The sequence below is a fragment of the Pseudoalteromonas sp. MQS005 genome, from assembly GCF_001661605.1.
GTDB lineage: Bacteria > Pseudomonadota > Gammaproteobacteria > Enterobacterales > Alteromonadaceae > Pseudoalteromonas > Pseudoalteromonas tetraodonis.
Map to the genome: position 1 here is coordinate 57,672 of NZ_LYRQ01000002.1, position 57,671 is coordinate 115,342.

At 39.5% G+C, this 57,671-nt stretch carries 57 protein-coding genes and 2 tRNA genes (2 of these 59 cut by a window edge); 22 read left to right on the forward strand and 37 right to left on the reverse strand.

Annotated features, from left to right (window positions below; translation table 11 throughout):
* The 12 genes from A9479_RS01325 to A9479_RS01375 form a co-directional block, all read right to left on the reverse strand.
* Window positions 1–980, reverse strand: the 5' portion of a protein-coding gene (locus A9479_RS01325) for a DUF1329 domain-containing protein (RefSeq protein WP_008112052.1). It extends 385 nt beyond the left edge of the window; 980 of the gene's 1,365 nt are visible here — the first part of the coding sequence; it begins with the start codon at window positions 978–980; its stop codon lies off the left edge, out of view.
* Window positions 981–993: 13 nt separating this feature from the next.
* Window positions 994–3,090 (reverse strand): DUF1302 domain-containing protein, encoded by a 2,097-nt coding sequence (locus A9479_RS01330; protein ID WP_064662504.1) that lies wholly within the window; start codon window positions 3,088–3,090, stop codon window positions 994–996.
* A gap of 253 nt (window positions 3,091–3,343) precedes the next feature.
* Window positions 3,344–3,565, reverse strand: coding sequence for a DUF2835 family protein (locus A9479_RS19585; RefSeq protein ID WP_016900377.1), 222 nt, complete (start codon window positions 3,563–3,565; stop codon window positions 3,344–3,346).
* A 3-nt stretch (window positions 3,566–3,568) separates the two neighbouring features.
* Window positions 3,569–6,163, reverse strand: a complete 2,595-nt coding sequence (pepN, locus tag A9479_RS01335) for an aminopeptidase N (protein ID WP_064662505.1) — start codon at window positions 6,161–6,163, stop codon at window positions 3,569–3,571.
* A 50-nt stretch (window positions 6,164–6,213) separates the two neighbouring features.
* Window positions 6,214–7,677: a Na+/H+ antiporter NhaC gene (gene nhaC, locus A9479_RS01340; RefSeq protein ID WP_028835174.1), complete on the reverse strand. Its 1,464-nt coding sequence runs from the start codon at window positions 7,675–7,677 to the stop codon at window positions 6,214–6,216.
* Window positions 7,678–7,855: 178 nt separating this feature from the next.
* A complete protein-coding gene (gene prc / locus A9479_RS01345) occupies window positions 7,856–9,880 on the reverse strand; it encodes a carboxy terminal-processing peptidase (protein WP_016900379.1) in 2,025 nt (674 codons plus the stop codon).
* Window positions 9,881–9,907: 27 nt separating this feature from the next.
* A complete protein-coding gene (proQ, locus tag A9479_RS01350; RefSeq protein WP_064662506.1) occupies window positions 9,908–10,546 on the reverse strand; it encodes an RNA chaperone ProQ in 639 nt (212 codons plus the stop codon).
* A gap of 16 nt (window positions 10,547–10,562) precedes the next feature.
* Window positions 10,563–10,841: a hypothetical protein gene (locus A9479_RS01355; protein WP_008112039.1), complete on the reverse strand. Its 279-nt coding sequence runs from the start codon at window positions 10,839–10,841 to the stop codon at window positions 10,563–10,565.
* On the reverse strand, window positions 10,841–11,299 hold the full coding sequence (locus A9479_RS01360) for a GAF domain-containing protein (RefSeq protein ID WP_008112037.1): 459 nt from the start codon (window positions 11,297–11,299) through the stop codon (window positions 10,841–10,843). The genes A9479_RS01355 and A9479_RS01360 overlap by 1 nt, the downstream gene beginning before the upstream one ends.
* 128 nt (window positions 11,300–11,427) lie before the next feature.
* Window positions 11,428–11,808, reverse strand: coding sequence for a hypothetical protein (locus tag A9479_RS01365; RefSeq protein ID WP_008112036.1), 381 nt, complete (start codon window positions 11,806–11,808; stop codon window positions 11,428–11,430).
* Between the two features lie 174 nt (window positions 11,809–11,982).
* A tRNA-Ser gene (locus A9479_RS01370) sits at window positions 11,983–12,073 on the reverse strand.
* 51 nt (window positions 12,074–12,124) lie between these two features.
* Window positions 12,125–12,215, reverse strand: a tRNA-Ser gene (locus A9479_RS01375).
* A 252-nt stretch (window positions 12,216–12,467) separates the two neighbouring features.
* Here A9479_RS01375 and A9479_RS01380 point away from each other — a divergent pair.
* From A9479_RS01380 to A9479_RS01405, 6 genes are read left to right on the forward strand one after another with little or no spacing between them, the layout of a single operon-like run.
* Window positions 12,468–13,133 carry a Bax inhibitor-1/YccA family protein gene (locus A9479_RS01380; protein WP_008112034.1) on the forward strand — a complete coding sequence of 222 codons (666 nt, stop codon included), beginning with the start codon at window positions 12,468–12,470 and terminating at the stop codon, window positions 13,131–13,133.
* Between the two features lie 55 nt (window positions 13,134–13,188).
* Window positions 13,189–13,542 carry a sulfurtransferase complex subunit TusD gene (gene tusD / locus A9479_RS01385; RefSeq protein ID WP_008112031.1) on the forward strand — a complete coding sequence of 118 codons (354 nt, stop codon included), beginning with the start codon at window positions 13,189–13,191 and terminating at the stop codon, window positions 13,540–13,542.
* A complete protein-coding gene (tusC, locus tag A9479_RS01390) occupies window positions 13,539–13,895 on the forward strand; it encodes a sulfurtransferase complex subunit TusC (RefSeq protein WP_008112028.1) in 357 nt (118 codons plus the stop codon). Before tusD ends, tusC begins: the two co-directional genes overlap by 4 nt.
* The gene (locus A9479_RS01395; RefSeq protein ID WP_028835169.1) at window positions 13,892–14,158 is read left to right on the forward strand and encodes a DsrH/TusB family sulfur metabolism protein; all 267 of its coding nucleotides are present in this window, start codon (window positions 13,892–13,894) and stop codon (window positions 14,156–14,158) included. Before tusC ends, A9479_RS01395 begins: the two co-directional genes overlap by 4 nt.
* Before the next feature lie 3 nt (window positions 14,159–14,161).
* Entirely contained in the window at window positions 14,162–14,491 is a 330-nt protein-coding gene (locus A9479_RS01400) for a TusE/DsrC/DsvC family sulfur relay protein (RefSeq protein ID WP_008112024.1), read from the forward strand.
* Entirely contained in the window at window positions 14,491–15,168 is a 678-nt protein-coding gene (locus A9479_RS01405) for an rRNA large subunit pseudouridine synthase E (RefSeq protein WP_024603061.1), read from the forward strand. The genes A9479_RS01400 and A9479_RS01405 overlap by 1 nt, the downstream gene beginning before the upstream one ends.
* Window positions 15,169–15,225: 57 nt before the next feature.
* On the opposite strand, the gene A9479_RS01410 is transcribed toward A9479_RS01405, so the two are convergent.
* Window positions 15,226–16,500, reverse strand: a complete 1,275-nt coding sequence (locus A9479_RS01410; RefSeq protein ID WP_013465043.1) for a diguanylate cyclase — start codon at window positions 16,498–16,500, stop codon at window positions 15,226–15,228.
* Window positions 16,501–16,966: 466 nt separating this feature from the next.
* Between A9479_RS01410 and mnmA the strand changes: the two genes are divergently transcribed.
* The 5 genes from mnmA to A9479_RS01435 all read left to right on the forward strand — a co-directional run bounded on the left by mnmA (window position 16,967) and on the right by A9479_RS01435 (window position 21,762).
* A complete protein-coding gene (gene mnmA, locus A9479_RS01415; RefSeq protein WP_008113585.1) occupies window positions 16,967–18,067 on the forward strand; it encodes a tRNA 2-thiouridine(34) synthase MnmA in 1,101 nt (366 codons plus the stop codon).
* The gene (gene hflD, locus A9479_RS01420; RefSeq protein ID WP_008113587.1) at window positions 18,067–18,669 is read left to right on the forward strand and encodes a high frequency lysogenization protein HflD; all 603 of its coding nucleotides are present in this window, start codon (window positions 18,067–18,069) and stop codon (window positions 18,667–18,669) included. Before mnmA ends, hflD begins: the two co-directional genes overlap by 1 nt.
* Window positions 18,670–18,700: 31 nt before the next feature.
* A complete protein-coding gene (purB, locus tag A9479_RS01425) occupies window positions 18,701–20,071 on the forward strand; it encodes an adenylosuccinate lyase (protein ID WP_013465045.1) in 1,371 nt (456 codons plus the stop codon).
* 80 nt (window positions 20,072–20,151) lie between these two features.
* Window positions 20,152–21,294 carry a cupin domain-containing protein gene (locus A9479_RS01430; RefSeq protein WP_064662507.1) on the forward strand — a complete coding sequence of 381 codons (1,143 nt, stop codon included), beginning with the start codon at window positions 20,152–20,154 and terminating at the stop codon, window positions 21,292–21,294.
* A gap of 9 nt (window positions 21,295–21,303) precedes the next feature.
* Window positions 21,304–21,762 (forward strand): GNAT family N-acetyltransferase, encoded by a 459-nt coding sequence (locus A9479_RS01435; protein WP_013465047.1) that lies wholly within the window; start codon window positions 21,304–21,306, stop codon window positions 21,760–21,762.
* A 33-nt stretch (window positions 21,763–21,795) separates the two neighbouring features.
* Here the strand turns inward: A9479_RS01435 and A9479_RS01440 are convergent, their stop codons facing one another.
* Together A9479_RS01440 and A9479_RS01445 are read right to left on the reverse strand one after the other, a co-directional pair.
* Complete coding sequence (locus A9479_RS01440) at window positions 21,796–23,013, reverse strand: pyridoxal phosphate-dependent aminotransferase (RefSeq protein ID WP_016900382.1); 1,218 nt, start codon at window positions 23,011–23,013, stop codon at window positions 21,796–21,798.
* Window positions 23,014–23,141: 128 nt separating this feature from the next.
* Window positions 23,142–23,486: an Hpt domain-containing protein gene (locus A9479_RS01445; protein WP_013465049.1), complete on the reverse strand. Its 345-nt coding sequence runs from the start codon at window positions 23,484–23,486 to the stop codon at window positions 23,142–23,144.
* A gap of 132 nt (window positions 23,487–23,618) precedes the next feature.
* Between A9479_RS01445 and A9479_RS01450 the strand changes: the two genes are divergently transcribed.
* Both A9479_RS01450 and A9479_RS01455 read left to right on the forward strand, forming a co-directional pair.
* On the forward strand, window positions 23,619–24,212 hold the full coding sequence (locus tag A9479_RS01450) for a tRNA-uridine aminocarboxypropyltransferase (RefSeq protein WP_064662568.1): 594 nt from the start codon (window positions 23,619–23,621) through the stop codon (window positions 24,210–24,212).
* Between the two features lie 25 nt (window positions 24,213–24,237).
* The gene (locus tag A9479_RS01455) at window positions 24,238–25,023 is read left to right on the forward strand and encodes a CLCA_X family protein (RefSeq protein ID WP_013465051.1); all 786 of its coding nucleotides are present in this window, start codon (window positions 24,238–24,240) and stop codon (window positions 25,021–25,023) included.
* Between the two features lie 17 nt (window positions 25,024–25,040).
* Here the strand turns inward: A9479_RS01455 and dcd are convergent, their stop codons facing one another.
* Both dcd and apbC read right to left on the reverse strand, forming a co-directional pair.
* Complete coding sequence (dcd, locus tag A9479_RS01460; RefSeq protein WP_013465052.1) at window positions 25,041–25,625, reverse strand: dCTP deaminase; 585 nt, start codon at window positions 25,623–25,625, stop codon at window positions 25,041–25,043.
* A gap of 2 nt (window positions 25,626–25,627) precedes the next feature.
* Window positions 25,628–26,704, reverse strand: a complete 1,077-nt coding sequence (gene apbC, locus A9479_RS01465; protein ID WP_064662508.1) for an iron-sulfur cluster carrier protein ApbC — start codon at window positions 26,702–26,704, stop codon at window positions 25,628–25,630.
* A 177-nt stretch (window positions 26,705–26,881) separates the two neighbouring features.
* Here apbC and metG point away from each other — a divergent pair, with 177 nt between their 5' ends.
* Window positions 26,882–28,906, forward strand: coding sequence for a methionine--tRNA ligase (gene metG / locus A9479_RS01470; protein WP_013465054.1), 2,025 nt, complete (start codon window positions 26,882–26,884; stop codon window positions 28,904–28,906).
* Between the two features lie 113 nt (window positions 28,907–29,019).
* Here the strand turns inward: metG and A9479_RS01475 are convergent, their stop codons facing one another.
* Together A9479_RS01475 and A9479_RS19910 are read right to left on the reverse strand one after the other, a co-directional pair.
* Window positions 29,020–29,661 carry a hypothetical protein gene (locus tag A9479_RS01475; RefSeq protein WP_231893536.1) on the reverse strand — a complete coding sequence of 214 codons (642 nt, stop codon included), beginning with the start codon at window positions 29,659–29,661 and terminating at the stop codon, window positions 29,020–29,022.
* Window positions 29,662–29,885: 224 nt separating this feature from the next.
* The gene (locus A9479_RS19910) at window positions 29,886–30,059 is read right to left on the reverse strand and encodes a hypothetical protein (RefSeq protein WP_167380510.1); all 174 of its coding nucleotides are present in this window, start codon (window positions 30,057–30,059) and stop codon (window positions 29,886–29,888) included.
* Window positions 30,060–30,194: 135 nt separating this feature from the next.
* Between A9479_RS19910 and A9479_RS01480 the strand changes: the two genes are divergently transcribed.
* On the forward strand, window positions 30,195–30,737 hold the full coding sequence (locus A9479_RS01480) for a DUF3365 domain-containing protein (protein WP_064662509.1): 543 nt from the start codon (window positions 30,195–30,197) through the stop codon (window positions 30,735–30,737).
* A gap of 14 nt (window positions 30,738–30,751) precedes the next feature.
* Here the strand turns inward: A9479_RS01480 and A9479_RS01485 are convergent, their stop codons facing one another.
* The 3 genes from A9479_RS01485 to A9479_RS01495 all read right to left on the reverse strand — a co-directional run bounded on the left by A9479_RS01485 (window position 30,752) and on the right by A9479_RS01495 (window position 32,430).
* On the reverse strand, window positions 30,752–31,273 hold the full coding sequence (locus A9479_RS01485) for a DUF2937 family protein (RefSeq protein WP_064662510.1): 522 nt from the start codon (window positions 31,271–31,273) through the stop codon (window positions 30,752–30,754).
* A gap of 91 nt (window positions 31,274–31,364) precedes the next feature.
* On the reverse strand, window positions 31,365–31,841 hold the full coding sequence (locus A9479_RS01490; protein ID WP_064662511.1) for a nucleoside deaminase: 477 nt from the start codon (window positions 31,839–31,841) through the stop codon (window positions 31,365–31,367).
* Between the two features lie 58 nt (window positions 31,842–31,899).
* Entirely contained in the window at window positions 31,900–32,430 is a 531-nt protein-coding gene (locus A9479_RS01495) for a heme-binding protein (RefSeq protein ID WP_064662512.1), read from the reverse strand.
* 242 nt (window positions 32,431–32,672) lie between these two features.
* On the opposite strand from A9479_RS01495, the gene A9479_RS01500 reads away from it, so the two are divergent.
* Both A9479_RS01500 and A9479_RS01505 read left to right on the forward strand, forming a co-directional pair.
* The gene (locus A9479_RS01500) at window positions 32,673–33,173 is read left to right on the forward strand and encodes a fasciclin domain-containing protein (RefSeq protein ID WP_064662513.1); all 501 of its coding nucleotides are present in this window, start codon (window positions 32,673–32,675) and stop codon (window positions 33,171–33,173) included.
* A 155-nt stretch (window positions 33,174–33,328) separates the two neighbouring features.
* Window positions 33,329–34,042, forward strand: coding sequence for a flagellar brake protein (locus A9479_RS01505; protein WP_013465062.1), 714 nt, complete (start codon window positions 33,329–33,331; stop codon window positions 34,040–34,042).
* Between the two features lie 74 nt (window positions 34,043–34,116).
* On the opposite strand, the gene lepB is transcribed toward A9479_RS01505, so the two are convergent.
* The 4 genes from lepB to aceK form a co-directional block, all read right to left on the reverse strand.
* Window positions 34,117–34,767, reverse strand: a complete 651-nt coding sequence (lepB, locus tag A9479_RS01510) for a signal peptidase I (RefSeq protein WP_082918289.1) — start codon at window positions 34,765–34,767, stop codon at window positions 34,117–34,119.
* Between the two features lie 123 nt (window positions 34,768–34,890).
* Window positions 34,891–35,145, reverse strand: coding sequence for a DUF2999 family protein (locus tag A9479_RS01515; RefSeq protein ID WP_008113615.1), 255 nt, complete (start codon window positions 35,143–35,145; stop codon window positions 34,891–34,893).
* An 86-nt stretch (window positions 35,146–35,231) separates the two neighbouring features.
* Window positions 35,232–36,194 (reverse strand): zinc-binding dehydrogenase, encoded by a 963-nt coding sequence (locus A9479_RS01520; RefSeq protein WP_064662514.1) that lies wholly within the window; start codon window positions 36,192–36,194, stop codon window positions 35,232–35,234.
* 397 nt (window positions 36,195–36,591) lie between these two features.
* Window positions 36,592–38,373: a bifunctional isocitrate dehydrogenase kinase/phosphatase gene (gene aceK / locus A9479_RS01525; protein ID WP_064662515.1), complete on the reverse strand. Its 1,782-nt coding sequence runs from the start codon at window positions 38,371–38,373 to the stop codon at window positions 36,592–36,594.
* Between the two features lie 117 nt (window positions 38,374–38,490).
* Here aceK and A9479_RS01530 point away from each other — a divergent pair, with 117 nt between their 5' ends.
* Both A9479_RS01530 and A9479_RS01535 read left to right on the forward strand, forming a co-directional pair.
* On the forward strand, window positions 38,491–39,438 hold the full coding sequence (locus tag A9479_RS01530) for a LysR family transcriptional regulator (RefSeq protein ID WP_036982498.1): 948 nt from the start codon (window positions 38,491–38,493) through the stop codon (window positions 39,436–39,438).
* 109 nt (window positions 39,439–39,547) lie between these two features.
* On the forward strand, window positions 39,548–39,994 hold the full coding sequence (locus A9479_RS01535) for a hypothetical protein (RefSeq protein WP_013465068.1): 447 nt from the start codon (window positions 39,548–39,550) through the stop codon (window positions 39,992–39,994).
* A gap of 11 nt (window positions 39,995–40,005) precedes the next feature.
* Here the strand turns inward: A9479_RS01535 and icd are convergent, their stop codons facing one another.
* The 6 genes from icd to A9479_RS01565 all read right to left on the reverse strand — a co-directional run bounded on the left by icd (window position 40,006) and on the right by A9479_RS01565 (window position 50,567).
* Window positions 40,006–41,256, reverse strand: coding sequence for an NADP-dependent isocitrate dehydrogenase (gene icd / locus A9479_RS01540; protein ID WP_064662516.1), 1,251 nt, complete (start codon window positions 41,254–41,256; stop codon window positions 40,006–40,008).
* 263 nt (window positions 41,257–41,519) lie between these two features.
* Window positions 41,520–42,260 carry a glycosyltransferase family 2 protein gene (locus A9479_RS01545; protein ID WP_064662517.1) on the reverse strand — a complete coding sequence of 247 codons (741 nt, stop codon included), beginning with the start codon at window positions 42,258–42,260 and terminating at the stop codon, window positions 41,520–41,522.
* Between the two features lie 97 nt (window positions 42,261–42,357).
* The gene (locus A9479_RS01550) at window positions 42,358–45,042 is read right to left on the reverse strand and encodes a 7TM diverse intracellular signaling domain-containing protein (RefSeq protein WP_064662518.1); all 2,685 of its coding nucleotides are present in this window, start codon (window positions 45,040–45,042) and stop codon (window positions 42,358–42,360) included.
* 28 nt (window positions 45,043–45,070) lie between these two features.
* A complete protein-coding gene (locus A9479_RS01555; protein WP_064662519.1) occupies window positions 45,071–47,341 on the reverse strand; it encodes a TonB-dependent receptor in 2,271 nt (756 codons plus the stop codon).
* 87 nt (window positions 47,342–47,428) lie between these two features.
* Window positions 47,429–49,678 carry an NAD(P)-binding protein gene (locus tag A9479_RS01560; protein WP_064662520.1) on the reverse strand — a complete coding sequence of 750 codons (2,250 nt, stop codon included), beginning with the start codon at window positions 49,676–49,678 and terminating at the stop codon, window positions 47,429–47,431.
* 163 nt (window positions 49,679–49,841) lie between these two features.
* Entirely contained in the window at window positions 49,842–50,567 is a 726-nt protein-coding gene (locus A9479_RS01565; RefSeq protein ID WP_231893537.1) for an acetoacetate decarboxylase family protein, read from the reverse strand.
* A gap of 479 nt (window positions 50,568–51,046) precedes the next feature.
* Between A9479_RS01565 and A9479_RS19915 the strand changes: the two genes are divergently transcribed.
* Together A9479_RS19915 and A9479_RS01570 are read left to right on the forward strand one after the other, a co-directional pair.
* Complete coding sequence (locus A9479_RS19915; RefSeq protein ID WP_007375427.1) at window positions 51,047–51,214, forward strand: hypothetical protein; 168 nt, start codon at window positions 51,047–51,049, stop codon at window positions 51,212–51,214.
* A 122-nt stretch (window positions 51,215–51,336) separates the two neighbouring features.
* Window positions 51,337–52,170: a transporter substrate-binding domain-containing protein gene (locus tag A9479_RS01570; protein ID WP_064662521.1), complete on the forward strand. Its 834-nt coding sequence runs from the start codon at window positions 51,337–51,339 to the stop codon at window positions 52,168–52,170.
* Between the two features lie 50 nt (window positions 52,171–52,220).
* Here A9479_RS01570 and A9479_RS01575 read toward each other — a convergent pair whose 3' ends face one another.
* From A9479_RS01575 to A9479_RS01595, 5 genes are all read right to left on the reverse strand, one after another.
* Window positions 52,221–52,802, reverse strand: a complete 582-nt coding sequence (locus tag A9479_RS01575) for a YceI family protein (RefSeq protein ID WP_013465075.1) — start codon at window positions 52,800–52,802, stop codon at window positions 52,221–52,223.
* A gap of 1 nt (window position 52,803) precedes the next feature.
* Window positions 52,804–53,355, reverse strand: a complete 552-nt coding sequence (locus tag A9479_RS01580) for a cytochrome b (RefSeq protein WP_024603087.1) — start codon at window positions 53,353–53,355, stop codon at window positions 52,804–52,806.
* Window positions 53,356–53,502: 147 nt separating this feature from the next.
* A complete protein-coding gene (locus tag A9479_RS01585; RefSeq protein ID WP_036954544.1) occupies window positions 53,503–54,345 on the reverse strand; it encodes a ScpA family protein in 843 nt (280 codons plus the stop codon).
* Window positions 54,346–54,347: 2 nt separating this feature from the next.
* Window positions 54,348–54,968, reverse strand: coding sequence for an L-threonylcarbamoyladenylate synthase (locus A9479_RS01590; RefSeq protein ID WP_013465078.1), 621 nt, complete (start codon window positions 54,966–54,968; stop codon window positions 54,348–54,350).
* On the reverse strand, window positions 54,965–55,819 hold the full coding sequence (locus A9479_RS01595; RefSeq protein WP_064662522.1) for a PHP domain-containing protein: 855 nt from the start codon (window positions 55,817–55,819) through the stop codon (window positions 54,965–54,967). The genes A9479_RS01590 and A9479_RS01595 overlap by 4 nt, the downstream gene beginning before the upstream one ends.
* 443 nt (window positions 55,820–56,262) lie before the next feature.
* Between A9479_RS01595 and A9479_RS01600 the strand changes: the two genes are divergently transcribed.
* Window positions 56,263–57,671, forward strand: partial view of an anthranilate synthase component 1 gene (locus A9479_RS01600; RefSeq protein ID WP_064662523.1) — the 5' portion only. Its footprint extends 160 nt past the window's final position; 1,409 of the gene's 1,569 nt are visible here — the first part of the coding sequence; it begins with the start codon at window positions 56,263–56,265; its stop codon lies beyond the right edge, outside the window.

The following is a 57,671-nucleotide window of genomic DNA, read 5'->3' on the forward strand; positions in this document are numbered from 1 at the left end:
TAGGTTAGCTTATCACTGTGAAGCTTGTAGCTATTGTATGGGATGTAAAGCTCTTGCTTGCCTTTTAGCGTCCAGTTATAACGATTTGGTGAGCCGTTAAACATGTCAAAATCATCGGTAGTACGTAAGCTATCTGCTGCTGTACCCGGAGCATCATACGCTACATTAGGTGCACGACGAACACGACGCTGACCTGAATTATACGTCCACGCTTGACGTGGTGTTAATATTTGATCCATGGTTTCATGTACTAACAATGCCGTACCTGCCAAACGTGCTGGCTCTGTCACTTGCTGTTTAAACTTAAACAAAATATTAGAGTCTTGTAGTTCAGCCGGCGTTGCACTTGGATCAGAATATTTAACTAATAGTTGCTCATCAAAGCCAACATAGTTGTACGACCCCGATGCTGTTGGCGCTGCTTGACCACCGAAGCGCTCAATTGATTGACCACGATAGCGAAGTAAATGGTTCCAAATTGCTTCTAAACCTGTTTTAGGAATTGGAAATGGAATACCAATTGCTGTGTTCTTAATCCCGTTACCACCTTCAACTAATTCAGCTGTAGTAGCAAATTTCTTTGTCGCATCGTATACAAACTGTGGGTATGACGCTGAACGACGTGTTTTGTAAATAGGCATTTTAAACGTATCTGGGTACGCTTCAAATAATGCTATTTGCCCTGGGCTTAAATTTTCTTTGTACTTATCAATATTGCTTTTATCTATAGTAAACAATACTTCATCAGTTGCGTAAGGGTCTAAGTGGTGCATACCCGGCTCATAACCTGCTGGTGCAGCAGTAATACCGCCGTTCCACGCTGGGATTGAACCATCTGCATTAGCTGCTTTTTCTGCCCCAATTGGGCTTAGGTCTTTACCTAGACGCGCAGCTTCTTCTGGACTAATTTTAGCCAGTGCTGTGTGACTTGCAAACAAACTACAAAACGCTGTAGCAATGAGGGTAGGTTTTTTAATCATAATAATGTTACCCCTAGATAGAATATTTTAAGTTAAAAGAAACGTAATCTCGGTCAGAGAAAGTGTTGGTGTCGCCACCACCCCAAAATGAGTTGTAACTTACATCTAAAGACCATGCATTTTGGTAATTAAAGCTCATAGTAGCACCGAGTGACTTACGATCTTCAATGAATAAGAACATTGGATCAGGCGTATTACCATTAACATCATGCGAGAACACAAAACGAGGTGAGAAGTTAATACCATTGTAAATATTAAAGTAATCACCTTTGGCAATTAAGCGATAACCCCAAGACGACGCCGTAGCAAACGATTTTTGCTCAGGACCATTTGATAAAGCCATATGCAATGCAGAATAGTCTGAACTACCTGGGCCTTGCATAATACCGCTTCGACCAGTACCAGAAACATTTAAACGCATTTCATCGTATTCAGGCATATTGTTGATGCGAACACCACCAATTTCACCGACAACTGCCCAGCTATCAGCACCTAATGAAGGGCCGAATAAATGCGTTGCCGTAAACTGTAGTTGTGAAGTATTACGTTCAATGTAACCTTTAGCTAGCTCGCCTGGACCTACAACACTTGCAGCATCACCTTTACTCATTTGCGAAATACCCGCAAATTCAGGGCGTAAGCCGGCAATCGCTAATTGCTCAGGCATAGCTGCATAAAGTAATTCTACGTCATCGATTTGCAGTGGTTCGTCTTCACGGAAAGTGAATTCACCTGCAAACGCGGTTTCACCCAGCGAGGTATTAAAACTCAAACCATATAGTTTGATATCTTCAGGGTATTCGTTTGTCGCTTTAGCAAATGCTTTTAAGTCAGAGACGTTATCAGAGGTAATTTCAGTGGTGGCAATCATCGCTAAATCTTGTTGCAATGATGCTTGCGTGAAATTAGATACGCGGCCCGAAATAAGTGGACGGCGGCTGTGATAATTTACATGATAAAGTGCCACTTCTGTATCGTTCCACTCTGGCAAAAACATGCCTAAGCGCAGACCATATTGACCGCCATCATCAGGTTCGGTTTTTCCATCATAGCCTTTACCTTTAAGGGCAACCTTAGTTGGGTACGCTAAGTACATATTGGCCAGTAATTGTTGTCCAGCTGCACTTGATGGGTCAATACCTTGGCTCGCAGCCACTTGGCCATAAGTTGCCATCAGGTTATTCAAGTTATCTGTTAAAAACGCTAAGTCAATATCAGGATTTGAGGTAAAACCAAGCTGTACATTTTGTTGATAACCGTTTTCAGCCGCAAAATCATTGGTAGAAAAATAAGTCCCTGCTGCTGGTAAACGTGTTTCATGCCATTGGTATTGATAAAAGCCCTCTAAGGTCATGTTTTCTGTAAGCCCTAATGAGGCCCACAACATACCAACCGGAATAAACGCTTCTTTTAGTTCAGCACCAGGTGCTTTTAATCGGTCAATATCAACCGGGTTTACGTTAATACCATGAGAGATTAATGTACTTTCCCCCCAGTTAACCACTTGTTGACCAAGTCGAATAGAAAGCGGGTTTTTGCCTTCATTTAAATCAAAGTTTGCCCACACATACGCATCAAGTAAACGAATGTCAGCACAGCTTTGCTCTTTAGTATCATCATCATCACACGGATCTACACCCTGACCAGATGTTGGATTAACGTAGGCACGATCGCCGTCCATTAATTCAAAATCATAAAAATACATAAAACGAGTAAATAAGCCGTAGTTATCTTTACTTACTGATAGGTCATGCGTGCCTTTTAATAGCTTTGAAAAAGTTTCGCCGCTATCAAAGTTTAAATCGCCTGCATCACCATTATTTGAGTAAGAGCCCGGTTGAGCCCAGACATCTTGAGATGAATAAATTGTATTGATTGCTGGGTTATAACCTGTCCAATCAAATGATGGGTTATTACTTTTACCAATGAGGTTAAAGTCACGGTCTTCTACGCGAATACTTTGCCCATAAGAAAAAGTAGAGTCGAAAGCGATATCAAAACCGCCTACCTCAAATGTTGCAGCCTGTGTCTGTGCTGCTGATAAACCGATAGCCGCAGCTGTTAAGCCGAGTACTATTTTATTTTTAACAAAAAGCGATCTTCTTATCATTTTGGTTCCCCCCTGTCGCGGGTATTTTTTGTGTGATCAAGTTATTGTTTTTAGTGTAATCGTAACGATAGAAGCGAATTAAACAAATTACAAATGGTCGCCTTCAATCAGTTATAAGTTTTTTATTTGTTTAACGTTTACGTATTGGTAAGACGTCATACCAGATAATTTATACACGTAAATTAACAATAGAACAAATCGAAATTAACAAAAAGGCAATATTTGTGTATATCTATATCACAAAAAACAACAGCTAGGCTACTCGTTCGAGACGGATGAACTTGTTTTCATTACTTAAAATTAGTCTAAACCGACCACGAATACCTAAACTAGACATGAAGGGCCGAAGATAATGCGCAGCAAAACGAATTGTTTTGCCGCTATCAGCTGTTACTTGAATTGAGCTATACCGGCCATGGTAATAATCCATGCACTCGTTATAGCTCAAATTTATATAAAAATAATGTTCTATCATGATTTATTGTAAGGCTTTTTCAACCTTTTCAAATAAATCATCGCTTAACCCTTCTAAATTCGAAAGGCGCTCTAATTGCGCTTTCATTGCACTGGCACGGGTTTCATCATAGCGACGCCATGACATAAACGGCGTTAACATACGTGATGCATTTTGCGGGTTAATCGCATTAAGTTTAATTAATAAATCGCCAAGTAATGTATAACCTTGACCATCTAAGCGATGAAATTGTGCGGTATTAAAGTGCGAAAAACTCCCCACTAATGCACGAACTCGATTCGGATTTGAAAAATCAAAACATGGATGTGTATACAATGCCTTAATTTTCTCAATGGCATCATCAGCGCTGTTCATTGCTTGTAGAGCAAACCACTTATCCATTACTAGTACATCATGGCGCCATTGGCTGTCAAAATGCGCAAGTAATTGATTTGATAATGGGTGCGCAGCTTTAACTACACTGCTCAGAGCGCCAAGCACATTAGTCATATTTGTTGATGCTGCTGCCTGCTCAATTAAGCTTGCCGCCTCAGCACTGTCTGTTTTTGCTAAATAGTGCAAGCAAAGTTGTTTTAAAGCGCGAATAGCCACCGCTTTGGCACTCACACTACCATCATCGGTGATTGCCTGATAACAACTTAAAAACTCAGTATGTAGTTGTTTGGCAATTTGTTGTTCGAATAGCTCAATATTGGCAATAATGTCATCAACCGGAATAACGTCAAACTCCGCAGCTAAAGTATCAAAACTAGGCAGTTTTAAGAGTTCAGCAATCAGCGCTAAATCACCCTCTCGTTGCGATATTAGCACCCTAAGTGCATCAATAACGGCATCGCTTAGTGGTGCATTACTAGCTGAAATAACGTTTGCCTTGAGTGCATTAATAAACAATTGTTGTTGTGCATCCCAGCGTGAAAAGTCACTGCGTGCAAAACGCATAATATGTAATAAATCAGCTTCAGTGATCTGTTGATTCAAAATACACGGTGCTGAAAAATCTTCTAGCAATACGGCGGTTGGACTGTGTTCAATATTATCAAAATGAAATGTTTGTTTAGCTTGAGTAACATTTAATACGCTATCAACCTTTTTACCTTGGTATTGCAATGCAATACCTTGGCCTTGCTGATCTAAAAGTTCAATCGCAAAAGGAATATGTAACATCGCATTATCAGGCTGATTCAGGGGCGCAAGTTGCTCTATAGTGAGCGTGAAGATTTGTGCACTTTCATCATACGCTTTGGTAACGTTTAAACGGGGTGTACCGCACTGATTATACCAACGCTTAAATTGTGATAAATCAATTGATGATGCATCACTCATTGCCGCAACAAAGTCATCGCAGGTAACCGCTTGTCCATCATGACGCTGAAAATACAGTGTCATGCCTTTTTGAAAATTTTCCTCACCCAACAATGTATGCATCATACGAATAACTTCAGCCCCTTTGTCATACACTGTAACAGTGTAAAAGTTATTCATTTCGATGACTTTTTCTGGGCGTATTGGGTGTGCCATTGGGCCGGCATCTTCGCTAAATTGATGAGTGCGCATCACTTTTACCGCGTCAATTCTATTTAACGCACGAGAGCCTAAATCACTGCTAAACTCTTGATCTCTAAATACCGTTAAACCTTCTTTTAAAGACAGCTGAAACCAATCACGACAAGTTACACGATTTCCGGTCCAGTTATGAAAGTACTCGTGGCCAACAATAGACTCAATGGTGTGGTAATCTTTATCGGTTGCCGTTTCTTGATTTGCCAGCACACATTTGCTGTTAAAAATGTTTAACCCTTTATTTTCCATTGCTCCCATATTGAAGAAATCAACGGCAACAATCATATAAATATCAAGGTCATACTCTAAATTAAAACGTGACTCATCCCAAGCCATCGCTTTTTTAAGCGACGTCATAGCATGCTCTGTTTTAGGTAAGTTTCCTTTATCGACAAATAACGCTAGGGTGACATCCTTACCACTGCGGGTAGTGTATTTATCGTGTAAAACATCAAAGTCCCCTGCCACTAGAGCAAACAAATAACTCGGCTTTTTGAACGGATCTTGCCATTTTACAAAATGGCGTCCATCTTGCGTTTCACCACTGTCCACTTGGTTACCATTAGAGAGCAAATGCGGAAATGCCGTATCGGCAATAATAGTGACATCAAAAGTTGAAAGTACATCAGGACGATCCATGTAGTAGGTTATTTTTCTAAACCCTTGCGCTTCACATTGAGTACAATAAGCGCCTCCCGATAAGTACAATCCCTCAAGTGATGTGTTTGTTTGCGGTGAAGTTTGCGTCACTATGCTTAACTGACATTCATCAGGCAGATTATTAATGATTAATTGCTGATTTATAATTTTATAATCTGTGAGCTCTGCACCGTCAATCGATAAAGAGATCAAAGTTAAGTCAATGCCATCTAATACCAGAGGGGCATTTGAATCACCCACGCGTTTAAGCGTTAATAAAGCATTTACTTGAGTCGTTAATGGCTGTAAGTCGAAAGTAAGCTCAGTATGCTCGATTGAAAAATCGGGGGCTTTATAGTCTTTTAAATATTCTGCTTGAGGTTTTTGTAGTTCAGTCATGATCACTCCAAAAAAATAGCCCCTTTTAGTGATAAAAGGAGCTACTTAAATTAAGCCGTTTGCTTAGGCTTGATACGCAGTATCTTAATACCTAAGTAAGCATAAATAACGGCTAAGAAAGGATTTATAAGGTTGAAAAATGCATAAAGTGCATAATCAAACGGATTGATTAATAGGACACTTTGCATATACGCACCACAGGTATTCCATGGTATGAGCGGGCTGGTAATTGTGCCACCATCTTCTAGTGTGCGTGACAAATTAACCGGCTTTAACCCGCGCTTTTTATATTCTTCTTTAAACATACGCCCGGGTACAACAATAGCAATATACTGATCGGCTGCGATAATATTGGTACCAATACAGGTAGCAATAGTTGAAGCAATTAATGAACCAGTACTTTTTGCGATTTTAAGAATACTTTTAACAAATATATCAAGTAGACCCGTTTTTTCCATAATCGCACCAAACATAAGTGCCGTCATGATCAACCATGTGGTTGTTAGCATGCCTGACATGCCACCGCCACTGAGCAAAGAGTCCATTTTTTCATCACCGGTACTAATAGTAAAACCGTCAAAAAAGGTGGTCCAAACCAGTTTAAAGTAACCAACAAACTCACCTTGAGTCATATCTATTTGGTTAGCAATTAAATCAGATTGAAATAACAATGCCCATACAGCCCCTATTACAGCACCAATAGAAATAGCCGGAAACGCTGGCATTTTTCTTATTGCTAAAACTAGTAACACGATTAAAGGCACCAACATTTCTAAACCAATATTAAAGTTTTGTTGAAGAATTGATGTTATTTCATCAATTTGACCCGACTCGCCTGCCGCGGTGGCATTGAAGCCCATAAATACAAAAATGATTAATGCAATCACAAAGCTTGGAACAGTTGTCCATAACATATGGTGAATGTGTTCAAATAAATCAGCACCAGCAACAGCCGGTGCTAAATTGGTTGTTTCTGACAATGGGCTAAGCTTGTCGCCAAAGTAAGCGCCTGATATAACTGCACCGGCGGTAACTGTCGGCTCTAGGCCAAGTCCAGAAGCAACGCCAAGTAATGCGACACCTATGGTCGCTGCCGTGGTCCACGAACTACCAATACTCATTGCTACAATGCCACAAATTAAACAACTCGCGGCGTAAAACCAGCTAGGGTTGATAATTTGTAAGCCGTAATAAATTAAGGTCGGAACCGTTCCTGATAATAACCAAGTTCCGATAAGTGCCCCCACCATGAGTAAAATTAAAATAGCGCTAAGAGATAAGGTAATTCCCTCAATCATTGCATCTTCTAATTTTTTCCATGTGTAGCCATTTTTTAAACCAATCAGTGCTGCAGCAAAAGTTGCAAACAGTAATGCAATTTGATTCGGGCCTGATGATGAATCATCGCCAAATAAGTACACGGCGGCACCTAACAAACAAATTAATACAGCAATTGGAATGAGTGCATCAAAAAGTGTGGCACTTTTAAGTGGTTTTTCTTCAATGGGCTTCAAAATATAGACTCCTACACACATTCGATGCATGTTGATTATTTTTATTAGCACGTACGCGCATTTATTGAGCAGTGTTGATCTAGCTCAACTTTTGGTAATCCGCGATTATAACAATTTAGCAAATTATCGATAGTAAAAAAGGCGCCTAAGCGCCTTTTTTTAACTAGCAAAGCCTTAATTAGCGCTTAGCCATACGACCGTATCTAATATAATCTTGCGTTATTAGTGCCGCTTCTTCAAGGAATGGGTCGAGCTTTTCAATCACCTCTGGTACATCGTCAAGGTTTTCTACTGGCTCTTTACCTAAACGTTTTAAACGCTCGTTAGTACGAGCTAATGCACGTGCCTCATTTTCTTCTTTTTCTTTAATACGTTTTTTCTCAACTAAAGAAATAGTTTTACGATCTTTTTCTTCGTTGTAACGGGTAATATCTTCAAACACATAATTAAATTCAGGCTCTGTTTTAATTCGCTCATCATGTTGTTTTTCAAGATGACTGATGACCGGATCTAAACGCCCTATTTGTTTATACTGTGCTTTTACTATGCTATCCCATGGCAATGCATTGTCTTGTTTGCTTTCGCCCCACTCAGCTGGGTCAATGGCAGATGGGAACGTAATATCTGGGATCACACCTTTATGCTGCGTACTGCCGCCATTTATACGGTAAAACTTAGCAATGGTGTATTGCACACTGCCTAGCGGGTTATCGTATAAATCATAAGCGCGTGCGAGGCCTTTATGCTGCTGCACAGTGCCTTTACCAAAGGTTTGTTCACCAATAATAACTGCGCGGCCATAGTCTTGCATTGCCGCTGCAAATATTTCAGATGCAGACGCGCTGTATCTATCAACAAGTACCGTCAGTGGGCCATCGTAATAGGTAATGCCATCACGGTCTTTTTGCTCTTCAATGCGATTATTTAATGTATGAATTTGTACCACTGGGCCTTGATCAAAAAACAAGCCTGACAATTGCGTCGCTTCATATAGCGAACCACCGCCATTTTGACGTAGGTCTATAATAATACCGTCAACTTTTTGCTCTTTTAATTTAGCAAGTTCTACTTTTACATCTTTAGAAAGGTTGTTGTAAAAGCCAGGGATTTCGATTACCCCTATTTTACTAGTCAGATCTGAATAGCTGGCTTCAAATACTTCTGATTTTGCTGCTCGGTCTTCCAGACGAATTTTATCACGGGTTATCTCAACTACCTTTGGCGTACCGTGAGCATCTGCACCCTTTAAATATTGTAAACGTACTTTCGTGCCTTTAGGGCCTTTTATAAGATCAACCACGTCATCTAAACGCCAACCAATAACATCAACAAACTCTTCGCCCTCTTGAGCCACACCAATAATGCGATCATCGGCTTTAATCTGCTCAGATTTGTCTGCAGGGCCTCCCGGGACTAAACTACGAATAACCGTGTAGTCTTCATCAGGCGTTAATACTGCGCCAATCCCCTCAAGCTCTAAGTCCATGTCCATTTTAAATTGTTCAGCACGACGAGGTGACAAGTATGAAGTATGTGCTTCAATACTGCGTGCTAGCGAGTTCATTACAATTTGAAATGCGTCTTCAGATTTTGACTGAACAAGGCGTTTTTCTGCGTTTTTATAGCGCTTAGTCAACACCTCTTTAATGCCTGGCCAATCTTTGCCAGTCATTTTTAAACGCAGTGCATCATATTTTACCCGTTCGCGCCAAATTTCATCAAGCTCAGCTTGGGTAGTTGCCCACGGCGCATCTTCGCGGTCATAAAAATATTCATCTTCTTCGTCAAACGTCATTTCGTTTTCAAGTAGCGACAGTGAAAATTCATAACGTTCAAAACGACGTTTAAGGCTTAAGTTGAAAATATCAAACGTAAACCCTAACTGGCCGCTAAGAAGCGCGTTATCAAAACGGTTACGATATTGCTCAAATGAGTCTACATCGCTTTTTAAAAACACGCTTTTATTAAAATCAAGGGACTCGATGTAACGATCAAATACTTTACTCGAAAGCTCATCATTAAATCGAACGGGTGTGTAATGTGAACGAGTAAATAGATTAGCCACTCGTTTGCTGGCTGTACCGTGCTGACTTTCTTGTTTTAACAAGGGTAAGTCTTCTAATGTTACCGGCTCTACTGCAGCAAATAACGAACCTGAAAACAGCGCAGCAACTAACGGAATGAGCGTAAACTTTTTACTCATACACAACTCCTTAATTTTTTTCGCAACTTAAATAATGTATAAGCTGTCGGCTTTGGTTTTTACTTGCATACCTGTCACTAGTTCAACGTGAACATCGTCTTTGTTTACTTCAGTGATTACTGCATTAACAAGTGCTTGGCCAAGTTTAACTTTAACCTTGTTATTAACCTTGACCTCGCCTGCAGGTAAAGGTTCAACTTTTCCTGAACGCTTAGGCGCAGCGGCTTTGGCAGGTTTTGCTGCAGCTGATGGATTTTTAGCTGAATGCGCTGGCTTCTTCTTAAAAGATTTTGCATCTGAGTCTTGACGTGGGCGTTGCTGCTTTTTGCGCTTTGCCATTTTAGCACGGCTTTCTTCCAACGCTTTTTGTGCGTGGTCGATATGCTCCTGCTCAACTTTCTCGCCTTGATTTCCGTAAAGATCAATACGGAACTCAGATTTAGTAACCGCTTCAAGATAGCGCCAGTTAGATGTGTATTTTCTAAGTGCTTGGCGTACTTGTGTTTTACTAACTTTTTCAGACCCTTCAATACGCTCAGCGATATCTTTAAAGATACCTACTTTAAGCGGCTGAATGCCTTCTTTTTGTTTAAAACATTGTGGAAATTCTTGGTATAAGAACTCCAATACTTCATTAATATCTTTTAGCTTGTTTGTGGTTTCCATTTTAGAACCTATTTAATCACATCTTTTCATCAAGGGCAGAATCAACATAGTGGATGCTCCAATCAACTAACTCTTCAAAGTCAGTTTCAATCACAGCCATATCACCACGTAAATGTTCCCAAATACCATTTATAATTTCATCAATTGAATCACAGTCTAAATCATCAGGTAGACGATCCCAGGCCATGTGAATCAAATCATTGAGCGTTTCCGCTACATGTTCTTCTTCACCTTCCCAATCACCTACATCTTGAACGGCGAATAGGTAATCTTGAACATTTAGCAAATCTTTCATTACAGGCTAGCCTCTAAGCATTTTACAAGTGCTTCAAGCCCTGCTTGGTCATCAGTATCAAATCGGCCAATACTTGGGCTATCTATATCAAGTACCGCAAATACACGGCCGTTTTTCATGATAGGTACAACTATCTCAGAATTTGACGCCGCATCACAGGCTATATGACCGTCAAACGCATGCACATCTGAAATTAACTGGGTTTGCTCGGTTGCCGCAGCAGTGCCACATACCCCTTTCCCTACCGGAATACGAATACAAGCTGGATTGCCTTGAAATGGACCAAGTACCAATTCTGTCGGTGAATCCATAAAATAAAAGCCCGCCCAATTCACATCTTCTAAAGAAGTAAATAACAGCGCGCTAATATTTGCCATATTGGCAATTATGTTTGATTCACCGCCTATCAGCGATTCAGTTTGCTTAACTAATGACTGGTAAAAATCGTGCTTTTGCATACCAAACTACTTCTTATTAAACATACAGTAGCTAAAGGTACTCTTTGTCACTAAAAATTGAAACCTTTTGCGGGTAAAAAAAAGGAAATTACATGGTTTTACGACACACTTGATTAAATATTCTGCAATTAGCTTTGTACCGATTTACGCAAGCCAAATAAAAACAGTCCTGCAGCAAATCCCGACATCACACTATTGATTAAAAATATCTCGCCAGTAGTCGCACTAAGCAGATAGCTAAAAATAGCGCCACCCAGTAAGCCAAGTGTTAATACCCCAGAATAATTCACCTTAGAATACTTAAACATAAGTAAGTAGCCTGGCACCACAAACGCAGCCATTGTTAACCCTACTATGTGGGCATTAGCAATGGCCGTCATCAATAGCCCTAAAAAGATAGACACCGCGTCACCACGCATAGTCAATGCGTAATATATTCCTAGCATACTGCCGATAATAACAGGAGATAATAATGAAAGTGCGACGCTTTTAGCAAGTTGATGTTTCATAGTAAGAACCTTAAATACACAAGCATAAATCTTATTTCTTAGCATGCCCTAAGAGCTGTAGCTTATAAATAGAGACTATGGTCGTATTTTTTAACTAAATATACTTGGTTTTGAGGTTAGGTATAGCGAAAATTAGACACAAAAAAGCCCGCTAATAAGCGGGCTTTAATATAATGGTGGAGAGATAGGGATTTGAACCCTAGAGGGGCTATAAACCCCTGCCGGTTTTCAAGACCGGTGCATTCGACCACTCTGCCATCTCTCCGAAAATGCATAAACTACAAGTAAGAGAGTACTCATAGTTATTTTAATAAGGTGGTGGAGAGATAGGGATTTGAACCCTAGAGGGGCTATAAACCCCTGCCGGTTTTCAAGACCGGTGCATTCGACCACTCTGCCATCTCTCCGCACGGCCTGAATAATAGGGAAACCCATGGGCTTTGTGAAGCTTTTTTTTCAATTATTTGTTCAAGTGATTAAAAAACAACTAATTTGTTTAAACATAAAGCAAAAAGATCGATTCCTATACGCCGAGTGAACTTTTATTTAAATTTAGTTGTCTATTGATCTACAAAGGTTTGCCCAAACATATAAGAGTTGGTAATCTGATTTTAGTTAAATTACAGGAACTACTTAGTTTCACTTACAGGAGCTCTACAATGGCATTTAATCAATCGTACAATACTGCAAAGCCGGTAATGTCGACCATTGAAACAAACAAAGTGCTTAAAAACACTTATTTTCTACTTGCAATGACACTTGCATTTAGTGCCGTCACCGCCGGCATTTCAATGGCACTGCAATTACCTTATTTCATGGGACTAGTGTTCACTCTGGTTTCGTTTGGCCTTCTTTTTGTTGTAAACAAAAAAGCCGACACAGCATCTGGTGTATTTTGGGTGTTTGCGTTTACAGGATTAATGGGAGCTGGTTTAGGCCCACTCCTTAATCACTATGCACAATTACCTAATGGCCCTATGCTAATTATGCAAGCGCTAGGTTCTACGGCGTTAATCTTCTTTGGTTTATCTGCTTATGCACTTAACACTAAAAAAGATTTCTCGTTTATGGGTGGTTTTTTAACTGTGGGCTTAATTGTGGTTATCGTGGCAAGTATTGTAAATATTTTCCTAGGTAGCTCTTTAATGTTTATGGTACTAAACGCAGCTGTGGTACTAATCATGTCTGGCCTAATTTTGTTCGATACGAGCAGAATCATTAATGGCGGCGAAACGAATTATATCCGCGCAACGGTTTCTTTATACCTGAGCGTTTATAACTTATTTACGTCTTTACTTGCGTTACTTGGCGCAAATAATGACTAATTAAATAGTTCTGTTAAAATAGCCCCTTTATTGGGGCTTTTTTATTGGAATAGTTTTGGCACGCTTTGTACTTTCTTTACATACTCCACCATCGGATCACGATACCACACAGCGTATTGTTAAATTTGCTCACGCCTGTTTAGCACAAGGGCATAGTATTGATGCAATATTTTTATACCAAGATGGTATCTATCATGCTTCAACGCATTTTGAGCTTGCTTCAGATGAGCTCAATTTATCCTCACTTTGGCAGCAGCTAGCCGACAAAAATATTAATTTAATGCTGTGCGTTACCGCAGCTGAAAAGCGTGGCTTAGATATGCAAAATACTGGTGTATTCGCTGTAGCAGGCCTCGCTGAATTTGCTATGTTAGCCAGTGAAGCAGATAAATGGATACAATTTAAATGATTAATGTACTCGTTATTAGTCAATCAAGCCCATTTGATGACATGCATATTCGCGATGCACTCGATATGACGCTTATTTTTGCCGCAGTTGATCAAAATATAAGTTGGTTGTTTAGCGGTCCTGCGGTGCTAGCTCTTAAAAAAAATCAAAGCCCGAATAGTTTGGGGCTTAAAGATTTTTTTAAAAATATTAAAACCCTAGAAATATATGATGTTGACAATATCTACGTGTGTGAGAAGTCACTCATTGACTACGGTTTAAGTAAAAATGAGCTACTTATTGAAGTAAAAACCGTTAACTTTAATGCCCAAAAACAGTTAATTCAAAATCAGCAGCACGTGGTAACGCTATGAGCACTTTACATATATTTTCAAAACCACTGAATTACTACAGTGCAAACAGTCTCGATAATCTGATTATGCTAACAGACTCGGTTTTATTAGTGGGTGATGCCTGTTTTGCTAAAGGGCAATACAGACAATTTGCCGATTCGCTTTATATTTTAAAGGACGATGCAGCGGCGCGTGGTATCTCTTTAAATTTGAATGATAAAGCGATTAGCTATGATGAGTTCGTTACCCTAAGTTTATCATCTAAACAATCAATTACTTGGTGATTTATGCTGGAATTTAATAATCAAACAATAGACACAGATAAGCAAGGTTACCTGCTAGATCATACTGATTGGTCTAAAGAATTGGCCGATGTTATTGCACAACATGAAAGCATTATATTAACCGAACAGCATTGGGAAGTTGTTAACTTTGTGCGCGCATTTTATCTTGAATACAACACCAGTCCAGCCATTAGAATGTTAGTCAAAGCGATGGCTAAAGCGCTCGGTGAGGATAAAGGTAATAGCATGTACTTGTATAAACTTTTTCCAAAGGGACCGGCCAAACAAGCGACTAAAATTGCGGGCTTACCTAAACCTGCACGGTGTATTTAATGAAACACAAAGCTAAAAACACGTCATCTTCAACAAGTAAACGCAATACAGGTCGTACATATTCGCGCAGTGCTGTAAAAAAAAGCCCGATAAAAAGAGCAATTAAGCCGCAGATAGCCCAAAGCGATAAAAAAGTTATTTTATTTAACAAACCTTATGATGTCCTTTGCCAATTCACAGACGAGCAAAATAGACAAACACTGGCTAATTTTATTCCTATTAAAGATGTTTATGCTGCGGGTCGCTTAGACAGAGACAGTGAAGGCTTGTTATTATTGACCAATTGCGGGAAATTACAAAATACCTTAACCGCTCCTGGTAAAAAAACCAACAAAACGTACTGGGTACAAGTTGAGGGGGTGCCTACAGAAGCATCTATTGATGCGCTCAGTCAAGGGGTCGAACTCAAAGATGGATTAACCTTACCTGCACAGGTAAAGTTAATCGATGAACCAGCGCTTTGGCCACGCACTCCCCCAGTGAGAGAACGTAAATCAATTCCAACATCTTGGTTGAGTATCACTATAAACGAGGGGAAGAACCGTCAAGTTCGACGAATGACCGCACACATTGGCCACCCAACGTTACGGTTAATTCGCTATAGTATTGGTAAATACACACTCGATGGAATTGAAACAGGTCAATATAAAATCAGTGGGCCACCAACCAACAGTTAATACTTTACGTTAGCCTTTGCTTATCTGGTATTAAAAGCAAAGGTTAAACATACTGTGTTATTCATGCCTTCCTAAGGCAATACAATTTCTGCCCTGCCTTTTTGCATAATACAGCGCACTATCCGTTGCTTTAAAGAAATCGACATGGTTAGTTTTTTCGCCATGTTTTACCGTATGAACTCCCATACTCACAGAGAGAAAGCCAGTAAAACTATCTTCATGAGCTATCGCTAAATCTTCAATAGATTTTTGTATTTGTTCTGCAATAAAGAGTGCACCTTGATTATCTGTTTGTGGGAGTAAAACAACAAACTCTTCTCCGCCATAGCGCGCTACAAAGTCCTCAGGACGACTGACTGTTTCTGCTAGCTTTTGCGCTACGCTATGTAAGCACTTATCCCCTGCAATATGACCATACCTATCATTAAATTTTTTGAAATTATCTATATCAATAATGATCATAGAAAGTTGAGTATTTACTTTTATCAGTTTTTTAAATTCAGCATGTAATTTTTCGTCAAAACGGCGTCTGTTGGCAATTTTAGTCAATGAGTCTAAAAAGGCCATATCGCTGAGTATCTCTTGGGTTTTCAAACGCTCCGTCGCATCGTTAAATACAGCAATAAATTCACTTTCTACACTAATACCTGACACTTGCATTATCACTTTTGAGCCATCTTTACATACAATTTGATAGTCATTAGCAGGAATATCGTCATTATTTTTATTTGCCTGCGCTAAAGACTCACCCCACATCGTTTGAGCAGACTCTCTATAACTAGGCTCAGGATACGCGACCTTCCACCACTGTTTTAAATTAGGGATATCATCAATTGTATAGCCAAATACATCTACAAAGCGTTGATTAAGCTTTAAAATATCGCCGGTTACCATACAAACATTACACACGGGCAAAGGCAAAATAGTAAATAATTTTGCATAATGGCTCAGCTCATGTTTTCGCATTGGATGTTCAGTTGCACTACTAACAAAACGCTGCTGTTCAACGTGTTTCATTTCAAGAGAAGCATTCATAGTGGCAACAAAATGCCATTCTAACCACCACTTTTCTAGCTGCTTTAAAATGACTTGTTGAAAGGGATTAATAAAGTCTAAAGAATGTTCAATGAGTCTAAATAGCGCTGAAATAGGGTTGGGTTCTTCAAAGCGGTAAGGACGAGGAACCCTAATGGTTTGATAAAACAGTTGGTAAGCTGATTCTTTAACGTTATGTGGTAATTGTTCTGCTACTAAGCAATCATCGCGTTGTAACTTTGTTGATAACTCAACAACGTAAGATTTTACCTTTTGTGCTTGAGAAGCATAATTCATATATTCATTCCATTGACTATATTATAAATACTTATTTGAGTGTTTATTCAATTTAAACTCATCTAAAGGTATTGCATAATCATTTGGTTGTAAAGGTTTGTTAATGAACAATAATAAATATATTCTTTGATATTCTATAAACAGTACTAACACCTTAAATAAACAACATTTACTCATCATTTATAACTTAAATGAGTGTTTATAATTTAATGGCCTGACATCTTGGACCTGTTGTTCTTTGCAAATTAAAATGTGTTCAAACAAAGGGGCTATAATAGCACCGCAAAATGTGTAATCTAATCGACTAAGTAAAAATCGACTAACAAGGAGTAAATCATCCCTAACCAACATAAAAAAAGCAACAAAATCTATTCAATAGCCCTTCCTCTCTTTAAGCACTTACAAAATACATGCTATAATCGCGGCCTTTCCAAGTTAACAGTAATCTGTATAAGCGAAATTATTCATGAGCGAAAATAGTCACATTAAAGTCATCGTTGGTATGTCCGGCGGTGTTGATTCTTCTGTATCTGCATATTTATTAAAACAACAAGGCTATCAAGTAGAAGGCTTGTTTATGAAGAACTGGGAAGAAGATGACAATGATGAATATTGCGCTGCCGCTGAAGATTTAAAAGATGCCCAAGCTGTCTGTGACAAATTAGGTATTGAACTTCATACCGTTAACTTTGCAGCGGAATACTGGGACAACGTATTCGAATACTTTTTAGCAGAGTACAAAGCTGGTCGCACACCTAACCCAGACATCATGTGTAACAAAGAAATTAAATTTAAAGCCTTTTTAGAATTTGCGGCTCAAGCACTTGGTGCTGACTTTATAGCAACGGGCCACTACGTGCGTCGTGAGCTCAGAGATGATAAATATGTTATGTGCCGTGGCCTAGATGATAATAAAGACCAAAGCTACTTTTTGTACACATTGAGTCATGAACATATCGCGCAAACGCTGTTCCCTGTCGGAGATATTGCCAAGCCAGAAGTGCGCCGTATTGCTGAAGAGCAAGATTTAATTACCCACGATAAAAAAGACAGTACTGGTATTTGTTTTATCGGTGAGCGTAAATTTAAAGATTTCTTACAAAAATTCTTACCTGCTCAACCTGGTGTTATTGAAGACACAGATGGTAACAACGTTGGTGAACATGAAGGTTTAATGTACCACACCTTAGGTCAGCGCAAAGGCTTGTTAATTGGTGGTATGAAAGAAGGCTCAGGCGAACCTTGGTATGTTGTAGACAAAGATGTTGAACGCAATGTATTGATTGTGGGCCAAGGTAAAAATCACCCTCGCCTTTACAGTAATGGCCTAAATGCCAACCAATTACACTGGGTAGATCGTGTTGGTCCTCAAGGTACTACTCGTTGCACCGTAAAAACACGCTACCGTCAAGAAGACCTAAGCTGTACCTTGTTAGTCGGTGAAGATGGTATGGCACGCGTATTATTTGATGAGCCACAAAAAGCGGTAACCCCAGGACAATCTGCCGTATTTTACGCTAATGAAGTGTGTTTAGGTGGTGGTATTATTGACTCGGTGATCAAATAATGAATCAACATCAAGTCATGGCGCTTGCAGCCATGTGTCAAGTGGCTAAGCAAGTTCAGAAGGTTGCCCAATATGGTCGCGCTGATGAACAAGATTTATCGATTTTATTATCAAGTATTGTGCAAACCTCGCCAGCTTCCCCAGAAGATGTTTATCAAGGTGAACATAACTTACGTGATGGCTATAAAACATTAATGGCACAACTGAGTGCCGGTGCTCAAAAAGATGTAGAAATAGTCAAATATGTAGGTGGTTTAATGCAGTTAGAGCGTGCGCTTAGTGCTAACAGTAAAAGCCTCAATGAATTAGGTAAACGTATTGATGATATTCATCGTCGTTTAGATCATTTTGCTATTACCGATGACAGTGTTGTTGCCGGTTTAGCAGATATATACTCGTCGGTGCTAAGCCCCCTTGGGCACCGAATTCAGGTTTATGGTAAACCCGAGTTATTAAAACAGCAGCTCACGCAAAATAAAATCCGCGCATTACTTTTAGCCGGAATTCGCAGTGCAGTATTATGGCGACAAATGGGCGGCAAACGTCGTCATTTCTTTTTTGCGAAAAGAAAAATTCTCGCCATAGCTAAAACAAAAATTTAATTATCGTTCAAACTAAAATTTAGGAGTTATTATGGAGCTTTCAGCGTTAACGGCTATCTCTCCGGTTGATGGTCGCTACGGCAGCAAAACCACTGAACTACGCAGTATTTTTAGCGAATTTGGATTAATCAAATACCGCGTAACCGTTGAAGTGCGTTGGTTGCAAGCGTTAGCTGCAGCAAGCGAGATTAAAGAAGTCCCCGCTTTTAGCGACGAAGCAAATGCGCTGTTGAATGCAATTGTAGATAACTTCTGTGAAGCTGATGCTCAGCGAGTTAAGGACATCGAACGCACAACAAACCATGATGTTAAAGCCGTAGAGTATTTACTAAAAGAAAAAGTAGCTGATAATGCTGAGCTACACGCAATTAACGAATTTATTCACTTTGCCTGTACTTCTGAAGATATTAATAATCTATCTCATGGTTTAATGTTAACTGAAGCGCGTAACCACGTCGTTTTACCTTATTGTGATGAGTTATTAAGCGCCATTAAAGAAAAAGCAATTGAGTACAAAGCCATTCCAATGATGACTCGTACACATGGACAGCCTGCAACGCCTTCGACTATGGGTAAAGAGTTTGCAAATGTTTACATGCGTTTAAAGCGTCAACGTGACCAAATTGCACAAGTAGAAATGCTAGGTAAAGTAAACGGTGCTGTGGGTAACTACAATGCACATCTAAGTGCGTACCCTGACTACGATTGGCATACCCACGCCGATAAGTTTGTAACTAGCCTAGGTTTAACACTCAACCCGTTTACCACGCAAATTGAACCTCATGATTACATAGCAGAGCTTTTTGATGCAATTGCACGCTTTAATACCATTTTGCTCGATTTTGACCGCGACATGTGGGGCTACATTGCACTTAATCACTTTAAGCAAAAAACCATTGCCGGTGAAATTGGCTCATCAACTATGCCACACAAAGTGAACCCGATTGATTTTGAAAACTCAGAAGGTAATTTAGGCTTAGCCAATGCTATCTTTGGTCATTTAGCACAAAAACTACCTGTGTCTCGCTGGCAACGTGATTTAACTGACTCAACCGTATTACGTAACTTAGGTGTAGGTATGGGTTATGCGGTAATTGCATACCAATCAACCCTTAAAGGTGTAAGCAAACTTGAAGTAAACGAGCAACGTTTGGCAGATGAGCTTGACCAAAACTGGGAGCTGCTCGCTGAGCCAATTCAAACCGTTATGCGTAAATACGGTATTGAAAAACCATATGAAAAGCTAAAAGATTTAACCCGTGGTAAACGTGTAAATCAAGAAATTATGGCTGATTTCATCGATGGTTTAGACCTACCAGAAGCTGCAAAAATTGAAATGAAAAAACTAACGCCGGCTAACTACATTGGTCGCGCTGTTGAGTTTATTGATGATTTAGTTTAATCACTCAAATCTACTAATAAAAAGCGAAAGGTACCTGCCTTTCGCTTTTTTCATTTAGGTCTTAACGTTATAGGCATTCTATGTATCAATTAAAAATAAATGAATTATCAGAGCAAGCGTTTTTAAGTCAATATTGGCAAAAAAAACCACTGTTGATCAAAGCTGGTTTTAAAGATTTTCAAGACCCACTTGATGCGAATGAACTCGCAGGCCTTGCTATGGAAGACAGCATAGAATCGCGCATTATTACTAACAACAATCAACAATGGCAATCGCATCAGGGACCATTTGACGATTTTGAAATACTCACTGATCAGCACTCGACACTACTCGTGCAAGCAGTGGATCATTGGCACCCAGAAGCTGCTCAGTTACTTGAACCTTTTCGCTTTATACCTAATTGGCGAATAGATGATTTGATGATCAGCTACTCAACCCCAGGTGGCGGTGTTGGCCCACACCTAGACCAATACGATGTATTTATTATTCAAGGTGAAGGTAAGCGCCATTGGCGGGTAGGATTACCCGACCCAACACTAAAACAGTTTGCTCAAAATAAAACATTACTGCAAGTTGAAGCTTTCAGTGCAGTAATTGATTGTATTTTGGAGCCCGGTGATATTTTGTATATACCACCAGGTTGTCCTCATGAAGGCTATGCGGTTGAGAATGCACTTAACTATTCAGTCGGTTTTAGAGCACCTAATCAACAAGATTTACTTTCAAGTTTTGCTGATCATATTATCGACACAGAAAGCGGCCAAAAAAGGTATAGCGACCATACCCTCGCCCTGCGTGATTCTAAAGGTGAGCTAACCCAAAGCGAAGTCGATAAAGTAAAAACGTTAATGCAAGCATTGCTAGAAGACGAGAGTTTATTTAAACACTGGTTAGGTAATACCCTTAGCCAACCTAAGCATGATATGGACTTAGCCCCTGAAGAAGACCCATTTAGTGTCGAACAAATACAACAACTGCTTGAGAACCAAGTAACATTTGAGCGTTTAGGGGGCACACGTGCTATTTATCAATGTATGGATACAGAGTTACTTCTAAGTATCAATGGCGAAAACTTCGCTTTACCCTTATCTGATTTAGAAGCGGTAAAACAGCTTACTGATTTTATTGAATTTGATAGCAGCGTGCTTAATGCAACCACACCTAGCCTAGATTTTATCGAAACTTTTACTACACTGGTTAATGAGGGTATTTGGTTTAGCTAGGAGGAGGTCATGGTTTATACCGTTGACAAAGTTGATTGGCAAAGTGAAAAAAGTCAACTGCAACATATAAGGGAGCGAGTGTTTGTATATGAGTTACATATTCCTAAACGTATTGAGTTTGATAACTTAGATGCACTCGCTCAACATATTCTGGTCACCGATAATATGCACTCACCTGTTGCCACAGGTCGATTATGTAATGATGGTTTAATTGGAAGAATCGCCGTATTGCCGCAGCATCGCAACCGCAATGTTTATAAGTCACTGCTTAATTTCATTGTTAAATTAGCAGCGGAGCAAGGTATTGAAGCAATCAGTATTAATTGTATTTTAAACGAAGTAGAACGATTCAAAAATAATGGGTTTACTGTGCAAGGCCACGTCTTTATGGAAGCAGGTATCCCAAGGCAACGTATGCAGTGCCCTATTGCATGCTTTGAAACACGACCATTTACTTTAGTGCATTAACGAAAAAACGAGCCACTTGGCTCGTTTTTTTCTTTATTCTTGTCGATAATCTTTGAAAAAACGCTGCATTTTCATCATTGCACTCGATAAATCATCTTTATTAGGTAAAAACACCAATCTAAAATGATCAGGCTCTGGCCAGTTAAAGGCGCGCCCATGTACTAACAATATTTTTTCTGCTTTTAACAAATCAAACATCATTTGTTCATCGCTTTTAATGTTGAATTTAGCGGTATCCACTTTAGGGAAAGCATAAAGCGCCCCTTTAGGCTTTTTACAACTAATTCCATCAATCGCATTTAAGCCGCGCCAAGCAATATCTCGTTGCACATATAAACGCCCACCGGGGTCAATTAAGCTATCAATTGACTGAACGCCACCCAACGCTTGCTGAATTGCATATTGTGCGGGCACATTGGCACAAAGACGCATTGAGGCAAGAATATCTAAGCCTTTAATTAAATCTGTCATTAATGCGGTGCGGCCACTTAGTACCATCCAGCCCATTCTCAGCCCAGCAGCACGGTATGTTTTAGCTAAGCCATTAAAGGTGATGATAGGGAGATCATCGCATAATGAACCAATAGAAGTATGGGTAACGCCGTCGTATAGAATTTTCTCGTATATTTCATCGCTTAACAGCAAAAGCTTGTGCTCTCGAGCAATATTGATCAACTCTTCAAGTAAAGCGTCACTGTACACAGCCCCAGTTGGGTTGTTGGGATTAATCAGCACTAATGCTTTGGTTTTAGAGGTGATTTTACTCTTAATATCATCAATGTCAGGAAACCAATCTTGCTCTTCATCACACAAGTAATGAACCGGATTACCACCTGCTAATTTTACCGAGGCTGTCCAAAGCGGATAATCTGGAGCGGGAATTAACACTTCATCATCATTATTCAACAGTGCTTGAGTAACCATTTGGATAAGCTCACTCACACCGTTGCCAATGTAAATATTATCAACGTCTAAATTGTGTAAGCCACGCTGTTGGTAGTGCTGATAAATAGCAACACGCGCAGAATAAAGACCTTTAGAGTCACAGTATCCTTGAGCTGAATATAAATTACGAATGATATCGCGATGCATATCTTCTGGCATATCAAAGCCAAATGCGGCGGGGTTGCCTATATTAAGCTTTAATACCTTTTGGCCCTCATCCTCCATTTTTTTAGCTTGCACTAAAACGGGACCTCGGATGTCATAACAGACGCCGTCTAATTTATGACTCTTTTTTATTTCTGACATTGTTACCTCTAAAGAGCAAGTTAGCCATTAGACTAACGCAGTAAAGCCGTGAATTACTAGGAAAATTAAGCGCTTAAAACTGAAAAAAATTCACGTTAACACTCTTTTTTATTACTATTGAAACGCGTTTAGCGCCCAGCTAACCATGCATTTAGTTTTGCTTGTGAACCAGTAACTTGCGCCATTAATCCATCGGCTGCATTAACAGCCTGCTCGTCATTCCCGTTATTTAAATTATATTCAATTAAACGAGCAACTTCGGCTAAACTTGCCGCACCAAATTGAGCGGCGTTTGATTTAAGGCTATGAGAGTGGCGAATAGCAGCCTCTTTATCTTGCCCAAGCGCAGCAATTGCTTCGTTCCCCAATCGCTCAAATTCCGCACAACAAAATTCCAGCGTATCTGGAAATTGTTCACCTAATAGCGATTCCATACTTTCTAAAGCGGATTCGTCAATATTGATCTCTGTCATATTCATGCCCTTCAATACGGTCCATCGATTTTCTTCTTATCTCTTACTCTATATCTAAGCACAAAAAAAACCAACTTTATTAGTGCAAAAATGTATAATTACGGCAAATGTACCAACGAAATAGTGTATTCAATGGCACGTCCTCTTTGTAAACAGTGTAACTTTTCGCTAAGCACTTGTATTTGCAGCGCAATTACCCGTGTTACTAACCAAACTCAGGTTATTATTTTGCAGCACCCCAATGAAGCAAAAGTTAGCAAAAATACGGCGCAGCTATTAGCTTTAGGTTTAACCCACTGTAAAATTATTAGAGGCGAAAATAATCAAGACTTCGCCTGCTTACAAAACCTGCCTATTGAATCGAGCGTATTACTCTACCCAAGCGAGAGCGCCGTAAAATTAGACCGACCGAATAGTAAAGAAAACCTTCAAGAGATTACGCATTTAATTGTGATTGATGGTACATGGAATAAAGCCTTTAAAATTTTGCAATTAACCCCGTTATTACAACAGTTTAAAACGGTAAGCTTTAGCCATATTCCCACCAACCGTTATGCTATTCGTAAAGCCCCTAGAGCAGATAGTTTATCGACACTAGAAGCAGTAGCACATAGTTTATGGCTCATAGAAGCACTAAACCCTGCGCCCTTGTATGGTTTATTAGAGGAATTAATAAAAAAACAAACCCAACACATGCCCGCTCACGTAAAAGCACGTTACTTGTAATGTATGAGCTGAAATAAAATAACCGATGCGTAATACCACATCTCGATTAAAACGCGGATTTTCTCGCCAAGGCCCCGACTATCGTTTTGACGATCAAGTCGATTTTAATGATATAAGAACCACTTTTGGTTTTCGTTCTATGGTGGTTGGTAAATGGGTTACTAAAGAAGAGCGCTTTATTAGTGCCAACTTAATTTATGATGCGCTGGCTGATTTAGCGCAGATTTTGCATTTACCACCCACAGCCATTGGCCTGCGTGGCAAACTTAATTTCGCTTTTGGTCACGGTGGACAAAAAGGCGTGCAAGCACATTATAATGCGTATGACCAAACCTTAGCACTGGCTAAAAATGCAGGCGGTGGCGCTTTAGCCCATGAATGGTTTCATGCTTTTGATCATCATATTAGTGAGCATTTGTTTAAATCAAAAACCCGCTTTGGTTTCGCTTCTAAGTTATGGTTATCACACTCTCCCGACTTAAGCCATCCACTTAATGATGCACTTAATCAATTTTATAAACAGGTGTTTTTAGAGCAAAGCGGTGAACATGCCAATGAATTTGTAAATAAATGCATTGCGTTTGATAAAGCGCATAATCAGCAGTATATGAGTATGCCAGAGGAGCTTGCTGCTCGGTGTTTTGAAGCCTGTATCAATGAACATCAAACAATCAAAAACAGTTTTTTAGTCGGCGGTTTGAGTAATAATAACTTAATTTATCCTGAGCTAAATCACACGTTACACGCCAATGAAGCGCTTAACCATTATTTTCAACTATTAGGTTATGCGCTTCATCAACTAGAAAAATAAGCTATTGTTTAGCTTAGTTACTTATCGTCACTGATACGACTTGCTACCGCACTATTCTGATCTTTATATTTTGCATCAATGCGGGTGTTATAAGGGCTTTCACACGGACCGGTAAGTGTTTCAAAACTCATTGCGCCAATTTTCATCATAGGTCTGAGCGCAAGCGGCAGCTTACCCGAGTTATAAAACTCTAAAACAATATTACCACTCCAACCAGGATCGATTCTGTGTGCTGTAACATGCACCATTAAACCCAAACGTGCCAGCGATGAACGCCCGTCTAACCAACCAACAATGTCTGCCGGTAGGGTTACTTTTTCATAGGTTATTGCCAACGCAAGCTCGCCAGGATGTAGAAAAAACGCTTCGCCTTCCGCTAATACAATTTCGTCGCTCATGATTGATTCTAACGCTTTATTAAGCTGATCTTTTGGACCACTTAAATCAACATAAGCGGCATTATGGGCATGAAATGTTCTAAACTTATTACCTAAGCGAAGATCAGCGGTAACCCCTGAAATCATTTCACTCGTTGGCGCGGGCTCGATAACAATGCGCCCATCGTTTAAGTATTCTTTAATATGTGTATCTGAAAGTCTCATTTTTAATCTTCCGTAATCACAACGTCAATCGCGTTGTGATGTTGTTGATAGTAAAGCGTGCTGGCAATCAATCGTGCGGCCGCGCTGTAAGTTTTGCTAATAACCGCATCTGTATCATCGGCAATCAACTTACCTTGCTCAGAGGATTCTCTGATATCAATCGCAAGCGGAATATGCGAAAGCACAGGCACACCATGCTTAAGGGCTAATTTTTGTGCACCGTCTTTACCAAATACATGGTTGGCTTCGCCGCAATGCCCACAAATGTAATGGCTCATATTTTCAATTAAACCGAGCACTGGCACATTTACTTTATTAAACATAGCAATACCCTTTTGCGCATCAGCAAGCGCTAAGTCTTGTGGCGTCGTGACAATCACGGTGCCACTGGCTGGCACTTTTTGGCTCATGGTTAATTGAATATCACCGGTACCTGGCGGCATATCTACAATTAAATAATCAAGTTCACCCCAATCGGTTTCATTTAAAAGCTGACTAAGCGCGCCTGAGGCCATTGGGCCGCGCCATACGGTGGCATCATCGCAGGGGACTAAAAAACCGATAGATTGCGCTTTAATACCATTGGCATCAAACGGTTGTAATTGTTTATTGTCTTTTGTAACCGGCTCACTGCCAACTAATCCTAACAACATAGGAATTGACGGACCATAAATGTCGGCATCCAATATGCCTACTTTTGCGCCTTCATTTTTAAGCGAGCCTGCCAGATTAACGGCCGTAGTAGATTTGCCTACCCCGCCTTTGCCTGAGGCGACTAAAACAATATGTTTAATGGCTTTAAACTTCGCAGCTTCTTTGAGGTGAACATTAGCCGTTACGTTTACATCAACCTTTAAACGCTCAGTCAAAAATTGAGCCACGTGCGGCATTTCAGATTGCGCCGCAAAAGGGAGAATGAGTTTAACCGTAATTGATTTATCGGTGTTTTGAGTGATATCAGCAATGAAATCTTGCTCAATACCCACAGCGAAAGCGGCACTGCGATAGGCCGCTAGAGCAGAAATAATCGGTTGTTTTTGCACCGATTTTGCAGAGAATAGTTTCGACAGTCCAAACATAGCAATAAAATAGCGTTTCTTTGATGAAAAGTGCCACGGAATTATGTAACATTCAGGGCATTAACACCAGTCAATTAGTAAATATCGATAAGCAGTGTGCTCTGTTATCACTTTGCTTATCGATAATGTAATAATTTTCATCTGTTCCTGACTAGGAACGCTTAATTCGGAATGATTATGGCACAGCGAAAGATCCTGATTACTAGCGCATTACCTTATGCCAATGGCCCTACCCATTTAGGGCATTTATTAGAGTATATTCAAACTGATATTTGGTCGCGTTTTCAAAAACTACAAGGCCACGAAGCATACTATGTGTGCGCCGATGATGCTCATGGCACACCTATTATGCTTAATGCGCAAAAGCAAGGGATCACGCCTGAGGAAATGGTAAAAAACGTTAGCATTGAGCGCCAACGCGACTTTGCTGATTTTAATATCAAATTTGATAATTACCACAGTACCCATAGCCAAGAGAATAAAGAATTTAGTGAGCTTATTTATAACCGTCTTAACGATGCCGGTCATATCAAAAAGCACACTATTTCACAGTTATTCGATCCAGAAAAAGGCATTTTTCTGCCAGATCGCTTTGTTACTGGCACGTGTCCTACATGTAAATCAGAAGATCAGAACGGGGATAGCTGTGATGCCTGTGGCGCAACCTACAGCCCAACCGAGCTAATCAACCCACGCTCTGTTATGTCGGGTGCTGAGCCTATCTTAAAAGATTCTGAGCATTACTTTTTTGACTTACCCGCCTTTGAAGACATGCTTAAAGAGTGGCTACACTCAGGCACAATTCAACAAGAAATGGCCAACAAGTTAGATGAGTGGTTTGCCGATGGTCTCCAACAATGGGACATTAGCCGTGATGCACCTTATTTTGGTTTTGAAATTCCAAACGCACCGGGTAAATACTTTTACGTATGGCTAGATGCGCCTATTGGTTATATGGCGAGCTTTAAAAACTTATGTGATAAACAGGGCATCGACTTTGATGCATTTTGGCAAGAAGGTTCAGACGCTGAGCTTTATCACTTTATTGGTAAAGACATCATCTATTTCCACAGCCTATTTTGGCCTGCTATGTTAGAAGGCGCTCAATTTAGAAAGCCAACTAATGTATTCGCCCATGGTTTTGTTACGGTCAATGGCGCAAAAATGTCTAAATCAAAAGGCACGTTTATTAAAGCGCGTACTTATTTAGATAACCTAGACCCAGAATTTTTACGTTACTACTACGCAGCTAAACTTAATAGTGGCATTACCGATTTAGATTTAAACCTTGAAGATTTTGCACAACGTGTAAACTCAGACTTAGTGGGTAAAGTAGTGAATATTGCCAGTCGTTGTGCTGGTTTTATTACTAAAAAGTTCGACGGTAAGCTGAGCAATACAGTTATGCAACCTCAATTGCTTGCAGAATTCCAGAACGCATCAGCGACAATCACCGAATATTACGAGAACCGTGAATACAGCCGTGCAATTCGTGAAATAATGGCACTTGCTGATAAAGCAAACCAGTTCATTGATAATGCCGCGCCTTGGGTGCTTATTAAAGATGAGTCAAAGCAAGAAGAAGCGCATCAGGTTTGTTCACTAGGACTTAACTTATTTCGCGTGTTGATCACTTACTTAAAACCAGTGCTACCTGGCATGGCAAGTAATGTTGAAGCCTTTTTAAATGATGAATTATCTTGGCAGGGTGCGCAAACAGCGTTAGTAAACCACCCTATCAATAAATTTAAGCCGTTAATGCAACGTGTAGAAATGGATAAAGTGAATAAAATGGTTGAAGAATCAAAAGAAAGTTTAGTTGCTGAAAAAGACAAAATCGATCCTAATAGCCCGCTTGCGAAAGAGCCTATTAGCGAAGAGATTGAGTTTGATGACTTTGCAAAGGTAGACCTGCGTGTTGCTAAAATTGCCAAAGCAGAGCACGTAGAAGGCGCTGACAAGCTGCTTAAATTAACCCTTGATTTAGGCGGTGAAACTCGCCAAGTGTTTGCTGGAATTAAATCGGCTTACGCACCAGAAGACATTGAAGGTAAATTAACGGTAATGGTTGCTAACCTCAAACCACGTAAAATGCGTTTTGGAATGTCTGAAGGCATGGTACTTGCGGCAGGCCCTGGTGGTAAAGAAATTTACATTCTTAACCCAGACGACGGCTCTGAGCCGGGTATGCGCGTAATGTAATTATTATCGCTTAAAGCCGCTAATATTTAGCGGCTTTTTTTTCATCTGTTATTTAGCTATTCTAATAAGAATTTTTAACGCCGCTATTCTCTGGTTTGCTCCCTGAAAAATAATTAAGCATTATTGCGATTTGGTATTACTGCAACAACTTTTGCTAAGTGAATCACCAAGCTTTGCGAGCTAATATACACAAACCAGTTTATATAGCGCACTTGAGGGTAAAAGCCTTGCCCCTGATTACCATAAATCCAAAAAGCACCAATAATGGCATCAGCCAATGCAGCAAGGAAAAGTCCTAAGCTCACCCACACTATTGGTTTGGGTGCGTTAATCCCACCATAGGCAACAACTAATACCAGACCCATAAGCCCAACAGCCGTTATCACTAAACTATAGACCCCAGTCATAGCTAAAATAGTATCTCCTACCCCCTCAAGATACATAGAAGAGAGCGACGCACTACTTAGCACCAACACAACAACAAAAAAAAGTGCACTTTTTATAAGCGACACCCGACGTTTTATATTAAAAGCTAACACACAGGCTATAAATAAAAGGCTGTAACCAGGTGCAAAAAATAAGATTGAATCCACTAAGTAATCATGTTTTATCAAGGTACTATAGCGATAATAGTGTTGGGGTAAATTAAAATTAACCACATCACCCGCGATACACAACATAAAAGCGCCACTGCCTAAAAGAGCAATAAAGCGTAATTGTTGGTCTTTAAAACGTTTAAATACCCAAGCTGACATCGTTACACTATTAAACACAAGTAAGCAGAGCGAACTCAGTGTCAATAGCATTAAAACACGTTTATTTTCAGGCGCAAGTAGCCCTATTAACATCACAGCTAAAGCGCACAGCCAAGCTATAAAAGTAATAATTTGATGCGGATGTTTTTTAGATAACGGATTAATTGCACTATCCAACCTTTAAAATTAATAACGTTAACTTAGCAAGTTTTTATCGTCCAAGGCTATTTTTTGTTTTGCATGTGCTGTATTTCTTTTTGTGTTTTAAGCCGACATTGCGCTAACTGTTCGAGTCGAATTGCTTTAATAGCGGCTAATGGATCTTGTGCATTAAGTCCACCAGCATCATGGTTATTTTGTTGGTTTATTACTTTATTCTCACCGTGCTTATTGTGCATATCTTTTCTCTTGGAACTGTTTATCGATTTTAGGCGCGGTACCTTAAGTAAAAAAGTGCTTTAACGCTAAACGATTTACTTGAAAAACACCTGACACCCTGTATATTAGAACCTTCTAATGTTTAGAGGTGTATTATGCGCATTATTTTGCTTTTTTCCAGTTTATTTATTTCATCCGCTGCTTTTGCTAGCAATACCGACGAGGCACGACAAACCATCAAAGCATTTTCAAGTGATTTAAAACAGGTACTGGTTAGTACTATGAAACAAAGCGGCCCACTAGCGGCAATAAGTGTATGTAATACAGCTGCACCCGCTATCGCTTCACAACACAGCAATAGTCCTTGGCAAATTAGCCGCAGTGCTTTGAAAACTCGTAACTCAGATAATCAACCCGATGCATGGCTCAAAAATGTTTTATTAAACTTTGAACAACGTAAGCTCAATGGCGAGCCGTTAGCAAGCATAGAATATCAAGAGCAAAGACCCGATGGCTGGTATTTTGTAAAAGCGATTCCCACTCAAAAAGCGTGTTTAGCGTGTCATGGCAGTCAGATTGACCCCACAGTTTATAAAAAAATAGCGACTTTATACCCTAATGATCAGGCAACTGATTTTAAACTGGGTGACATTCGTGGCGCATTTGTTGTTAAAAGGGCCAGTGAAAATCACCAATGATAACTTATTGACGATCAGCTATTAAATTTTACCGCATCGGATGCAATACGCTTTTTACGCCTAACATATAAAGTATGTGGCAGCATAAGTAATTGATTTAATAAAATAGCTAATACCAATGCAAACAACACTGCACTCGCGGTTAAAGGGATACCTAACTTAAAGTTATCAAGTGTATTTTGTAATCTGTCAACGCGCTCAGGGGAGAACATATACAGCATTTTTTGCAGTAGATCTCCTCGTTCAAAAATAGCCATCCCTTTTTTTAAATCGGCAAATTGCAGTAATGTTTGCTGTTTTTGATTTGCATCGGCTCTAACGCTAGGTTCAGCGTTAGCTAAGTGGCGGTTTATCATCGCTTGCGTGCTAGAAAAGTTATATTGCTTGGCCGTTTTTGCATAGCCGTCGACTTGCCATTTTGTTGCATGGTATAAGCCCGCTAAATGTTGTTGGTAATGATCACTCAGCTGCGGTAGTTGCAATGAAACAATAAAAGCGCAAGCAAATATTAACTTATCGAACAGGTTAACGATCATAATAATCCCTTGTGCTGCGTTTAATAAAAGTGACTACCGTTAACTATAGCAGGTAGTCGCTTTAGTCTAAATACCATGCGCTGCTGCGCTGTTAATCTGCTTGGTGGAATTGACGATGTAGGGCGTGAACCTGCTCAACAAGTGCTGGTACGGGCCCATAAACAGCGACATTAGGAGCAACCGCTTCAATAGGTAACGGGTTAACCGGCGACTTAGTCATTTTGAGCTCGCTAAGCCAGCTAGTTAATTGCGCAGATGAACTGATATACATAATTCGACCTAAGCCAACCCAGGCGTGTGCCGCAGCACACATAGGACAATGTTCTCCTGAGGTATACACTGTGGCGCTGGCGCGTTGCTCTGGGGTCATATTGTTGGCTGCCCAACGAGCAATCTCAAATTCAGGATGACGAGTATGATCGCCACCCGCAACACGGTTGCGATCTTCCATACATACATGCCCATTAGCATCAACAAGGACTGAGCCAAACGGTTCATCACCTGCTTCTAACGCCTCTTTAGCTAGCGCTACGGTGCGTTTTAAGTGCGCTAAATCAGTCTCGTTCATAATCTGTAAACTCCTTTACTATCACTTTTGGGGATATTTAGTAACGTGATCAGTTTTTCTACTGCGCTAACCATAACGCTTTGATCCCTGCTTTTGCAACACGTACATCCTCACTGCCATGAGCACCGCCAACTCCCACAGCCCCCACCACAGTATCGTTTATATAAATAGGCACCCCGCCATCCAATATTAAAATGTTTTCATCTAAATAACGAAGGTCTGCTGGAATAGTGCCCTCATTTATGCCTTTTGCTATAACTGCGGTTTCTCGCTTTTGCGAATTGGCGGTATAGGCTTTTTTATAACTGGCACGAATAGTATGAACACCGGCACGATGATCACGAAGTACTGCCAGCGTTTGTCCAGATGCATCCACAACGGTTATTGATACAGCTAAATTGTCCTTGAGCGCCGCTGCAGACGCTGCATTGACTATACGCTGTGCCATTTCACCCGTTAATTGTGCCACCATAGCCACATTTTCAAGCTGTTGATTATGAGTATTTATCTGCATTTCAGTTTGTCCAGCAACAGACGCTAATGAAGAAAGTGATGCAATGAGCGCTGTAAAAATAGCCCGTTTTTTCATGGTTTATTTCCTATTGTTAATTAATGACGTTATATCGCTGAACTGGATATAAAAAAATTGAAAATAAACAGACCGTGTTTACTCATAAAAGCTTTCACTAGGAGGGTTAATAGCAGGCTTTGCTTTTTATAAAATACTTTTATTGGGATAAGGTAATGTAACCCCCCTTTTTTAAAATGATCGTAAGCTAGCAACTCGGCGTAATATTTAACCGACAACTAATCAATTTAAAGGAAAGTAACATGTTTAAGAAAATAGCGTCTGTTCTGACTTTTGTATTAGCAAGTTTAACCCTATCTTCAGCAGCTCATGCCGATCACCATGGTATGAAAAAAGATATCGTTGATGTAGCTGCTGCCAATGGTTCTTTTTCAACACTCGTTGCAGCTGTCAAAGCGGCAGGCCTCGTTGATACGTTAAAAGGAGATGGCCCTTTTACTGTATTTGCGCCAACTGATGAAGCATTTGCCAAGCTACCAGCAGGTACCGTTGAAAACCTTCTTAAGAGCGAAAATAAAGACAAGTTAACTGCAATTCTTACCTACCATGTGGTATCAGGTAAAGTGATGGCTGCAGACGTTGTAAAATTAGACAGTGCAACGACCGTGCAAGGCCAGTCTGTGAATGTAACCACCAATGATGGCTCTGTTATGATCAACAATGCAAACGTAGTAATGGCAGATGTAAAAGCCAGCAACGGCGTGATTCATGTCATTGATACTGTTTTGTTGCCAAAAGAGTAACAATCTAATCTCCACAGCGGAGTAAAATACTAACTCCGCTCACTATTACAATCACAAAGTATTATTTTCTTTTACTAAATGCCCTCTTTTATACTAGTGATTTTTACACTATATTAAAAGATAATTAAGCGTCTGTTAATATTGAGAAAGTGTTTGTGGAAACAAATAAAAATAATACTACTGTTGAAGATAAACCAACTGAAGATCAAAAGAAGTTTTTCCTCGATTTACTCCCGGGAAAGCTAATTGATATACAATTTAACAATCCCATTCAGGTTCGCTTTAAACTCACTTTAATCGGCTACGACACCGGTAAATATTTAATATTAAAATACCCTGCTCAAGCAGGTAAAAATGATTACAGCGACATTTTAGTTGAAGGTAATGGGGCTATTGTACGGTATATTATTGAAGACGAACGGGGCGAATGTGTTGCTTTTTCAACCAGCATATTAGCGATTTCATTTCGCCCTGAACGATTAATTTATTTAGCTTACCCTAAAAAAATTGAAAGCCGACAATTACGTGAAACTAGCAGGTTGCCTACACACATTCCGGCTAAAATTAGTTTACATAAAGGCGATATTGATGCTGATAATAAAAGCTTATTGCACGGTTTAATTATTGATATTTCTCCGAGTGGTTGTCGCTTTGCTATTCACGTAAGCTCTGGATTTGTTGCACTAAAAAAACGTCAAGTTTTTGTGCATATACTTTCTCCATTAGACAACGAGCCTGTTATTATTACGTCTTACATTAGGAATAACCAAATGAAAGGCAACCGCCTTAGCGTTGGTATAGAGTTTGATGCTTCAGAGCAAGTTAAGCTTAACAAGCTGTTAGAAGCTTACTCGATTGATATTGATTAATGCCTTAAATAATCCTACCTGCAGAAACAGCAATGGCTAACCAATCTTGTTTAGCCATTGTAATAGTTAGTTTTTTATTCTAAACGCTTCAAAAACCGGTCACTTCTTGGCAAGTAGTAATCATCATAATCAAGCGAGACAATGACTCGCTCTGCCCGACCCAGCAACTCATCACGTGGAACTAATCCAATGAACCGCGAATCCGCACTGTTATCGCGGTTATCACCCATAACAAGATAATGATCTGCTGCTATTGGTGTTGCCGGAAACTCTACTAAGCTTGCTGCCGATTTGGTAAGCCGTATGGTATGAGCATGCCCCTTTAAGTGCTCAGTTTTATCTAGCCATCGAATACTCTCGTTTAAAGTGCTATAACTTACTTTCTCGCCATTAATGGTCAATTCGTTATTTTGCAATGAAACTATATCACCTGGTGTGCCAATAACGCGTTTTATTAAACGGTTCTCCGCCACTTTAGAATCAAATACAATAATATCGCCGGTTTGTGGTTCTGCCAATCTTATCAGGGATACATGCGTGAATGGTATACGTAAATCATACGCCATTTTATCGGTAAGGATTCGGTCGCCTTCTTCAATAGTCGGTTTCATTGAACCTGTTGGTACTTCGTACCAATCGGCGACGGCACTACGAAACACACTCATTAAAATAATAAAAACGATTAAAGAACGGTTATTTTTCCAAAATTTATAAAGTCGCTTCATGTTTTGTCCCTGCTATAGGTTAAGTATTTATTTGACTGTATAAATGCAGAGCCGTTCAAAGGAGTGTGTAACAAAATATGTTTAGGGATAGAGACATGCATAAAACATGTCTCTAAAGATAGTTTACTGCTGGTTTAACTTGTCTTTCGCTTCTTGTACTTTTGCAAAATCTAAACCTAATTCATCCGTTGCTTCTTTAATTAAATGAGGTTGGGTCATTACTACCGCCATCAATTGCTGAAGTTTTTCAGGTGGTATGCCCAGCTCTTGTACTAATGCCATAGCCATCATTGGGTTTTGGGTAAATGCTTCAAATAATGCCGCTACTTTTTCATCGCTGACATTGTGCTCTTTTAATATTGCAATAATTGGATTCATTATTAACCTTAAAATCGAAATAGTTTGTTAAAGTATATGGCCTCATACAGGGATTAACAATATTAATCCCTGTGGCATTACTTGTTTCACTCTACCAACAATACAACTTTACCTGAGTTTTCATTACCCTCTAAAATGGCATGTGCCTCACTAGCTTGTTGCCATGGCATGATTTTATAAATATTAAAGTCATATTTCTGATTGGCAATATCATCATAAAAGCGCGCTACAAATGCATCTCTTAACGCACGTTTAAACGCGATACTGCGATTACGTAATGTCGAGGCATGAAACGAAATGCGCTTTTGTAATAAGCGTGCAAAATCGACTTCGGCAAAGCGACTATCTAAAAATGCGAGCATCACAATCTGACAATCCATTGCGGCCACTTTGGCATTTTTATTCAAATAGCGGCCAGAAACCGGATCGACTATGGCGTTTGCACTTAAGTTATGTGCCTTCATATATTCAACAAAATCAGTGGTTTTATAATTAATCACATGGTCAGCACCCAAGCCTTTAGCGTGTTCACATTTTTCATCATACCCTGCTGTTATTACCACCTGTGCACCGGCACTTTTTGCCATTTGAATAGCCGCTCCGCCTACGCCACTGGCACCGGCATGAATAAGCGCCGTTTGCCCTGATTGTAGTTTTCCTAACTCAAAGAGTGCGCCAAAGGCAGTTAAATACACTTCACTAATAGCAGCACCTTTTGCCATAGAAATATTATCTGGCAATTCCATTAATTGCTGCGCATCTACCGCGACATATTCACTGTAAGCACCTCCAGCACATAGAGTAAAAATACGCTTATCTTGCCATTTAGGGTCTACCTCACTGCCAAGCTCACACACGGTACCTGCACATTCGAGTCCTAGAATAGGGCTATCCCCTTCAGGAGCAGGATACTTACCTTGGCGCTGCATACAATCGGCGCGGTTAACGCCAATCGCTGCTACTTTTACCAATACTTCATTACTGCTAATCTTCGGCTTGTCGGTTTGTTCAAACGCTAACTGCTGATCTTGATGTGAAATGTACTGCATAAATCTCCTCGTATTTTATTCTATTTAATTTTTCGCCATACTTCGGCTTCAACTAACTCGTTATTTACTGTGTCATATGATTAAAGTGTGTAGCAGTTATTAATTTTATTGATGTAACCTCGTGGGGGTTTAGCACTGAAAACACAGAGCCTGACAACAAAGCAAAGCCAACTAATATAAACTTCATAATACTCCTTTTGGAGTTAACAGCGCCTTAAGCACAAAAATTCAGTGCTGATTTAACCAGTGTATTGGCCTTTGTCGACTAACCTTTGTTCAATTTAGGCCGAACTCGTTGGGCATGCATGTTCTGCATTTATGCTGCGTTATCAGCAATTGCTGGGGAAGCATTGCCTAAAAACACGACTTCAAATTTAACCTTGAAAGATAAACAAAACTATAAATTATTAAAACGCCAGCTTTGTTTATAAGGATATACATCAGGAAGCTGACCTTGCTCAATACCTTGCTGGGTCATTTGCCAGTACTTTGCCGTAAATAAATCACTATGATAATGATTAAAATGGCTAAAGGCACTGCTACTGGCACTAAAAAATACCTTAAATTGACTAGGAAATATATCATTTTGGTCTATATCAAAATAAGAATGTGAGCTTATTTCCTCTAACGCGTTGTCAGTATTTGGCACTTCTCTAAAATTACAATCAGTAAGAGGGCAAATTTCATCGTAATCATAAAATACCACTCGCCCCCACCGTGTCACGCCAAAGTTTTTCATTAGCATGTCACCGGCAAAAATATTAGCACTGGCAAGCTCTTTAATCGCTTTACCATAATCAACCATCACCTGCTGCAGTGATTTACTGGTACATTGACCGATATATAAATTAAGCGGTGTCATTTTTCGCTCAACATAGACATGTTTGAGTATTAACGCTTTGCCCGAAATAATTAAGCTATCACCAATGTGTTTTTTCATTTGTGTAAGCAATTCATCACTAAAACGACTTAAATCAAAGGCTAGGTATCTAAATTCATGAGTATCAACTAATCGCCCTACTCTATCAGCCTGTTTTACAAAGTTATATTTATCTTTTACCTGCTGTTTTGTCGCCGTTTTTGGTGCACTAAATTTATCTTTTATTACTTTGTACACATAGTCTAGGCCATCAATTGTAAAAACAAGCATCACCATACCTGGTGTACCTGGCGCTAAATGATATTTATATTGCTCGGGGCTACTTTTAGTCGTGTCCACCTTATAGCGATAAAATTCTGTTTTCGCATGTTTAATAAAACCTATCGCATTAAACAATTCAAACCGTTGTTTGTGAGGCATTAACACACTTAAGTAATCTACATACCTTGCAGGTTGGTCGGTATCTACCATAAAGTACGTGCGCGCAAAGCCAAATAACAAGCTCAGCTGATCAGCGCCCATCATCACAGCATCAATTGTAAGCCCGTCAGGGGTATTTAAAATGGCTATTGCAAAGGGCATATTATCGCCATTTTTAGCAATACATCGTCCTATTACATAACACGCTTTATTGCGGTAAAAGTGTGAATTGGCGTACTCAATATAGCCGTCATTTAAACTTATTAGCTCATACACTTGTCTGCATTGTTGCTGCGCCCCTTGGGTTAACGTTGCTTGTAGTTTAGCTAAGTCCTCGTTTAAACTTTTAAATGGCACTCTAAACACTTGTTCATTAACTAAGGTTTTAACTGCGCTATCAAAGCCTTCTTTTAAGGAAATACGACTCACAAGCCCTTCATAAGAACGTGGTTGCCCCCGGTACTTTGCTTTTAAGACAAATAAATGCACCGTACGAATTTTTTTATCATCCCAAATAGCGCCAAAAGTAGAATTAAAAAACGTATGTGCAATTGGCTGGTTTTCATGCTCTTTAACCATTTCGCCATAAATATTTTTTGCACGTTGCCATGTTTGTGGACAGTTTAGTTCATCATAGGCAATCACTTTAACGGCCTCACTCACCTGCTTTACTTGACGCTCATACACTTGCAAGCGCGCTCGCATTGCCGCTTGCACCTCATGATATTGGCGTTGTTCAAAGCGACTTTGTGCCCCTAAGGTAATATTTAAGAACTGTGCAAACATAGCTTCAAAGCCAGCAAATACAGCGCGTGCTAACTTAGTAGCTATGAGTTCTTGTATAGGATTGTGGGTAGACGTTAACGACGTGCTAGGCATAGTATAGGCGCTTCTATTTTTAGCAATTATGCTGATTATTTTTTATTAGAGGTTTACACCTTAGCAAGCACGATTTAATTTAGATAATTAATACAGCAAATAAATAAAATTGATCATATGAATATAAGAAATGTCGATCTCAACCTACTCGTCTATTTAAATGTATTAATAGATGAAAAAAGTGTGTCTAAAGCGGCCAATAAACTCGCATTAACACAACCGGCTATGAGCAATGCGTTAAAACGCCTAAGAGATTTATTTGACGATCCTTTGCTGGTACGAGCTGCGGGCTCCATGACCCCAACAGCTAAAGCCCTTGCCCTTAAGCCCGAAATTGAAGCGCTGTTAAAAATGGCAGAAGAGATCACTCAACCAAGTGAGCAGTTTAATCCGGCCACCGCGCACGTTACGTTTCGTATTATGGCAAACGATTATTTAGAATCGACGCTAATTGCCCCATTTATTTGCGAGCAACTAGCTAAAAACCCGGGCATTGACTTCGATGTACTTAGCCCCAGCGACGTTAACCTACAGGATATGGAAAAAGGCACCATTGATTTAGCCATTAACCGTTTTAATGGTCTGCCGCGCTCTTTTCATCAAGCTACTGTATGGCGAGATAACTACTGTTGTTTAACCCATCCACATAATCCATTTTTAAACGATGCAAACTTAGACCAATACTTAAAAAGTGAACATATTTGGGTTAATCGAGCCGGCTGGGGCCCCGAACCCGCTGTGACCAATAAATCAGGTAAACAAAAATTAGGCTGGGTCGATGAGGCATTATGGCAATTAGAACAAACACGTAAAATACGCGTATTTACTCGTCATTACATGATTGCCAGTTTACTGTGTCAATCTGAGCAGCTCATTGCAACGCTTCCGCGTCGTCAAGCAAAGCTTTTAACTAGCCATACTAATTTAGTGATTAGCCCTGTGCCGTTTCAAATCGTCCCCATAGAAGTAAAAATGATATGGAGCCCGTTATTACACCATACACCAGCGCACCAATGGCTTAGACGCGAGTTGTTGGCGTTTGCAAATACAGTGATTGATAGGTAAAGAATTAAAATATTGATCAAATCAATATCAGTTATTGAAAACAACAATTTCATTAATATTACACTTAGCGCTACAGTGAAGTTAAGCCAACAAACTAAGAGTAATAATTATGCAAACATCAGCAAGCTTCACACAACAAGACGGATTATTCATTGATGCAAATTTACATCAATTCATTGAACAACAATTGTGTCGTAAAACGACACTTCAAACGCAACACGTTTACCAAGCGTTAGCCACGTTAGTTGATGAGTTTGGGTGTGCATGTCGTAAAACAAAACACCAAGAAAACGACATTCTCGACGTGAATACTTTATTAAATGCATATCAACGTAAAAGTCACCCACATTGTCATGTAGATGCACAAACAACCGCAGCCGTTCTAGATGAATACTGTTGCCAAGTGCCTGCAATTATTGTGGTTGCTTTAATGGATACGCTTAGTGGCACACTCTGTGATGAGCCAAGCGCCCATAAACTTTACCACAGAGCTGCAGAGCTGACAGAGCGTCCATGCGTTCATCGCGAGCAAACAGCTAACGCCTCTGCAGCGTAAAATGCTGCCCTTTAAAAGTGCTCGATAACCTTGTTGGCAAATTGTTTGCAACTTAAGGTTGTCGAGTTATGATTTGATTGAGCTAAATCAAATGTAACCTGTCCACTGGCAAATGTGCTTTCAAGCGCGTTTTCAATTAAACAAGCAGCCTCACTCCATCCCATAAACTTAAGCATTAATACCGCACTCAATAAGCTACTGCTCGGATTTGCCTTATCTTGTCCTGCTATGCGCTCAAATGTACCATGTGTGGGTTCAAAAAACGCAACTTCGGTATTTAAGTTTGCCGCCGGCATAATCCCTACTCCACCGACTTGTGCACTGAGCATATCGGCTAAAAAGTCTCCGTTTTGATTAGTGGTGGCCACCACATCAAATTGAGCAGGATCCATTAAACACTGCTGAAGCATATTATCGGCAATTACTTCTTTAATAACCAGCGGCGGTAAATCAGCACGTTGAATTTCAAGCCAGCGCCCGTTTTGATGCTCAACGGCAGCGTATTCACGTTTGGCCAGTGCAAATCCCCAGCGCTTAAATGCGCCATCGGTGAACTTAAGTACATTACCTTTGTGAACTAAAGTGAGTGATTCGCTATTATTTTTTAGGGCATAATTAATTGCATAGCGTATTAATCGCTCTGATCCCTCTTTAGAGATATTTTTAATACCTAAACCACACTCTTGGGTAAAACGAAGCCGAGTTACGCCCATTTCTTCACATAAAAAATCGAGCATTTTTTCACTTTCAACACTGCCCGCTTGCCACTCAATTCCTGAGTACACATCTTCACTGCTATCACGCAGCACGGTAATATGCGTGGTAAATGGGTTTTTTAATGGTGACGGTAATGCACTAAATCCTTTAATGGTTCGCATATTTACATACAAATCCATTTCATGACGAAGCGCGACATTTAGCGAGCGAAATCCGCCTCCAAGCGGTGTTGTTAAAGGGCCTTTAATCGCGATTTTACAATCTCGTACTGCATTAATCGTTTCTTGAGGGAACCAATCACCGTCATAAAGCTTGGCAGCTTGCTCACCATTGTAAACTTGCATCCAATGAATTTTGCGTCTTGCGCCATAACTATGCTCTATGGCGGCATCCACTACTTTTCGCATCACTGGCATCACATCGAGGCCGACGCCATCACCATCAATATAAGCAATAATAGGGTGTTCGGGTATATGCCACTGTCCTTGTTCATCAATAAGTATATGTTCACCATTTTCTGGCACAGTAATATGTTGATATTGCATTGTTAACACCTAGAAAAACATCCTTTTTCCATTAAAGCATGTTCGTTAATAGGTGTCTGTAATTGCATTTTTATAATTGATATCACCGCAGCGAATAACTGCACGGTATTCACTATTAGTAAAAATAAGGGAACGATTTTTTAACCAAGGTGACATCAGACATTTTATTTAACACCCGACCAAATAGAACATTACTGAGTAGAGCATAACTGCAGATTAATTTTAACCACCGGATGATTATAAAATTAACCTGCTAAGTGAGATTATTTATAATAGGCAAATAAGTATTTATTAAAGCTATATTGACTTTGTATAACCGCAATAACAAATCCTGCTTTACCATCTAAAAAGCCACGTCTTAAAAAATAATGGCGGATAAAAGCAAAAAAAGCGGAACTACTTGCCTTCAAGAGTGATGGTTTTTTACCCTTATTTACCATTTGCTCTGCACCTATGTGCGCATAATGGTTTCTTTTATTCATATAGCCAAAAATATCTTCATGCTGAAAATGTAATATATTTTCTTTCAGCTCAATTGGTTTACAATCAAGCATTACAACAGACTCATGCACTAAGTTTTGGTTATAACCTGTTATTTTTTTATTGTAGATACGCGCAATACGATCAGGATACCAGCCGCTGTGTCGAATAAATTGGCCACAAAAATACGTTAAACGGTTAAGCTTTAAAATATTTCTCTCATTGCATTTTGCCAATGTCGTTATTATTTCTTCCTTTAAACGCTCACTGACAACTTCATCACAGTCAATTGCAAAAATCCAATCGTTAGTTGCTAATGCTTCTGCTCTACGTCTTTGCTCACCAAACCCTTGCCAGTCATCACGCACAAATACTTTATCTGTGTATTTATTTGCAATAGCACGTGTTTCATCAGTGCTACCTGAATCAAGTACAATGATTTCATCTGCCCACTTTACTGACTCTAAACAACGCTCAATTTTATCCTTTTCATTTTTACATATAATACAAACAGATAGCTTCACAAAATTTCCTTTTTAATAACACTGTATTTTAAAAATTATCTTCCTATTATAAACAGATCATAACAACACAGGAAACAAGGCTTTAAAAAGTATGGTTTTAAGCTTCTAAAATAACGTCAATTGTATTGAGTAAAGCCTCTACTTGATGTCTATCAAGCACGGCGTTAGCGGATTTTAATCGTTTTTCAAACTCAACAGCTTGTTGATACAGCGCTTGGCATTCAAACATCCCTGCCGTTCCCTTAATCATATGTACGCTGCGTGCAAAACCGGTTATATCACCCTGCTTAAATTGCGATTGTAATGTGTGTTTTTGTTTTTTTAATCCTTTAATGTATTCTTGCTTGAGCAGTGCAAACTCATCATCAGGCAGCTTAATATTTTCGCATATATCAATATCAAGATAACTTGCGATTTTACTGCTAAAACACCGTCTATCGATAGGTTTGGCAATATGATCGGTAAAACCTTGTCTTAAATAGCGATCGACCTCATGCTTCATCGTATTCGCAGTAAGCGCCACAATCGGGGTCGTTACACCCGTGGCTTGCATAATATTAATTGCTTGTTCACCATCCATAATTGGCATTTGAATATCTAATAAAATCAAATCAAATTGTTCATCAAGTGTCGCTTGCGCGGCATCTCGGCCATTTTCTACTGCCACCACGGTTAAACCCATTCGTTCTAAAATACGCTTAATCAGCTGTCGGTTTTCTGGGTGATCTTCAGCCACGAGTACCCTACCAATCAAATTTCGCTGGTTACTATTTAAAGGGAGCTCTTTGTTTTGTGACTTACAAATATCGTCAAATGCGTTAACCCATTTTGTATGAGACGTTGTATGCAGTGCCATAGTAAAACAAAACTCACTGCCGCTTCCGAGCACAGAATAAACCATAATATCGCCATCTAGTTTAGTTGCTAGGCTTTTTGAGATATTTAACCCAAGTCCAGTGCCACCGTATTTGCGAGAAATCGACGAGTCAGCTTGATGAAAGGGAGTAAACAAGTCTTTTTGCTCACTTTCGGTCATACCAATTCCCGTATCTTTTACTTTAATAATCAGTTGTTTTTTATTACAGCTAACCGTTAGCTTTATATAACCTTGGCTGGTAAATTTAAGCGCATTGGTTGCTAAATTTAATAATATTTGTCTCAATCGAGTTGGATCTGAGACAATCCAATCCGGTAGCGGAAATTGATAATCAACTTTAAATTTTAAGCCTTTATCACGAATTTGTTTTCCTAATAACGATTCGATTTCAGCAATAGTGGCAAATAAGTCCGTTTCAACTAGCTCTATCTCTAGACGGTTAGCCTCAATTTTTGACATATCCAAAATGTCATTAATTAAGCCAAGAACATGACGACTATTTTGCAAAATCACCCGAATGCCATGGTTTCTCTCATGAGGCTGTATATCACCTAAAATAATACCATCAGCATAACCAATGATTGATGTCATTGGGGTGCGAATTTCGTGGCTCATATTGGCTAAAAATCGACTTTTAGCTTCACTTGCATCACGAAGTTCTTCAGCTAATTGTTGTAACTCTTGAGTACGCAACTGTACTTTGTGTTCTAAATTTTTAGTCAACTCAACATTCTCATGGTGTAAAATGCTAAATTTATTTGCCACGGCAAAAGCAAGTAGCACTGCATCGAGTGCGGTACCAATGAGCCCAAGTAAATAGAGATCCATCTTTATGGGTTCAATTAGCCCTAAATTAGTTAAATTGCCGACCATATTAGGAATGGCCATCGCCAAATACGCTAAAACAAAATAGCGAGCGGGCTTAAAGCCACTTAACCAACTTCGTATACCAACAATCATACCCAGGCACAAAGTAGCCCCCGTAACTAAAGTAGCCCAGATAAAGCCAAAACCAGGCCAAATGATTGCAAATGGAGTACCTGCGGTAGCAATAATGCCTAAGTAAATTGATAACCGTGATAATTGAGGGGACGTTTCTTTTAATTTAAGTAAGCTGTTAAAAAATAAGATATTTGTGATGGGAATTAAGGTAAAACCTAGCCAATGAAAATGGGCGTTATAAAAACCAAAAATTTGATCTGGTATATGAAAAAACTGACTCCAAGCTAACACCCAGCACGCGGTAAACAGGGCGTAATATAAATGAGTTTTATCTCTATCACCCAAGTAAATAAGAAAATTATATAAACCTAATGCAATACCAACCCCAAAGCACAGCAGCATAATCATATTGTCTGATGTTTTTTTCACAAAAAAATCATCATAAGGTGAAAGCACTAATTTAGGTGGGGTATAAAAGTATTCACTTTGAAATTTTGCAATTAATATGTAGGGCCGATTAGGCGTAAGCTCGATTCTATTACCATAATGAAATGCAAACTCATTAGGGTAAATGCCACCCGTTGCATAGCGCTTTATTGGCTCACCAAAGTTCGACATATCATAGATACGCGTCTCAATTTTTGAAAGCAGCGTGTTATATGGATATAACACAAGTTCATTTAAATCAGTTTTGTTTTCCAGCTTAATAACAAACCAAAAACTACCACCAAAAAACGTTGTTCTCGACTGTGGTTGCTTTTTTTCAAGCCAGGTTTCAATTTCACTATGGTCTCGAGGAAAAGCGCCATTAGTTACTTGAAATACACTGCCTTGATTAAGCAAATCAGTATCGTGTTGTTTCAAAGTATAAGCAAAAGGCTCAAGTGCATTTGCCACTGCTAAATTGCTAAAGCATATAAATACACAATATATAAATAGCTTTAGAGCTGCCTTTATTGGCATACTTCGCACCTTAAATGAAAAACCGAAATTAAAACTGATAACTAATATCCAAGCCAAAACGCCGGCCTTCACCCTTAAAATCTTCAAGCATGCCAAGAAAAGAACTTAAATCAAATTTTAAGTGACTGTATTGAGTACCAAAGAGGTTTTTACCCCAAATGGCAACCCCCCAGTTATCGTGTTGATAGTGTATATTAGCGTTAAAAATACTGTAGCCGTCTTGCATCGCATAGGGGTTCTGATTCTGATCAAAATAGTAATCGGATTGATAATCAACTAATAATTGAGTTGTTAGTGGGTGATTAGCCAGCTCAAAAGTGTAATCAATACCCGCACTGAGATTCCATTTTGAGGTAAACGGCAAACGATTATCAGTTAACGCGTTCCCTAATGGATCAACATATTCTTCAAACTCTGCATGGGGTATATAACCCATAGCAAACTTAACATTCAAATTATCGGTCAGCCAATACTCAAGATCAGCCTCTAGGCCGTAAATAATCGAGTCAGCTACATTTTCTAATAATTGAATTGGCGGGCTCTGCTCAGATGCTGAAGGCTGATTCATAAAGACTTGTTGATCATTATAATCATAATAAAATGCAGCCCAGTTAAATCGAATCCCCCGCTGTGGCCACCAGGACTTTGATCCGATTTCGTGTGAGTTCAACCGCTCTTTTTGATAGTCAGCAAGTTGGGCCTGTTCAGGTGATGACAAAAAGCCACCATTATAGCCTCCGCTTTTGCTGCCATTAGCAAAACGATAATAGGCGTAGGTTGAATCATCGACTTTAAAGTTCACACCTAACTGGCCAGAAATGCCATTATCTGACTGCTCTCCCTGAACACGATAAAATGGAACCTTAACCCCCGTTAAATCGTTAACATCTAAAATAACATTAAGCTGTGACACTGAGTCGTAGTTTAGCGATTCATAAGAGTAACGAAGCCCTGCAGTGATCAACCAATGTTGGTTTAATTGATAATCGAGTTGCGTAAACGCAGCCATACTCTTTGTGTTTATTTTATTATCATAGAAAAATGTAGTCGTTAAATTTGTCGGCAAAATGCCCCGATAGTCCCGTAAAATATCATTTACATTATCTTGAACAATAGCCTCATCAGAATAATATATTCCCGTCGTTAAAAAATGCTCACCCAACTGAGATTGCAATCGCAATTCTTGCGTCACCAAATCAGTATTTAACCCTAAGTTGCCCTCACATAACTGTGCGGGAGAGCCATCACAATTAAAAGCATGGTCCCGTTTTAATTTGTTATAACTGCTTAAAAAAACAAGCTCATTATGTGTGTCCAATTGCCAATTAGCATGGGCGCTAATGCCCTTACCATCTGTTTTATGGGGCGAATTATTATTGACGCTGACTGTATAAAAATCATCACTGGCATCATTAAAGCCAAAATTATCAAAACAGTTGGTTGAACCCGCTTGCGCTGGCGAGCATCGCTCTCCTGTTAGTGGATTGGCAACAACCCCAATACTGCCAACCGGCTGTACTATGCCATCCCAATCGGAAATATGCCCTTTTATCAATAGCTGTAGCGTGTCAAAATCAGCTAAAAAGGAAACTCGGCCATTCGTTTGTCGCATGCCAGCCTTCGGTGAGTCAGCAAAAATATTGTTAGTGGAATAATCATAATCTCGATGATTAAGCGCTATACGAACGGCAGTGTTTTCACTAATTGCTGAATTAAACATAGCATCAACACTGGTCGCGTTGTTATTAGCAATACCAGCACTTAAGTATCCGCTTTGTTCAAACTCAGGGCGTTTAGAGCGGATTAAAATAGCGCCCCCAGTAGAGTTGCGACCAAATAAAGTGCCTTGAGGACCACGCAAAATATCAATTTGTTCAATATCAAATAAATTAACAATTTGGTTACTTGCAGAGCCAACAGCAATGTCATCAACATACATCGCCACAGGGGATGTATTCGCCGTATTGTAATCAACTAGCCCTACACCACGAATGTTAACCGCTGGCGGTGTGCCTTCCGCTGCGTTTTGACTAATTTTTAGATTAGGAGCAAATACAGACAACTCTGTCGAATCTTTAACGTGTTGTACTTGAAGATCATTACCTTTAATGGTGCTTACAGAAATGCCAACTTCTTCAATTTTTTGCGCTCTTTTTTGCGCATAAACTTCTATGATTTCCATATTACGCGCATTCGTACTTTCATCATCTACAAGTACTTTCGCCTGCAGTGGCAGTAAAAAGCCTGGTAAGCATATCAACCCTATTTTCTTATTGAGAAGCTTGCCTTTATTTTTCATTTCTTGTGACCTTTACGCTAGACAAATGTAAACAGCATGTTTAATTATATACTAATCAATCGATAATACGGTTATATGAATAATATTTTAATGTTTGAGGGCTACAAATGCATCTTCGCCACTAATGTGTTGTGGGTAACCTACCATTGCTCTTGCTGTTTGCATACCAGCCATGACAGCCGCTTCAACACAACCGGCATTAACGCCTGTTTTTATCCAGTCACCGGTAATAAAAAGATTGGTAAATTGTGTTTCATCGGTTGCCAGACGATATTGACTTGAGCCCGCAACTGACAGTACATATCGCTCACTGGGATCCACATTTACTCGCCAGTATTGAGCATTTAATCGTTCATCCCCTGATAACTGAGAGCCATGCAAAACAGACCAGTCAAATTGATTATTTTGATACGCTAATGGCCAAATAGCCTGTATGTTATTTTCTAGCATACCTTTAAGATTAGCTTTTACTTGCGATTTTGCTTGAAAAACAAATTGATGTTCACTTTGTGGCGGGTAATAGTCACAAGGAAAAACACTGCAAAAGTAAGCAATGTTTTTAGGAGAACAATCGATAGGCCATTGCTCTTTGTCGATTAAATTCATCATCGCCGCCCATGTATCAAATGGTTCGCTAAAGCCACTGAGAATGGGGCCTTCTTTGCTAGGTGGCCTATATTGCCAACCTAATTGCTCGTCAGTCTTACTAAGCCATAATTGGGCTGCCTGCGTTGCCACCGTTTTGACTTGTTTTGCTTGAGCTGCAAAATTTGTATCCCATACTAATAACGAAGGGCATACATGCTCAAGTGAGGCAACAGATACGCCAAGAATCATCCTGTCAAAGTCATCTTTGTAGCGTAATTTTTTTATTGGCAGGGGCTGCCCAAAATGGTTTTCATATTGAGCTGGCCAGTCAGACCAAAAAGATTCTAAATTAATATTATGCTGTTTTAATAGTGCGGCATGTTCACTATTAATTTGCGCATAAAGCGGCTCACTTGGCCAGCAAGGTAGTTTTTTCACATCAACAAGTGGTTGATATTCAGCATCTGATTTCAAAGTAACTTGTTGCTGTAACTTAATTACCTCAACAAAACGTTCACCCTGCTCATTTAGGCTGGGTTCCAGGTTTTGCAATTGATGGAAATATTCAAACTTAACCCCTCTTTTTTTTAGTAGCTCATACAGTGGAGCAAAAATGACATCGCCCATCCCCGCTTGCATTTTCCACATGACGCCACCGCGATAACACAGCGCAATACGTAACATAGCTAGTGATGCAACACCGGCTTCAACATTAGGCTTACTGATGTCTCCATCAGCGTAAGCAAATACTAAATCATAAAATCCCCGTATTGGCGCAGAACTAGCGCTGTAATGCTCATTTGCCCCATTTCTTATCAGCCACTGTCTAAAATCAAATTTGTTTATGACCCCAAACCCATCTCGATATACTTTGTCTTTGACCAGGCCAACCAACATTGCAATAGCAAGGTCTGCACAAATATATAATCGTCTAAGCTGCGCATTATTGTCTAATAACTCAATCATTTCGCTATTTAGCCAACGCTTTAGTTTTCTAACTATATACCAAATGACAAGGCCATCTTTTTTCTCTTGTACTTGGGGTTTTAATGTATTGTCAGCGTGAGCAAACTGATTTAATTTACTTATTAATAAGCTGGGAGTAGAGGCTATTTCACTCGAGTATTGTTTTATATCATCAGCAAAGTGTTGCCAAGTTTCCTCTGTATCATCAACCAAGTCCGCTATTTGTTGATGTAAATGGCGTAATAAAGACTGATCACGAGATTTTTTTGTGCTCAGTTTTATATTTTTATTGGCTTTTTTTGCGGCTAATTGTAAATCCAGTATCCACTTTTTTAGCCAAGCTAGGGTCATTTTAATAAAGTCCCATGGCGTAATATCCAAACTACCCTCCGCAGGATTTCCAGGTAATAAGGGGAAATCTATTGGCCATGTTTGCCATTGATCATTAATATATTCTTCTAGTGCTATAAAACTATGCGGCTTTAAAGCTTGCTGCCATGTAGATAAAGGTGAATCGACTGGGCGTTGTAACTGAGTGTAAACCGTTTCTATTGTTTTAAAGCTATTTACATAAGCACCAAACCATACATGCAAGCCATGCTCTTCAATACGCTGCCCACGAGCCGCATTACGGCCACTTGCGCCTTTACCACCTAAACGCCAACCTTGTTGGTATACAGTAATAGTTCGATGCTGTTGCCAATCACGCTGCTCGGTTAAATACAGTGCAGTAGTCATAGCCGATACACCGCCACCAATTATCACAATTTTTTCTTGGCCCATGATAAATCCTTCTAAGTAATTTAAATCTTAGTTGCGGCTAACTGGTCAAAATCCATTTGAACATAAAATGGTAAGTGCAGCGCTTGACTACCTAACTTCAGACCAAACATATCGGCAAGGGGGAAACTATCTAATTTATTAAGATGTAACGTAAACTCAGGTTTCAGAAATTTAAAGCGATGTATTTTTTTTTCATAGAGGGTGAGTGCATTACGCTTTGGTATACCGCTGAATCACTACTGCCATCGGGAAATTGCTTAAACAATATTTGATCCATTTGTGGATTAACAAACCCACTCAATAGCTGCTTTAATAATGACAAATCAATGCCTAAATGTTTACGAGAAAACAAATTTGCTACTTGCTCGCCAAAATCATCTAGGACAGAGAAAAAGTCATTTTCGTGCCCCTGAGAATTTATTGTAATTGTAAATAACTCATGCATTTGCAGCTTTGATTCAGGCGAAAAATGATCAAAGCATTCTAAAGATAGTGAAAAATTCGAAAGCTCAGTTACACACTCGGGCATAATGTAATCACATAAATATTTATTATAGCCCCACGTTTCGCGACCATTTATGAGTGCATAAATGTTATTAACGCAGATAAATGCAGGATACCAATATAGGTAGGTTATATCCTCATCTTCAACTTTAGCGACAGGCAACCAGATGATAATATCTGTTTCTTGCATCCAACCATGCTGATCGAAAGGCGGTGTCATTGAGGCTATTTTTTCAATATCTGTAAATGTAATAAGTGCAAACTCGCCAAGTATTTTAAAACGAATATTCCCTTTAACGCCTACGTTTAGCGTTGAATCAATATATCTTTGTGATTTAGCTAATTCTATCTCAGCAAAAAAACCATACATATTCGCATTGTGCATACGACAAGGCGGCTTTGCTATTGGATTAGATAAAAAATGTTAATATGGCGTAGATAGTGAGCTCATTTGACCCCCTCAGTTAAAAACTGAGTATAGTCAGATATATTAGGGTCTGTTGACCTTTGCGAATTAATATTTATGGCTATACGTGAATTCCACTCGATTCAAAGTATTTTAATAAATTGCTTGCAAAGTAAAATGTTGTGAAGTAGTATCGCTGCTTGGCTATAAAAAGCCCTAGCGGTTAGCCTCTTTACCCTGATCCAGTAAGCCCCGCAAAACGTATATTCAAAAGCTAAGTTATTGTACGGCGAGAACCCCTATTAATACCTTGATGATTTATTTTTAATATCATCGTAAAAGTGTCATAAAGATCGTCAACACTGTAATGAAGCTAAACACAATTAGATTATTTATTATCTGTAATGTGCTTTAAGAAAAAGCCCAGAATAAATAACAAAAATAAAGTGAGTTTTATTATGTCATACAAATATAACGGATCTATGATCCAAATAGCACATCCAGTGCAATCAATTTCGGTTAACAAACATCGTGTAATCTTTAGCGATACACAAGGTTTGAAAAATGCATTGTTTCAAAAAGCAAGTGATGCACGTCAATTTGTAAAGTGGCTCAAAGCCAGCTAATTATTATTGATAAGTTAAACACTTATAAATAAATCTAAATGCCAGCGTGAAGCTGGCATTTTACTTTTTGGTGTATTATTGACTACACTTAAATCCTTGTTTATTTATTCGTTGTAGTGCAAATGCGGTTTTCGTGGTTAATACTGTTAGTCTGTGTATTTTTAAGCACAAAGTGTAATGCTAGAACAATAAAATGGTTAACACATGATTTTGCGCCCTACTACATTATAAGCGGGCCGAACAAATCCCAAGGTCGTGACGAAAGTATTATTTCGCTTTTAGAACAGCAGCTGCCGCATATTACCTTTGAAAGAGTGATCATCCCCTCAGGTAAAGTGATTCAGGAACTCGCAAACCTGCAGTCTAATGCCTGTGCTTTGTCGCTCTATAGGAATAAATACCGCGAAGAGCGTGTTTATTTCACACATCAAAGCTCTACAGCAGGGCTTTCGCCATCAATTGCCATGCATACCAAGCTAAGTAGTGCGCTAGAGATTGAAGACGCTAAACCGGTGTCATTAACCAATTTATTAGTTAATAAAAAGCTTACCTTAGGTGTATCTATGAATCGCTCCTATGGCAGTGAAATTGATAAAATAATCAACACCACACCCGGTATAAATCTGGTCATTCGACCAACCCGCGATACCCTCAGTACGTTAACATATATGCTTAACCTTAAAAGAATTGATATTTTATTAGGTTACCCAAGTGAACATTATTATTTAGCAAAAACAATGGGGTTTACTGATAATTTAACCCAGCGGATGCTCACTGAAGCACCAAAAATAAGTTACGGTTACATTGGCTGTACTAAAAACGAGCAAGGTGCAGAGGATATTGCTACGCTTAATCAACAACTCAAACTGATTAAGCAGACTGAAAACTATAAACAGATATTAACTCGGTGGTTACCAAGTCATTTAAAACCCAAATTAGAAGCACATTTACAATAATAAAAAGCTAAGCGTATTACTAATTAGCGCTTAGCTTTTTTAAAATAGTCTTACTGGCGAATACCTTCAATAAATAAACCAATATCAACATGGGTAGATGCTGGGCCTAAGTTATAGTCAATACCGTAGTCGGCCAGTTTTAAGCTAGTTTCTCCTTCAAAACCAACACGGTAACCACCCCATGGATCTTTACCTTCACCAATTTTATCTATTTCAAAGGTAATTGTCTTCGTAACACCGTGTAGAGTAAAGTCACCGGTTACTGTGGCTTCTTCACCGTCTTCGTCAAACTTAATCGCTGTACTCTTAAAGCTTGCCTGTGGGTATTTGCTTACGTTTAAAAAGTCACTACCACGTAAGTGTTTATCACGTTCTGCGTGATTTGAATCTAGGCTTGCCGTATCAATATTTACACTAATTTGAGACGCATTTGGATTTTTAGCATCGTAGTTAAATTTGCCATCAAAGGTATTAAAACGCCCGTGCAGCCAGCTGTAGCCTAAATGTTTAATCTTAAAGTTTACAAAAGCATGCGCACCTTTTGTGTCAATAACATAATCTGCGGCATTCGCAGTGGTCGCTGTCATAAACATCGCTGCTGATAACGCTGAAGTTAAAAATAATTTTTTCATTTTAATCATCCTTTTGTAATGTGATCATTCTAATTAATGTTTTGTCTTTATCGATAAAGTGATGTTTTAGCGCACCTAATACGTGCAATACTACAAATCCAATTAATAAGCATGCGCTATAGAAATGGATTTGCCCGGCTATATCAGCCTGAGAATCAAACGCAAAGTCGATAGCTTTTACATAAAAAAAGCCAAATACTTCTATGGGTCGTCCATCAGCCGTCGAAATTAAATACCCTGACACCATAATGATCAGTAAAAACAGATACATTAAAATATGTGCTGTTTGGGCTAATTGATTTAACTGCTTGTTACTGCCAATCGGACTTGGTTTAACACTAAAGTGTCGCCATAACAGCCTAAAAACAAAAACCGCTGCTAAGCTAAGGCCAATGCTTTTGTGTAGGTCTAATGATCCTTTATACCAACTATCATAATAAGTCAGCTCAACCATATATAAACCTAAACCAAACAGACCAAACACGGTCAGCGCCATTAGCCAGTGTAAAAATATAGCCACTACGCCATAGCTGGTTTTTGAGTTTTTAAACATTCCCTACTGCCAATTTCTTATTTAGTAATTACACTACGATATAATGATTAAGTGGTGATTAAAATAGCATATGCAAACACTCATCGTGCGTATACGCACAGTAAAATGTATAAGGTTAATATAATTGCAAATGACGTTGAGAAGGGATTAGCTAGCAGCTGACTCGTTAAGAGACACGTATATTTGGCTATCAGGTTCAACCTGTAAGCAGGCAATCAGGCCCTCTTTTATTAGTTCTAACATAGCGATAAAACTAACAACAACCCCACTGCGTCCCTCTTCAAAGGTAAATAATTGAGTAAACGCAACAGGCGCTTTTGATTGGGATAAGGTATTTAAAATCAAGCTCATGCGCTCACGCGTTGAAAGGGTTTCAGCGCTAATTAAATGATGCTCGAATGTTTTTGCACGCGCCATGACATCGCTTAGCGCTAACAATAAATCTTTGACTGCCAGTTCAGGTAATGGCTGGTTTTTTTCTGCTAGTTCCGGCACGCTTGCCTGCGCTATAAAGATATCGCGGCCAACACGAGGTAGGCTGTCTATATTTTCGGCCGCTTTTTTAAATTGTTCGTACTCTTGTAGACGTTTTATAAGTTCGGCGCGGGGATCGTCTTCTTCTTCTAACTCTTCATGAACAGGCAGTAACAGCCTAGATTTAATTTGGGCCAGCAATGCCGCCATTACTAAATATTCACCCGCGAGTTCTAGCTGGAACTCGCTCATCATTTCAACATATTTAACATACTGCTCAGTAATGCTAAAAATAGACAACTCAAGAACATCTAACTTATGCTTTTTAATTAAATAAAGCAGCAGATCCAAAGGCCCTTCAAAGGTTTCTAAAATAACTTCAAGGGCATCAGGCGGGATATATAAATCTTCGGGTTTATCAACAACGGCTTTACCATGTAAAAATGCCAGAGGCAGCTTTTGCTGCACTGGCATATCAGGTGTTGGCGTTGATGATAGCGTCTCAGACTGTTTCATTGTTATTCAAATGGCGTCGTATCACCGCAACCAACACGAAGAATTTGAATATCATCTTCTGATAAATCAATCACTGTGGTCGCCTGCTCAGGTAAATACCCACCATGAATAATTAAATCCACATGTTTATCAAGGCGCTCTAAAATGTCATCGGGATCAGCTTGAGTAAACTCTTCGCCCGGTAAAATAAGTGAGCACGACATTAAGGGCTCACCCAGCTCAGCTAATAAAGCACACGCTATTGGGTGCTCTATAACACGTATGCCTATGGTTTTTTTCTTGTCGTTTAATAACCGCTTAGGCACTTCTTTTGTACCTTTAAAAATAAACGTGTAAGGCCCTGGGGTATTATTTTTAATAAGCCTAAACATTTGGTTATCAACACGCGCATAAGTAGACAGCTCAGATAAATCACGGCATACCAAAGTAAAATTGTGATGTTTTTCAATACCACGAATACGTTCAATGCGCTCTTTAGCTTGCTTATTACCTAAATTACAGCCTATCGCATATCCTGAATCTGTAGGATACACAACTACGCCGCCTTGTTTAATAATATCAACAGCTTGAGAAATTAATCTAGGCTGTGGATTATCTGGATGTATATGAAATAATTGACTCATAATGCAACTCCTTCGTGCTTTTCCCATGTTTGCCAAACCCCTTGGCAATCTTTAGGTAAGTATAAATTTTTTCCAAGTTCTAAGTAGCTAGTCGGAAAATGAAAATCAGAGCCTTGTGAGCAAAGTAGCTCGTATTCTTGGCTCAATAGCCCTAAAAACTGACGTTCACTTGGCGCCTGCTGCGGCTGAGCAACTTCCATTGCATCTCCGCCTACTGATTTAAATTCCACTAACAATTTACGTAGCCACTTGTTCGACATTTTATAGCTACTTGGGTGCGCTAAAACGGCCACCCCACCTGCGGCATGAATCGCCGCAATAGCTGTTTGCATATCACACCAATTACTTGGCACGTAACCGGTTTTACCTCGCCCTAAATACTTTTTAAATACCCCAGGAAAGTTTTTAGCTACACCACGCTCAATTAATGCTCTGGCAAAGTGAGCGCGAGTAATTTGTGCATTTTCGGCCAGCTCGCGAGCTTGTTGGTAAATACCCTCAAAACCATTTTTATTTAGTCGATGGCCAATCTCTATCGCGCGGGTTTCGCGTTTTTGCTGCTGATCGCTCAGTAATGTATGCAAGGTACTATCGTTGGTATCAATATTTAGTCCAACAATATGAATTTCAAAACTTTCCCACTTGGTTGATATTTCAACTCCGTTAATAAGTTTAAGCGGCAAATTTTCACGTTTGATAAAAGCATGTGCAGGTTCGATAGCAGCCACCGTATCGTGATCGGTAATAGCAAATACATCAATATTTTTATCGACTGCTCGCGCTAATAATTCCTCAACGGTTAAGTGGCCGTCTGAGTGCGTGGTGTGACTATGTAGGTCGTATTTTATCAAATGAAAACTACTTAAATTTAGGATTTAACGGTGTTTCACCCAGTATAACAAGTTTTTTAACTAAATTGTTTTAAATAAACACTTGACACAAAAGCAGTTGATACGTTTTACTGTAGCCACTTTTAGACATTAAAGAATTAACAACAATGAAAAATACAATTCACAACATCATTTGGTGGTGGCACTCTTAAAATCAAGGGTGATGAATTGTCGTGTCTAAACAAAAAATTCTAACCCGCTACCATGCGGGTTTTTTTATCACTAAATTTTGCAATACAAGATTAACAGGAATTAAAAACATGAATAACGTAAACACTCTTACACATCATTGGTGGTGGCGCCTGGCATAGCGGGACGGTAATGGTCTATCTATAATTTAGACATCGTTATTCAAACCCCGCACTGCTTAGCATTGCGGGGTTTTATTTTTTAGGGGATGAGGTTTGATTTTTAGTCATATAACAACAACACCAGGTGAAGTGACCAGCATAACGCAAGTACGAGACTACATAAGTAGCCCACTTGCATTGTATGCCGCACTTGATAAACCTAACTCACTATTACTTGAGTCTGCAGAGATAGATTCTAAAGATAGCGTAAAAAGCTTAATACTCGTTGATTGTGCACTGCGTATTGTCTGCCAAGGCAACCAAGTGAGCGTAACAGCACTATCAAATAACGGTCAGCAGTTACTCAGTTATTTACAAGCTAATGTAAAAAACTGCGCATCCCAGTTAACCGATACCACATTAACACTGGAGTATCACCCAGCAGATGACACAATAGACCAAGCCAGTAAGCTGATTGCAGATAACGCTTTTAGCGCATTACGCACCTGTTTAAACAGCATTAAAAGTACCACTAACAATCCATTCTCGGTGTTTTTAGGCGGTGTATTTGCCTACGACATGGTGGCTAATTTTGAACAGCTAACCGATGTACCCGATGGGGAAAACACCTGTCCAGACTATGTTTTTTATTTAGCAGAAACACTGGTTGTTATTGATCATCAAAAACAAACAACGGAATTAATTGGTAACGTATTTAATGGCCCTGATGTACATGCAAACTGCTTTGAAGTAGGCAAACAATTAGAGCACTTGAATACATTATGCGACCACGCTGCTGACTTTAGCGCACCAAGCCAAACTGGCGACTGCCCAGTGAGTGTCGATATTAGTGATGAGCAATACTGCCAGCAAGTAATTAAGCTCAAGCGACACATAGTCGATGGCGATATTTTTCAAGTGGTGCCTTCTCGTACCTTCTCACTACCCTGCCCTGACTCTTTACATGCCTACAGCCAGCTAAAAAAACAAAACCCTAGTCCGTACATGTTTTATATGCGCGATGAAGATTTCTCATTATTTGGCGCATCTCCTGAGTCCGCGCTTAAATACGAAGTTCAATCTCAACAGGTCGAGGTTTATCCGATTGCCGGCACACGCCCTCGCGGCAAATTTGCTAATGGACAAATCAACCCTGATTTAGATAGCCGTATTGAGCTTGAACTTAGAAACGATCAAAAAGAACGTGCAGAGCATTTAATGCTGGTTGATTTAGCGCGTAATGATGTAGCCCGCATTAGCGTACCGGGTACGCGCCATGCCAAAGAGCTTTTAAAAGTAGACCGTTACTCACAAGTAATGCACTTAGTGTCGCGCGTGGTGGGTAAATTAAAACCCGAACTAGATGCCCTACATGCTTATCAAGCCTGTATGAACATGGGCACATTAGTGGGCGCGCCAAAGGTAAGAGCTGCAGAGCTTGTGCGCCAAACCGAAGGGAAACGCCGCGGCAGTTATGGCGGCGCAGTTGGCTATTTAACTGGTGATGGTGCAATGGATAGCTG

What these genes read in the sequence shown, in the direction of transcription:
- A9479_RS01590 (WP_013465078.1), bottom strand. Translation starts at nt 54,968, where the DNA reads ATGAGTCAATTATTTCATATACATCCAGATAATCCACAGCCTAGATTA.
- hflD (WP_008113587.1), top strand. Translation starts at nt 18,067, where the DNA reads ATGAATCAACATCAAGTCATGGCGCTTGCAGCCATGTGTCAAGTGGCT.
- A9479_RS01560 (WP_064662520.1), bottom strand. Translation starts at nt 49,678, where the DNA reads ATGGGCCAAGAAAAAATTGTGATAATTGGTGGCGGTGTATCGGCTATG.
- lepB (WP_082918289.1), bottom strand. Translation starts at nt 34,767, where the DNA reads ATGAAGCGACTTTATAAATTTTGGAAAAATAACCGTTCTTTAATCGTT.
- icd (WP_064662516.1), bottom strand. Translation starts at nt 41,256, where the DNA reads ATGCAATATCAACATATTACTGTGCCAGAAAATGGTGAACATATACTT.
- A9479_RS01485 (WP_064662510.1), bottom strand. Translation starts at nt 31,273, where the DNA reads ATGATCGTTAACCTGTTCGATAAGTTAATATTTGCTTGCGCTTTTATT.
- A9479_RS01500 (WP_064662513.1), top strand. Translation starts at nt 32,673, where the DNA reads ATGTTTAAGAAAATAGCGTCTGTTCTGACTTTTGTATTAGCAAGTTTA.
- A9479_RS01410 (WP_013465043.1), bottom strand. Translation starts at nt 16,500, where the DNA reads ATGAATTATGCTTCTCAAGCACAAAAGGTAAAATCTTACGTTGTTGAG.
- dcd (WP_013465052.1), bottom strand. Translation starts at nt 25,625, where the DNA reads ATGAGACTTTCAGATACACATATTAAAGAATACTTAAACGATGGGCGC.
- pepN (WP_064662505.1), bottom strand. Translation starts at nt 6,163, where the DNA reads ATGACTGAACTACAAAAACCTCAAGCAGAATATTTAAAAGACTATAAA.
- A9479_RS01430 (WP_064662507.1), top strand. Translation starts at nt 20,152, where the DNA reads ATGTATCAATTAAAAATAAATGAATTATCAGAGCAAGCGTTTTTAAGT.
- A9479_RS01580 (WP_024603087.1), bottom strand. Translation starts at nt 53,355, where the DNA reads ATGTTTAAAAACTCAAAAACCAGCTATGGCGTAGTGGCTATATTTTTA.
- A9479_RS01365 (WP_008112036.1), bottom strand. Translation starts at nt 11,808, where the DNA reads ATGAAACATCAACTTGCTAAAAGCGTCGCACTTTCATTATTATCTCCT.
- A9479_RS01565 (WP_231893537.1), bottom strand. Translation starts at nt 50,567, where the DNA reads ATGCACAATGCGAATATGTATGGTTTTTTTGCTGAGATAGAATTAGCT.
- A9479_RS01355 (WP_008112039.1), bottom strand. Translation starts at nt 10,841, where the DNA reads ATGAAAGATTTGCTAAATGTTCAAGATTACCTATTCGCCGTTCAAGAT.
- A9479_RS19915 (WP_007375427.1), top strand. Translation starts at nt 51,047, where the DNA reads ATGTCATACAAATATAACGGATCTATGATCCAAATAGCACATCCAGTG.
- A9479_RS01585 (WP_036954544.1), bottom strand. Translation starts at nt 54,345, where the DNA reads ATGAAACAGTCTGAGACGCTATCATCAACGCCAACACCTGATATGCCA.
- A9479_RS01330 (WP_064662504.1), bottom strand. Translation starts at nt 3,090, where the DNA reads ATGATAAGAAGATCGCTTTTTGTTAAAAATAAAATAGTACTCGGCTTA.
- A9479_RS01535 (WP_013465068.1), top strand. Translation starts at nt 39,548, where the DNA reads ATGCAAACATCAGCAAGCTTCACACAACAAGACGGATTATTCATTGAT.
- A9479_RS01520 (WP_064662514.1), bottom strand. Translation starts at nt 36,194, where the DNA reads ATGCAGTACATTTCACATCAAGATCAGCAGTTAGCGTTTGAACAAACC.
- metG (WP_013465054.1), top strand. Translation starts at nt 26,882, where the DNA reads ATGGCACAGCGAAAGATCCTGATTACTAGCGCATTACCTTATGCCAAT.
- apbC (WP_064662508.1), bottom strand. Translation starts at nt 26,704, where the DNA reads ATGTTTGGACTGTCGAAACTATTCTCTGCAAAATCGGTGCAAAAACAA.
- A9479_RS01550 (WP_064662518.1), bottom strand. Translation starts at nt 45,042, where the DNA reads ATGCCAATAAAGGCAGCTCTAAAGCTATTTATATATTGTGTATTTATA.
- A9479_RS01575 (WP_013465075.1), bottom strand. Translation starts at nt 52,802, where the DNA reads ATGAAAAAATTATTTTTAACTTCAGCGTTATCAGCAGCGATGTTTATG.
- prc (WP_016900379.1), bottom strand. Translation starts at nt 9,880, where the DNA reads ATGAGTAAAAAGTTTACGCTCATTCCGTTAGTTGCTGCGCTGTTTTCA.
- A9479_RS01405 (WP_024603061.1), top strand. Translation starts at nt 14,491, where the DNA reads ATGAAACACAAAGCTAAAAACACGTCATCTTCAACAAGTAAACGCAAT.
- A9479_RS01490 (WP_064662511.1), bottom strand. Translation starts at nt 31,841, where the DNA reads ATGAACGAGACTGATTTAGCGCACTTAAAACGCACCGTAGCGCTAGCT.
- A9479_RS01445 (WP_013465049.1), bottom strand. Translation starts at nt 23,486, where the DNA reads ATGACAGAGATCAATATTGACGAATCCGCTTTAGAAAGTATGGAATCG.
- A9479_RS01570 (WP_064662521.1), top strand. Translation starts at nt 51,337, where the DNA reads ATGCGGTTTTCGTGGTTAATACTGTTAGTCTGTGTATTTTTAAGCACA.
- mnmA (WP_008113585.1), top strand. Translation starts at nt 16,967, where the DNA reads ATGAGCGAAAATAGTCACATTAAAGTCATCGTTGGTATGTCCGGCGGT.
- A9479_RS01360 (WP_008112037.1), bottom strand. Translation starts at nt 11,299, where the DNA reads ATGCAAAAGCACGATTTTTACCAGTCATTAGTTAAGCAAACTGAATCG.
- A9479_RS01395 (WP_028835169.1), top strand. Translation starts at nt 13,892, where the DNA reads ATGAGCACTTTACATATATTTTCAAAACCACTGAATTACTACAGTGCA.
- A9479_RS01555 (WP_064662519.1), bottom strand. Translation starts at nt 47,341, where the DNA reads ATGAAAAATAAAGGCAAGCTTCTCAATAAGAAAATAGGGTTGATATGC.
- purB (WP_013465045.1), top strand. Translation starts at nt 18,701, where the DNA reads ATGGAGCTTTCAGCGTTAACGGCTATCTCTCCGGTTGATGGTCGCTAC.
- A9479_RS01440 (WP_016900382.1), bottom strand. Translation starts at nt 23,013, where the DNA reads ATGTCAGAAATAAAAAAGAGTCATAAATTAGACGGCGTCTGTTATGAC.
- A9479_RS01475 (WP_231893536.1), bottom strand. Translation starts at nt 29,661, where the DNA reads ATGTCAGCTTGGGTATTTAAACGTTTTAAAGACCAACAATTACGCTTT.
- A9479_RS19585 (WP_016900377.1), bottom strand. Translation starts at nt 3,565, where the DNA reads ATGATAGAACATTATTTTTATATAAATTTGAGCTATAACGAGTGCATG.
- A9479_RS01450 (WP_064662568.1), top strand. Translation starts at nt 23,619, where the DNA reads ATGGCACGTCCTCTTTGTAAACAGTGTAACTTTTCGCTAAGCACTTGT.
- A9479_RS01530 (WP_036982498.1), top strand. Translation starts at nt 38,491, where the DNA reads ATGAATATAAGAAATGTCGATCTCAACCTACTCGTCTATTTAAATGTA.
- A9479_RS01380 (WP_008112034.1), top strand. Translation starts at nt 12,468, where the DNA reads ATGGCATTTAATCAATCGTACAATACTGCAAAGCCGGTAATGTCGACC.
- A9479_RS01455 (WP_013465051.1), top strand. Translation starts at nt 24,238, where the DNA reads ATGCGTAATACCACATCTCGATTAAAACGCGGATTTTCTCGCCAAGGC.
- aceK (WP_064662515.1), bottom strand. Translation starts at nt 38,373, where the DNA reads ATGCCTAGCACGTCGTTAACGTCTACCCACAATCCTATACAAGAACTC.
- A9479_RS01435 (WP_013465047.1), top strand. Translation starts at nt 21,304, where the DNA reads ATGGTTTATACCGTTGACAAAGTTGATTGGCAAAGTGAAAAAAGTCAA.
- A9479_RS01515 (WP_008113615.1), bottom strand. Translation starts at nt 35,145, where the DNA reads ATGAATCCAATTATTGCAATATTAAAAGAGCACAATGTCAGCGATGAA.
- A9479_RS19910 (WP_167380510.1), bottom strand. Translation starts at nt 30,059, where the DNA reads ATGCACAATAAGCACGGTGAGAATAAAGTAATAAACCAACAAAATAAC.
- A9479_RS01480 (WP_064662509.1), top strand. Translation starts at nt 30,195, where the DNA reads ATGCGCATTATTTTGCTTTTTTCCAGTTTATTTATTTCATCCGCTGCT.
- proQ (WP_064662506.1), bottom strand. Translation starts at nt 10,546, where the DNA reads ATGGAAACCACAAACAAGCTAAAAGATATTAATGAAGTATTGGAGTTC.
- tusC (WP_008112028.1), top strand. Translation starts at nt 13,539, where the DNA reads ATGATTAATGTACTCGTTATTAGTCAATCAAGCCCATTTGATGACATG.
- A9479_RS01495 (WP_064662512.1), bottom strand. Translation starts at nt 32,430, where the DNA reads ATGAAAAAACGGGCTATTTTTACAGCGCTCATTGCATCACTTTCTTCA.
- A9479_RS01400 (WP_008112024.1), top strand. Translation starts at nt 14,162, where the DNA reads ATGCTGGAATTTAATAATCAAACAATAGACACAGATAAGCAAGGTTAC.